The following is a 57,671-nucleotide window of genomic DNA, read 5'->3' on the forward strand; positions in this document are numbered from 1 at the left end:
CGTCCTCCTCCACCATATAAGACACTAAGTTTACTTAGTGTCTTATTTTTTAATAAAATATAAAATACGAATTGAATAAGTATTTTATAATAATTGAATAAATCTTTTTATTAAGTTTAAAATATATTTAATGACATATAGAAAATTATTATAATGGTAAATGTTAATTATTTATATTAATAGATAAGTGTGTTGACAGTTAAATTTCCCTATGCTATTATCTATGTATAAATTAATAATATAACTCTTATCAAGAGTGGTGGAGGGACAAAGGCCCAATGAAACCCAGCAACCGGCTATTAAAAGCAATGGTGCCAATTCCTGCAGTATTTTCTGCAAGATAAGAAAGTTTAGTTTGAAATATACTAACCTCTTCTTGTCTTATAAGAAGAGGTTTTAATTTTAAGTGTCGGTAATATTTAAATACTTAAGGAGGAAAATTCAATGAGAAGATTATTTACGTCAGAATCAGTAACTGAAGGACATCCAGATAAAATGTGTGATCAGATATCTGATTCAATACTAGATGCCATATTAGAAAAAGATCCAAATGCCAGGGTAGCTTGTGAAACTGCAACTACTACAGGAATGGTTCTTGTAATGGGAGAAATAAGTACAAACTGCTATGTAGACTTCCAAAAGGTTGTTAGGAATACAGTTGAAGAAATTGGATACAATAGAGCAAAATATGGATTTGATTGCAATACATGCTCAGTATTAACATCTATAGATGAGCAATCAGGTGATATTGCTATGGGAGTTGATGAAGCTTTAGAAAGTAAAGCAGGTCAAATGAACAATGATGAAGCTACAGGGGCTGGAGATCAAGGTATGATGTTCGGATTTGCTACAAATGAAACTGAAGAATATATGCCTCTTCCAATTGCTATGGCTCACAAATTATCAAGAAGACTAGCAGAAGTAAGAAAAAATGGAACTTTATCTTACTTAAGACCAGATGGAAAAACTCAAGTAACTGTAGAGTATGAAGACAATAAGCCAGTTAGAATAGATACTATAGTAATTTCAACTCAGCATTGTCCAGATGTTACAAGAGAACAAATTGAGAAGGATTTAAAAGAGCATGTTATATCACCGATAGTACCTGCTGATTTATTAGATGCAAGCACAAAATACTATATAAATCCTACAGGTAGATTTGTTATTGGAGGACCTCAAGGAGACTCAGGTCTTACAGGCAGAAAAATAATAGTAGATACCTATGGTGGATCTGGTAGACATGGCGGTGGAGCTTTCTCAGGAAAAGACCCAACAAAGGTAGATAGATCTGCTGCTTATGCATCAAGATGGGTAGCTAAAAACTTAGTAGCCGCTGGTGTCGCTGATAAGTTAGAAATACAACTTGCATATGCTATTGGTGTTGCTAGACCAGTATCTATACAAATTGATACTTTTGGAACTGGAAAACTTTCTGAAGATAAAATAGTAGATATAGTTAATAGAGTTTTTGATTTAAGACCATCATCTATTATAAAAGAATTAGATTTAAGAAGACCTATATACAAACAAACTGCAGCTTATGGTCACTTTGGAAGAAATGACTTAAACCTACCATGGGAGCAATTAAATAAGGTTGAAGAAATAAAGAAATATATATAAGTAATTAAAGATATATATTTATCAATAAGAATCCACACTAACAAATCATATTGTTAGTGTGGATTTTTTTAACTATATAACCTGAATCAATGATTTGGAGTTCAGCGAAGGTACTGAGTGGAGTTTGGCTTAAAGGGTTATAATTAAGTGTATATGGTGTATGAGATTTAACAAGGGTAATTATTTTTACTTTAAACTGAGTAATATTGCTAAATTTTATTATATTGTTAATATATATGAGATATAATTTGGTATAATAATATTTATAGATAGATAATAATAGGTATTAGGAGAGATTTTATGATAACCATTGAAGGGATAGTTGAAACAGTTGTATTTAGAAATGATGATAATGGGTATACAATATGTAAACTAAGGTGTGATAAGGAAGTTGTCACCATTGTTGGAACAATACCATTTATAAATGAATCCCAAGAATATAGTGTTCAAGGAGAGTGGACTGTTCATCCTAAGTTTGGTAAGCAGTTTAAAATAGAAAGTATACATGAAATAATACCTACAACTACTAGTGGCATCGAAAAATATTTAGCTAGTGGAGTCATTGAAGGTATAGGGAAGGTTACAGCAAAAAAAATAGTAGAATTTTTTGGAGAAGATACAATAAAAATATTAGATAGTAATATAGAAAAGCTTGAAGAGATTCCTGGCATAGGTAAAAAGAGAATAAATACCATTATGAAATCTTATTTAGAGCAGAGGGTTACTAAGGATATTATTATTTTCTTTCAAAGTTACAGCATAACTGTTAATATGTCCATGAAGATTTACAAGAAGTTTGGAGTTAACTGCATAAATATAGTTAAGGATAATCCATATATATTAACAGAATACATAAGTGGAATTGGGTTTAGAACAGCGGATTCCATAGCTAAGAGCTTGGGCATAGAGAAGGACTCTCTATTTAGAATAAAAAGTGGAGTTATATACATAATTAATGAATTTTGTGCTATAGGAAATACCTTTATACCTATGGATAGATTAAGAGATAAGGGAATGAAACTTCTGGAGATAAACAGTGAGAAATTTGATGAAGGAGTTTATGAGCTGATAATTGATGGAAAGATTAAGGTAGAGGTAGTAGATAATATAGATGCGGTATATAATATGTCCTATCTTTATCTAGAAATGTCTGTAACACGTAAAATAGTAGAACTAGCAACTACTAACTATGATAAATTAAGTTTAAATGTAAATGAGAAAATTAAAGACTTTGAAAATAAAGCAAATATTAAATTAGCCAATTCTCAAAAAGAAGCTATAGAGGGTGCTTTTTTTAATGGGATAGAGGTTATAACAGGGGGACCCGGAACAGGAAAGACAACAATTATAAATTGCATTGTAAGTATTTTTGAGAGTTTAGGACTTAAGGTATTTATGGCTGCACCTACAGGAAGGGCAGCGAAAAGGATGGCTGAAGCTACAGGTAGAGAAGCAAAAACTATACATAGACTTTTGGAAATAGGAAGTTATAGTGAAGAAGAGGTAGATGAAATAGAAAATGAAACATCTGCCATAGAGTGTGACGTTTTAATAGTGGATGAAGCATCTATGGTAGATATAAGTCTTATGAATGCTCTTTTAAAAGCAATGCAGGTAGGAACTAGACTAATAATAGTAGGAGATGTGGATCAGTTACCATCAGTGGGACCAGGAAATGTTCTTAGGGATATTATAGAAAGCGATGCGGTAAAAGTAGTAAGACTTAATGAGATATTTAGACAAGGGCAAGAAAGTATGATAGTACAAAATGCCCACTTAATAAATGAAGGAAAGATGCCTATTTTAAATACCAAAAATAGTGATTTCTATCTTGAAAGAGCTGCAGATAGTGAAGTTATGTTAGAAAAAATCATTGGATTAGTGAAAACAAGACTTCCTAAGTTTAATGTGCAATGGGATAGTGTTAGAGATATACAGGTATTATCACCTATGCGTAAGGGAATTATGGGAATAGATAATTTAAATATACAACTTCAGCAAGTGTTAAATCCTAAAAGTAAAGATAAGGATGAAGTTGAGATTAAAGATATGATTTTTAGAGTAGGAGATAAGGTTATGCAAATTAAAAATAACTATACTCTAAAGTGGAGCAAAAATAATTCCAGTGAAGAAGGTAAGGGTGTATTTAATGGAGATGTAGGGTATATAACAGAAATTAATGAGGATGAGGATAAGATTATTGTATGCTTTGAAGATGATAAAATCGTAGAATATGAGGAAAGCGACTTAGATGAAATAACTTTAGCTTATGCAGTTACTATCCATAAGAGCCAAGGAAGTGAATTTCCTGTAGTTATTATGCCTATGTTTATGGGACCACCACTACTGATGAATAGAAATTTACTTTACACTGGAATAACCAGGGCTAAGAAGTTAGTCGTATTGGTAGGTAATTCTAAAGTGGTTGAATTCATGAAAGATAACAATAGAAGTTTTGAGAGATATTCAGGACTTAAATGGAGAATAAGAGAGATAATTCATATGTAGGTAGGAGAGAGTTTATGTCATTTATAAAAACCAATAAAGAGATAGTGAAAGCATCAAAGAAATCTATAGAAGATACCATATTAGATGGTGCTAAAAAGAAGTTGCATAAAATAAATATAATTTCCTCATTAAATAATAAAAAACAAATTTTTAATAAGGTATTTAACTGGTGTTTTAAAGAAAATAAAAAGATATTATATATAATAAATACAGATATAGAAGAGGTAAAGATATTAGGATTGATTAATAAAAATCTTATAAATTCTATTGAAGGTGAGAATGATATAGCATATACAGATAAAGTTAATATATGTACCCACAGTAGAGCCTTATACTTAAAGGAGAAATTTGACTTTATTATATATGATGAAATAAATTCTAGGCCTATGTATAGTAATGAGTCTATAAATAAGCTAGTAGATTATGTCTGTAATAACTATGGAACTATGATTAGTTATTCCATGGAACCAGTATTTCATAATGAATTAATATTATATAATTTAAGAAAAGATAAACAAGTTCCTATTGCTGAACCTAGGGTTATGGTAACTAGAGTAAATATAGAAGAAGAAATACCTATGAGTGTATATGAATACCTAGAGTGGTCAATAAATACTAATAAGAAGGTTTTAATATATACTCCAGATGATGAGAAAACTCATAAGGTTTACAATTATCTTTCTAATATAAATCATAAGCTTACAAAAAATATATTTAAACATATAACAGGAGAGAGTGACAAGAAGGAACTGTCTAAATTTTTACTAGCAGAGTATGGTATATTGGTTACTAATAATTATAATGAGAACTATTATGGAGTGCATCCGTTGAATGTTATGATTTTTTTTGCAGATAATGATAACTTTAATTATAAGGATTTGATTTATATATCTAGCAAGATAAATAGAAGATCTATGGCAGAGCGAGAAGAGGTTATTTTTCTTTGTAATAATGAAACTGAGGATATGGATAGATGTAAAACTATTTTAAGGGAGTTAAATAAAAGAGCTTGGGAAGAGGGAGTTTTGAAATTATAAAACAGATAGTAGATAATATGTTGTCCACTATATATGGTATAGATGATAAATGTATAATATGTGATGAATATGAAGATAAGAATTATATTTGTGAAAAATGTAAAAAGGGCATTAATATAATTAATATAGAATCCTTAATAACTCACCAAGATGAGGAATTTATAAGCTATTCTTTAGGATTCTACGGCTATGAATTAAAGAAATTGATTTTAAAACTTAAATACAATAAGAGTTTTTTAGCAGGAAAAATATTAGCAGGGTATATGAGTGATTTCATATTAGAAAATTTGAAGGATAAGGTAGATATATTAACCTTTATTCCAAGTAGTAATTCTGCTTTAAAAAGTAGAGGGTTTAATCAATGTGAAGTACTTTGTAAATATATAAGTAAAAATTGCAAAATTCCTTACAAGGAATTGCTTTATAAAGCAAGTGATAGTGCAGATCAAATTGGATTAGACAATATAAAAAGATGGGAAAATATAAAGGATTCTTTTATAGTTAAAAATAAAAAAGAAATAGAAGAAAAGAGAGTGCTCATCATCGATGATGTAATTACATCTGGAGCTACAGCTTTTTATGCGGCGAAAGCCATTAAGGAAATAAAGGCCGATGAAGTTTTTATATTGACAGTGGCGAAAAGTAGAGTATAATATAAGAGTCGGGTTTGTGGTTGAAAGTCGATGCCAGTCGCAGGCGAAACGATCCACGTAAATTAAATAAAATGTTTAATGAGCATGGTGCGGCTTAGAGGTAAGTCCTACCGCTTTAATGCGAGAGGGTTAGTAGTGAGAGGGTAATTCTGGGTAGCAAAAGCTCCAGTAGGCGAGTGTGGGGTCAAAGACCAGGTCAAACGACATAAAGTGCCCTGTTTTTAAGGGTTTGCAGGTTTACGGACCTGCACTTTTTTTATATTTTTTAAGAATTCCCGACCTATTCCCCACCTATAAATCATAAATGACATCTATTTAGGTACACTTATCCTATAATTTTGAAGAGTTCTCTTAGTGTTTTCTTTATTTATATGGGTGTAAATCTTATGAGTAATCCCAGAACCTTTTTTATGACCAACTATAGCTTGTGTAATAGGCTCAGGAATACCGTAAGTAGCTACCTTAGTTATAAAATGTATGTCTTAGTTTATGAAACGATCTATAAGGTATTTCAAATTCACTAAGAGCTTTTCACATTGTCATATTAAATATCTCTTACTCAAAACATCGCCTAGTGGATTAGTAAAAACAAGATTATATTTATTATCATAGAGTCCTCCAACTTTAAGTTTATCCCCATTTTCGTCAAAGTCTTTCGTATATCTTACAGATTTACTTATGTGTAAAATCCTTCTTTTTAAGTCTGCATCATCCCAACTTAATGTGATATTTCTCCTTAACGCATTCCAAGGCTAAAATCAAGATAAGTTATTCTAGCTATGTGTTCCATATAGATAATTAAGAATTCTATCCCGTTCTTCGGGAGTAAATATTTATATATTTGCTGAAATTTTTTCTTTTAAATAATATATTTGTCCAGGAACTTTTAAGCTAACACAAGGATTTTTTAATAGTGCATAAATTTCAATCTGATAGTTAAAGAATCTTTTTAGAAGCTTATATATTTTAGCTAGTATAAGATAGTTCCTTCCCTTACTATGAAGATTGTTTAAAAATGTTTAAATCATTATAGATTTTATATCTTTAATTTTTTTATACCAATACTAGAATTTTTAATATAAAGTCTATAAATATATTCATATGTTTAGTTATAATCTTTATTAGTTGTATAGTTGTATTTAACAGACATTAAGAGTAGTAATTATACAGCTATAATTACTACTCTTAATACTTCTGAATAAATTTTAGGTAATACATAAATTAATATTTTTAAATGTTAATAGAGTAACATTAGTATTTAAATTTAAAAAAAAATATTAAATCAATAGTAAGATTAGGTATTCCAGTAACCATAAATCTCATTGCATAATTAGTATTTTCAAATTTAAATATGAGTATTTAAATTTGAAAATAATGATCTTATAAGTTTTACCTATAGAGTTATTACTCTAAAATTATTCCTGTGAAAGCTCTTGTTTAACTGTAGCAATTTCACTAGCTGATGCTGGCTGAGCTGGAATATAATATCTCTTTTCTTTTGCTTTTTGGAAAAGAGCATATTGTCTAGCTTCATCCTGATTTCTAAGAGTTTGAATAGTTCTACGTAATTCTTCATTTTCAGTTTCAGCTATTATTCCACCATATTTAGCTAAGCTTGAATCTAATCCAGCTAAATAATCACTTATCATTTCTTTTTCTTGCATTTCAACTACCTCCTATTCTAAGAAAGCCATTAGCTTTTCTTTACTTGTTTTTGCATCATTAGCATCTTTTTTTAACATATCTTTTAATTGAATATCAGTACATTGATCTGCATAACAATTTAGCTTCTTCTCAATTGTACAATGTCCTCCAATTAAATGACGTAAGTTTTGTAATTCCATTTCATTTAAGTTTGCCATATCTATACCTCCAATCTACCATATTGCAATATTAATATTTGCTTCTTCTTATTTTTAAACATTATTTAGAAATACTAAAGTTAAGATATAAAGACGCTACAAAAACATTAAAATCATAAATAATCACATTGGAAGTATAGAAAAGTGAATTTAAAATAGGGATATTATGGTATTTTTGCTTGAATGAGTTTTATATAATATATGAAATATATTAAGTAGGGTTTAAAACACCTTCTTCTACTATAATTAAAAGGGGCTTTCGCAAAATAGATAATTCTATTTTGTGATTGTACTATCAAAAAAACTGAAATCAAAATTTGATTTCAGTTTTTTNNTGAAAATATAATCTTTTACTTAAATAAAAAATGCAGATTCCAAAGAACCTGCATTTTAGTTATAATTTTAATATGCAAAACAAAAATATAAATAATAAGAATTATACAAGATTTAACGATGTTTATCAATTATCATTACCATTAAGTTGTGATGCATTTATTCAAGAGAATGATTTGGTTAGACTGCGTAGCCATATACTGGAGGGATTAGATTACACAAAATTATACATGGCATATTCCAAAAGAGGAGGAAAACCTGCAGTTATCTTTATTTGAAATGGCAAAAGGAGCATCGCTCCATAACTTAATTAGTTGTTTTGCGACGCCCCTTAATTTTCTTTTGTATAAGCACATGGTTTAAGATGTATTTAGAATATAGACATATAATTTAAAATTTATACATAATAAGTTGACAATATTTTATAAAATGGTAAGATATTCATGTAACAAAAATATTTTAGGGGGTTAATTATGAAAAAATTTTTAAGTATATTATTAAGTGGACTAGTGGTTTTAGGCCTAGTTGGATGTAGTTCTACCGCATCAAAGTCGGATAATCCACCAGTAGAAGTAAAAGAGGAAGCAAAAGAACCAAAGAAGGATAATCCACCAGTTACTATTGAAGAATTACCTATGAATCTTAAGATTTTAGAACCAGATTCAATTGGTGAGAGGTATATGGAAGCAACATTTACTAATAACTCTAAATATGCTATAAAAGGATTTGATGTAACAATTTTATTAAAAGGTAAAAATGAAAAAACATTCATTAGTAGTTATGATACTGTTATGCCTGGTGAAACTTCACCAAAATTTGAATCACTTGCACCTGAAACAGGTAAGGCTGAGGATATAGAGTATTTGACATATGATATAACCGTAGTAGATGATAAAGGAACTGAAATATACTTATCTTATGATGTAAAATTAAAAAAATACGAATGGCTATAAATGATAAAGACTAGGGATTAATCTAGTCTTTTCTTTTTTCATCAAAATCTTTAAAACTTAATTCCTGATTTTTTCCTGACCAAGTAAGCTAATAGAAGAATAATTTATAGTAAGTTATAAGTAAGAAATATAGCAAAATCGACACTTATCGTAACTTATAGTAATCTATAAGTAGACTATTTTCTAAAAGCGAGTGTGGGTTCAAAGGCCAGGTCAAACGACATAAGAATCTTAATGGTACTAATTAGTAGTAATTAGTAGTATTATTTTTTCATTATATGTTGAAGTTGTGGTTTTAATTTCAGCTATGAAATGATATTAAAATTTTAAAATATGGATAAACAATATTTATATTTTTAGTATATGATATCTAGCACATGTAATTTTATTATAACATAAAATATGAAAGAAATCATATACTATGTAAAGACGATATAAGTCGTAGAGTGAAGGAAAAGAAAGCTAGAAAAGGCTAGAAAGAAAACTTTTCAGAATATTAAGTAAAGTCTTCTTGCAAGTATTTATGGTAAAGTTTAAAATATAATTACAAAATAGAAATATTAAAAGGAAGCACAATAATACTTTTTAATATGAGGGGAGCTGGAATTATGAAAGTTAGAGTTATAGGAAGAAATATAGAGGTTACTGAAGGACTTAGAGCTGCAGTAGAAAAGAAGTTATCAAAATTAGATAAATTCTTTGTAAATAATGAGAATGCTACAGCTACACTAAGTGTGGAGAAGAACATACACAAAATTGAAGTAATAATTCCGTTTAACAGTGCATTATTAAGAGCAGAAGTAAGAAATGGAGATATGTATAATGCAATAGATACTGTAATTGACAAGCTTGAAGGTCAAATAAGAAAACAAAAAACTAAGCTTGAAAGAAGAAATTATGACAATTCTTTAAAATTTAATAATATAGAACGCTATGCTGACTATGATGAAGAAAAAGAGCCAAGGATAGTAAAGACTAAAAGATTTGCTATAAAACCTATGAGCCAAGAAGAAGCGGTATTACAAATGGAACTTTTAGGACATGATTTCTACGTATTTATGAATGGCGATACAGAGGAAGTAAATGTTGTTTATAAAAGAAAAGATGGAAATTATGGTTTAATTGAACAAAATTTCTAAATTTAATCTTAATGAAAAGTTAAAAATATACTTTTTATATTAATAAAAACTCTATGGCATTAGCTATAGAGTTTTTTATAGTAATAGAAATTATTAATTCTATGTTAAAATAGAACAAAATTTTACTTATTTTGGATGAAAAATATAGGTATAAAGTTGAAGTGACAAAGAATAACTGATATAATCTTAATTAGTATTTATGTGATGATTATAGCTAACAAACCTGAGATAGAAAGAGTGAGGATGATTTTAGATGAAAATATTTAACAAGATATTTGGTACCTACAGTGAAAGAGAAATTAAAAGAATTATGCCAATAGTTAAGAAGGTTAATTCACTTGAAGAGACTATAGAAAAATTAAGTGATGAAGAATTAAGACAAAAGACAGAAAAATTCAAAGATAGATTAAAAAAGGGTGAAACTTTAGATGATATTCTTCCAGAAGCTTTTGCAGTAGTTAGAGAGGCATCTAAAAGAGTTCTTGGTCTTAGACATTATGATGTTCAGATTATAGGTGGAGTTGTATTACACCAAGGCAGAATTTCAGAGATGAGAACAGGAGAAGGTAAAACTTTAGTTGCCACTCTTCCATCTTATTTAAATGCCTTAGCTGGAAAAGGTGTGCACATAATCACAGTTAACGACTATCTTGCTAAGAGAGATAGAGATGAAATGGGAAGAGTTCATGAATTTTTAGGTCTTACAGTAGGAGTTATAATTCATGGTCAGACGCAGATAGAAAAACAACAAATGTATAATTGTGATATTACTTATGGTACTAATAATGAATTTGGGTTCGACTACCTAAGGGATAACATGGTAGTTTATAAAGAAGAAAAGGTTCAAAGAGAATTAAACTATGTTATTGTGGATGAGGTTGACTCAATACTTATAGATGAGGCTAGAACTCCACTTATAATATCAGGCCAAGGAGATAAGTCTACTGATTTTTATAGAATTGCGGACTTTTTTGTTAAAGGACTATTAGAAGAAGATTATTTAATAGATGAAAAAAGAAATTCCGTTATACTTACTGATGAAGGTATAGCAAAGGCAGAAAAATATTTCCATTTAGAAAATTATGCAGATCCTGAAAATATGGATATTCAACACCATTTAGTTCAAGCATTAAAGGCAAACCACATAATGAAGAATGAAAAGGACTATATAGTAAAAGATGGAGAAGTAGTTATTGTTGATGACTTTACAGGAAGACTTATGGAAGGTAGAAGATATAGTGATGGATTGCATCAAGCTATTGAAGCAAAAGAGGGAGTTAAGGTTGAAAAAGAATCTAAAACCCTTGCAACTATAACATTCCAGAACTACTTTAGAATGTATACTAAGCTTGCAGGTATGACTGGTACTGCTGAAACTGAAGAAGCTGAATTTAGAGAGATTTATGGTCTTGATGTAATAGTAATACCAACTCATATGCCAATAGCAAGAGTAGACCATCCAGATGTTGTTTATAAGACTATTAAAGGAAAATATAAGTGTTTAGTAGATGAGATAGGAGAAACTCATAAAAAAGGTCAGCCAGTTTTAGTTGGTACAGTGAGTATAGATAAGTCTGAAGTGATTTCTGCTATGCTTAAGAAAAAAGGAATACCACACCAAGTATTAAATGCTAAGTACCATGAAAGAGAAGCAGAAATTGTAGCATTAGCTGGACAAAAGGGTGCTGTAACGATTGCTACTAACATGGCTGGTAGAGGTACTGACATTAAGCTTGGCGAAGGAGTAGTAGAACTTGGAGGCTTAAAGATATTAGGTACAGAAAGACATGAATCAAGACGTATAGATAACCAATTAAGAGGGCGTTCTGGTCGTCAAGGTGATCCAGGTGAATCTAGATTCTATATTTGTCTTGAAGATGATTTAATGAGAATATTTGGTTCCGAGAGACTTGGAGGTATGATTGATAAATTAGGGCTTCAAGAAGAAGATGCCATTGAGAGTAAAATGGTTAGTGGTGCTATAGAAAGTGCACAAAGAAAAGTTGAAGGAAATAACTTTGACGTTAGAAAGAATGTTGTTAAATATGACGACGTAATGAATAAGCAAAGAGAAATTATTTATAAACAAAGACAAGAAGTTCTTATGGGGGCTAATATAAAAGATCAAATACAAACAATGATAAAAGATGTTATAGAAAGTTCAGTTAATACTCATATTAGTGGTGTAGACGATACTTTTGAAGATGAATTAAATAAATTAATAAAATACATGGAAGATGTATATCTACCAAAAGATACTGTTACAGTAGATAAAATTGCTAAGTTATCTAATAATGAGATTGTAGAATTATTACTAGATAAAGCAATGGAATTATATGCTGAGAAAGAAGTTGAATTTAGCGAAGAGCAAATGAGAGAAATTGAAAGAGTTATCCTACTTAAGATAGTTGATTCTAAGTGGATGGATCATATTGATAGTATGGATCACTTAAAACAAGGTATAGGACTTAGAGCATATAAGCAACAAGATCCAGCTCAAGCGTATCAAATGGAAGGTAGCGAAATGTTTGCGGAAATGATAGAAAATATTAAGCATGAAACAGTTAAGTATCTATTCCATGTTAAAGTTGAGAAGGCTCCAGAAAGAGAAAGAGTAGCTGAAATAACTTCAACTAATGAGGATAATTCTTTAAAGAAAGAGCCAGTAAAAAAACAAGCTAAACCAAATAGGAATGACCCATGTCCATGTGGATCAGGATATAAATATAAGAACTGTTGTGGAAGAGGAGAATAAAAGTGATATTACAATTAGAAGAATGCTTAAATGAAGTAAATGTCATCAGTAGAAAATTACAGGAATTGAAGGTGTCTCTTTGACATAGCAGCAGAAGAAAAGAAATTATCTGAATTTGAGTTTAAAATGCAAGAAGTGGATTTTTGGAGCGATATAAATAAGGCACAAGAAATTACTCAGAATGCAAAATCAATAAAGGATAAATTAGATAATTTTAAAAATTTAGAGATTAGAACAGAAGATGTTCAAATTTTCATAGAGATGAGTTTGGAGGAGGAGGATTCCTCCTCTTATAAGGATATAAAAAGTGAATTAAAGTCCATAGGAGAAGAGATAGAAAATCTTAATATAGAAACTCTTTTAAGTGGAGAATATGATAGAAACAATGCTATACTCGAGCTTCATACAGGTGCTGGAGGTAATGATGCCCAGGACTGGACTAATATGTTATACAGGATGTATACCAGATGGTGTGAAGCCCATGGTTTTAAGGTTACAGTTTTAAACTATGTGGCAGATGATGAAGCTGGAATTAAAGCGGTTACTATTAAGGTTACTGGGGATTTTGCCTATGGATATTTAAAATCAGAAAAGGGTGTTCATAGATTAGTTAGGATATCACCCTATAACTCTAGTGGAAAAAGGCAAACATCCTTTGCTGGATGTGAAGTTTTACCAGAGCTTACTGAAAATCAAGATATAGAAATTAGGTCAGAGGATTTAAAAATAGATACCTATAGATCTAGTGGGTCAGGCGGACAGCATGTAAATACTACAGATTCTGCAGTAAGAATAACCCATATACCTACCAATATAATAGTGCAATGTCAAAATGAAAGAAGTCAGCACACTAATAAGGAATATGCTTTAAAGATGCTGAAAGCTAAGCTTATAGATATTAAAATTCGTGAGCATAAGGATAAAATTGAGGATATAACAGGGGAGATAAAGGATAATGCATGGGGAAGTCAGATAAGATCCTATGTATTCCACCCTTATAATTTAGTTAAGGATCATAGAACTGGAGCGGAAACTTCTAATGTAGGTTCAGTAATGGATGGAAATATAGATATGTTTATAAATGAATATCTAAAACAAATAAAAGAGTAGTTTCAATTAACTACTCTTTTGTGTATTGTAATAGATAGCACTTAGAATTACAGAAGCGCCCAAAGATAGAAATAGAATTAATTCTAAATTATTATATAGTACATTACTAGAATAACTATCTTTAAATATTTGAGTTTTCATAACACTAAAGCATCTATCAATTGCTTCTTCGCTAATATATTCTATTTTATCATTTGGGGTGTGAATTCTAGATAAATCATAGTCACAAAGGGTTACAGCTTCAATCCCTGCATCAACAAAGGAACCATGGTCACTGGAATTCTCGAAGATGTAATTAAAATATATTTTTTTATCTTGGAATGCCTCAGTTAATTCTTCTACTATAGGAGTTTTAGCCGTATTAGTTTTACCAGCCATAATACAAAGAGGAGTACCGTCATAGCTCCCAATCATATCAAAGTTATAAACTCTACTTCCAGATATTAAGTCTTTATATTCTTCTACAAAGGCTTTAGAGCCTTTAAGACCAAATTCTTCAGCATTAAAGGAAACAAAAATTATATCTCTATCAGGAATGCCTAAGGTTTTAATGTACTTAGCAAGCTCTAAGAGAAATGATACTCCAGAAGCATTATCTAAAGCTCCGTTATAAACAGTTCCACCTAGATCAGTACCTATATGATCGAAGTGGGCACCTAGGATTAAAGGTGGAAGAGATGAGTCATTACCTTTAATTACACCTACTATGTTATTGATACTTGCTTCTTCTATAGAATAAGGTATATAGGTGTAGATTGAAAAACCTTCATTTAAATAACTTTCTATTTCGGCAAGAGTTTCTTTAGTCACTGTAATAAATAGACCTTTGTTACTTTCTTCGTAAAAAGAGCTTCTAAACCCAAGAGTATTATTAGAAGAAGTATAAAATATTGCAGTTCCCATATCATTAGAAACTGCTATTGCATCATTGTTTCTAGAAGAGACATCTAAGTTATCAAACTCTATCTCTGTATTCCTAAAGTTAAGTAAATCTTCTTTGTAATTAATACCGTATTCTAAAATCTTATGTATTTTCTTATCTTTATCAATAACTGCAATCATAGGTTCATCTGATAAACTCTTAGGGTAATTTACTTGGAAGCTTTGGTAATAGTCATTACTTAGGGGTTCTAATCCTATGTATTCAAACTCATCCTTTATATAGGCACCAACTAAAGCATTTTCTAAGGTTCCACTTAATCGCCCTTTAAACTCATCAGAAGATAGATAATGGATAGTCTCTTTTACTTCCTTAGCATCGAAGTTTTTAGTTAGTATTAGGCTATTATAACTGATGGAAGAAAGGATTAAGGAAAAGGTTAAAAGAGAAGAAACTATAAATTTTTTCATGGCATCACCTTAAACATTACTATATTAGTATATGTATGAAAAAGTTATTTTGATTATGATAAATTTACTAATAATGTGATAAAATTAAAGAATACTATGCTTAGAAACGATCAGGAGGAGAAAAGATGTCAATTATAAATGAGAAGTTAATTAAAGAGTTTCCTATGAGCAAGTCTCAAGTGGAGGATGTAATAGAATTATTAGATGAGGGTAATACAGTGCCTTTTATAGCCAGATATAGAAAAGAAAAAACCGGTGGTCTTGATGATGTAATCTTAAGAAAATTTTCAGAAAGACTTACATATCTAAGAAATCTTCAAAGTAGAAAGGAAGATGTTATTAGATTAATTGATGAGCAAGAAAAATTAACAGATGAAATTAAAATTTCTTTAGATAAAGCTGAAACTTTAACAGAAGTAGAAGATATTTATAGACCATTTAAGCCTAAAAAGAGAACAAGAGCTATAATAGCTACAGAGAAGGGGTTAGTACCATTAAGTGAGTATATCTTATCTGGAGGGGGAGAAAAATCTCCTGAGGAATATGCTACAGAGTTTATAGATGAGGATAAAAGCGTAACTTCTATAGATGAAGCATTACAAGGAGCTATGGATATTATCAGTGAAAAGATTAGTGATAATGCTAAGTTTAGAAAGTGGATAAGAGATTATGTGGTAAATAGTGGAGTTGTAGAAACTAAAGGAAGCAGTGAAGAGAGAACTCAATATGAAATGTATTATGAGTATAGCGAAAAGGTAAAATTCATACCTTCTCATAGAATTCTTGCTATAAATAGAGGAGAAAATGAAAAAGTTCTTTCAGTTAAGATTACTTGTGATATAGAAAAAATAAAAAGCTATATAATCAAATTTATGGTCACTGATAATATGAAGTGTAATGAATATATTAATACTAGTATAGATGACTCTACAAAGAGATTAATATATCCATCTATTGAAAGAGAAGTACGTAATATGCTTACGGAAAAAGGAGAAGATGGGGCTATAAAAATATTTAAAGAAAATCTTAAGGCACTTCTTATGTCTCCGCCTATAAAGGGGAAAACTGTAATGGGCTTTGATCCAGGCTTTAGAACTGGATGTAAAGTAGCAATTCTTGATGATACAGGTAAGTTTTTAGAGTATGTTACAGTTCATGCTACAGCTGCAAGTGAAGCTAAGGTTAAAGAGGCTAAAGAAATATTAAAGAAGATGATGATAAAACACAATGTAGATGTAGTTTCTCTTGGAAATGGTACTGCATGTAGAGAGTCAGAAGAGATATTAGGGGAAGTTATAGCACAGATAAAGAAGGAAACAGATAAAGATATATATTATGTAATAGTATCTGAAGCTGGGGCCTCAGTTTATTCTGCATCAGAGCTTGCAACAAAAGAATATCCAGATTTAGATGTTACGGTAAGGGGAGCTATATCCATAGGAAGAAGGCTTCAAGATCCTCTTGCTGAGTTAGTAAAGATTGATCCTAAATCTATAGGAGTAGGTCAATATCAGCATGATGTTACTGTAAAAAGATTAGATGAATCTCTAAAAAATATAGTTGAAGATTGTGTTAACAATGTAGGAGTAGATTTAAATACAGCAACACCAGCACTTTTATCTTATATTTCTGGAATAAATTCTGGTATAGCTCAGAATATAGTTGCCTATAGAGATGAAACGGGAAAGTTTAAATCAAGAAAAGAGCTTTTAAAGGTTAAAAGGTTAGGAGCTAAGGCTTATGAGCAATGTGCAGGATTCTTGAGAGTTGATAATAGTAAGGAGCCTTTAGATGGTACATCTGTACATCCAGAAAGCTATGAGGCATGCAAAAAACTTATGACTATTCTTGGATATGATGATAAAGATTTAAGTAGTAAAAATATAGAATGTATAGATGAAAAAGTTAAAGAGGTAGGACCATCTAATTTAGCTAAAGAAGTAGGCATAGGTGAACCAACTCTTTTAGATATCATAAAAGAACTAAAAAAACCAGGAAGAGATCCTAGAGAAGAAATGCCAAAACCAATATTTAAAACTGGTGTTATGGAATTATCTCAGCTTAAAAAAGGAATGAAATTATTAGGAACCGTTAGAAATGTATCAGATTTTGGTGCCTTCGTAGATATTGGAGTACACCAAGATGGTCTTGTTCATAAAAGTCAATTAAGTGATAGATTTGTTAAGCATCCACTAGATGTTGTTAAGCTAGGAGATGTAGTAGAGGTTACAGTAATAGATATTGATGAGAAGAGGAATAGGATATCTTTATCAATGAAAAAAGATGTTGAGTTAAAATAAACTCTGTTTATGTGGAATAACACTTAAAAAGTAAAATATAAGTTTAAAAATATCGTTAAAAAAATATCTATTTTATCTATGAATTTTAAAAAATATATTGAAGTGTAATGATTTTCATGGTAAGATGAAAGTGTAATAAAAGTTAATAATGCACTTCAGGGCGGGGCGTAATTCCCCACCGGCGGTAAAGCCCGCGAGCCGAAAGGCTGATTCGGTTAAACTCCGAAGCCGACAGTATAGTCTGGATGAAAGAAGTAGGTATATAGTATTTTAGTGATGCTTGTTTTAGCCCTGATTTTTAATCAGGGCTTTTTTAGATTTGTTATAAGTATTATTTTTAACAATTAAGTTCCAATGAACAATATTAATGAGATAGTCATTAGAGAAATAACAAATCTGAAGGCATTATGGTACTATAAACAGAGTTCTTAGCTTCTTTGAAGGTTAGAAATCGTTATCCAGGGACATAGACACTCTTAACACCCACTTCGAAGAAGATGGGAGTATTAGAGTGGATAGTCATCGGATAAATTCACCCTATGAAGTATGCAATAAATTTAGGGGGTATTAATAATGAACACATCTAACAATGTAAACAAATTAGTAAAAATCTCTTTATTAGTAGCAATAGCATTTATATTAATGTTATTTGAATTTCCGATACCGGGATTTCCACCATTTTTAAAACTTGATCTTAGTGATTTACCGGCACTTATAGGTGGATTTGCATTGGGACCAGTAGCAGGAGTAATTATAGAAGGTGGAAAAGTAATATTAAATCTAGTTTTTCATGGCACTTACACCGGTGGAGTTGGAGAATTTGCTAACTTTCTAATTGGTGGGTCTTTTGTATTTGTAGCATCATATGTTTATCATAAAAATAAAACTAAAAAGAGTGCAATTATAGGATTAATTTTAGGAACTATAATAATGACTATAGTAGGAGCAATATTTAATTACTTTGTACTAATTCCATTATACGCTACAATAATGGGGGGCATGGCTAATGTTATAGGAGTATCAGCGGAAGGAAACTCTAACATTTCTAGTTTAACAGGAATAATTGTTATAGGAATAACTCCTTTTAATATTATAAAAGGAGCCATAGTATCTCTTATAACCTTTGTATCTTATAAGAGAATATCACCACTACTAAATAGAGAGAATGTTTTAGCTGAACAAGCTATGAAAAAGGGTGCCTAATAAAAAATGTACTAAATCATATATTTAATAATTTAAAAAATAAGTTGAAGTTAAAATTAAAATATATAAAGATAATTTATAAAAAGACGATAAAAGAAAAATTCTTTTATCGTCTTTAAAATTTCAATATATACCACCTATATGTTGTGGTTCCACATAATGTATCCATCTTCTTTTGGATGTTGATAATAGTTTTTTCTTATACCTTCTACAGAAAAATGGTGTTTTTTATAAAGATTTATTGCAGCTATATTAGAGGCTCTAACCTCTAGAGTCATAGAAACAATATTTATATCTTTAGCAATGGTAATAAGGTTTTCTATTACCACATCTCCAAAATTATTTCTTCTATAGTCGGGATGAACTGCTATATTGGTTATATGACCTTCATCAAAGACAATCCACATTCCACCAAAGGCTACAACTTTATTACCTAACTTTACAACTATATAGACAGCGTTTTTATTAATTAGTTCTTTTTCCATAGATAGGAGAGACCAAGGGCTTGAGAAGCTTAAGTCAGAAATTTCTTTAACTCCTAATATATTAAGGGAACTCATTCTTTCAACAGTTATATCAGTCATGATTTTTTACCTTTTCTTCATATTCACGTTCGGCTTGGCAAAGTCTAAGATATACAGGTGAACTACTAAGTACATTATCACCTTCATTGTTTATTAATCTAAGATAGCCTAAGTAGCCTATAGAGGATGCCTTTGTCACATTGATATGACTAGGTGCTATGGAAGCATTAGGTAGAGAAGTTAATATGACATCTTTAAATTTTGATGTACCATCACCTATAAAAGTAATAGGATCATTAAATCCTGAGCATTTATTTATTACATCTTCCATTGATAATAATTCAGGCTCACCTAAGACTACTAAATTATTATTTTCAAATTTATAAAAATTAGTATATACATTACCCCTCAAAGCATCAATTATAGGACAAATAATACCTTGGATATTAAAGAGATTATTTGCAAGTCCATCTAAAGAATTTATAGACACAAAGGGTTTATTAGTTGCTTGCACAAGACCTTTTATGGTGGACATACCGATTCTAAGACCAGTAAAAGAACCAGGACCGCTAGAAGCTACAAAGCCTTCTATATCTGATATGGATAAACCACAATTTTTTAAAAGGTTATCTATCATAGGCATCATAATTACAGAGTGTTGCTTTTTATAATTTATAATAGTTTCCCCTAATATCTTATCGCTATCAATAATAGCCGCTGTTGCACATTCAGTTGCAGAATCTAAGGATAAAATCTTCATAGCTTTAACTCCTTTATATAATTATATCTATTATTAGTATAGGAAAGAGTAATTTTTCTATAGGTTTCACCTAAATCTGGAAGTTTAGCTATATTTATAGTTAAACTTTCTTCTGGTATTAAATCTTCGATATAGTTAGCCCATTCAATGACGCTAACTCCATTTCCAAATATATATTCATCAAAACCGATAGCAGCAATCTCATCGGGATCATTTACTCTATACACATCAAAATGATACAATTTTAATCTACCTTCATATTCATTAACAATTGTAAAGGTAGGACTAGTTATACATTCATCTATACCAAGACCTTTTGCAATTCCCTTGGTAAGATGAGTCTTACCAGTACCAAGATCACCTATAAGGCATAAAATATCATTTTCTTTACACATTTTTCCTAGCTGTATACCTAGGGAATCTAATTCATCAACATTACTAACTATAAATTCCATCTGATTCACCTCATTAATATTTTAGCCTAAAAGAAAAAAAATGAAAAGCAAATAGTAAAATTACTTTTCATTAAATAACTGTATAATAATTAAATTAAGTTTTCTTTTCTACCCGAGATACTAAAGTATTTTTAAAATGTCTTACTGCATTACCACAAATTAAGTCTCTATTTACCATATCATCTAATATATTAAATGCTTCATACATATACATGCCTTTTCTATATGGCCTATCAGCAGTTAAAGATTGATATATATCACATACTCCAATAATGCGGCATTCTTCACTAAGGTCCTCAGCCTTAAGTCTTCGTGGATAGCCTTTACCATTTAATTTTTCATGATGACTAGAAGCCCATAAACTAATATCAGATATGTGGTCTATTTTATCTAGAATTAATTTAGTATAGTAGGTATGAGATTTGATAATAGAATATTCTTCTTCTGTTAAAGGACCATCCTTGTCCAATATACTGATGGGAATAGCTAGTTTTCCAATATCGTGAAGTAATCCTGCAATTTTCATTTTAAGACATTTTTCTTCAGTATAGCCTAAATGCTTAGAAACATTATAAGCTAAAGTAGCAATTTCTTTAGAATGTTCTGCAGTAAAAGAACTCTTATTATCAATAATGCTTGCAAATACATCAGCAATTGCTTCAAATTCCGATAGAGAGATAAAAATATCTTTCTCCGGTATTATATTATCAAGGATGAAATTCATATTAGGCAAATTTATAAGGTTTAACCAAAACTCTTCTTTGCCAGCTACCATGAGAAAAGCTTTTACAATCTGTGGTGAAAATAAAGTTTCATTGTGTAGTTTTACCCAATCAATAATAATATCCTTTTGGATGTGGTAAGGTTTCAAATAATCTACCTGGATTTCAATTAAATCAGCTATTCTTAGAATTTGAGCTTCTATAGGAATTAGTGAACTTTTTAATTTTAAGCATCCACTACCATCATAATTTTCATGATGATAACGTATTATATCATATACTTGTATTAAGGATGGAATACGTTGAATCATTTCAGATCCAGCAATGCAATGCTTTTTTATATACCATTTTGAGGTGTGAGACTCATCAAATATATTTTGAGTTCCAATATCATGAATCATACAAGCGATATATAAATTATAGTAAGAATTTTCATCTAGTTTCATAGTTTGAGCAATTTCTAAGGCTATGTATGAGGTGCATCTAGAATGATTAGAAAATTGCTTATTTGAAATATCTTTAGCATGTGTTGGGTTTATAACATCCTCAAATTTACCCCAATCATTGTCTGTAAGATCTAAGGATAATGATAGAGCAGAAACTATATTCTTTATACTAATATTCATTTTGTCCTCCAAAGCATACCATTTATCTATATAAAAAAATTTTAGCATATTTGCCAATGGAATGGTACTAAATATTGTAAAAGTAAATTTATATTTAAGTAAACAAATCTATATATTTTACGTATTATATTTTGGATACGTAAAATAGTAATAATTGATGCAATAATCAAAATATATTTAATATATTAATAATGAAATATATTAAAATACTAACATAGTATACTAAAGTAAGGTATAATATAGAATAACAAATAAGTAGAGGAGGATAAATTATGTTTGTAAATAATTTGATGTTATCTAGAGAAAAGTTAATAACTGTAACACCAAAGGTAACAATAGGAGAAGCTCTTAAGGTAATGGAAGAAAATAAGTTTTTATCCATACCAGTAGTAGAAGGAGATAAATTTTGTGGAGTAATTTCAAAAGAGCAAATATACACATATTACTATGAAAAATCTATAGAGAGACAATGTTTACTATCAGATTTTCTAGTTGAAAATGTAATGAGAACTGATGTACCATCAATAACTCCTTTTAATGAAATTGAAGAGGCTGCACATTTCTTAGAAACTAAAAGTGTTTCATTTGTACCAGTAATAAATAAAAATGGAGAAATGCAAGGAATAGTAACACATCACGGTATTTTTCATCAATTTACAGAGTTATTTGGATTAAATAAAGGTAAACGATTAGCTGTAATTGCTTATGACATACCTGGACAAATATCTAAATTATCAAAAATAATTACTGAAAACAAAGGGCAAATTATAAGCTTTGTAGTTGTTGATCCTAAGAGCATAACAGAAGTTAAAGAGATAGTAATAAGATTAAACACAGACAATATGGATGAAATTCTTGAGAAGGTGAAACAATCTGGATTCAAGATACAGTAGCATATAGTTGAGTATGTATGTAACTACATACTCAACAGTACATAATTATATATTAAGAAAAGATTAATATATTTTAAATACATAATTAATACAGTAGTAATTTGAATACTTTTATAATATACTGATTTACAAACATATTTCTTAACTTTATACGATGACTATTAGCTCTAATACCTGCATCTTCTTTAAAGTGGGGGTAAAGAGCTCTGTTTATCATCTTTTAACCTCAGTTATACTTAAGTAGATTCGTAATGGTTTTATTTCTGTTATTATGTAATTATAGGAAATAAAAGTGATTAGAAATTAGATTTAATAAATAATAAGATACTAAAATACAAATTTATGGGATAAAATAAATAATGTGATAGAAGAAATATTGTATTCAAGGAGCTGGTTAAAATTAGTGATGTAATAGATTTTAATGAACTGAAAAATAAGGCTACAGATAAAGATGTAGATAAATTTGAGGATTACATATATTCTATGTATTATTCAATGGCTCAAGGAAAGCTATCCATGGCGGAAATGAGCAGAGAAATATTTAAGTATATGAAGGAAAATAATATATCTCAAGAGAAATTTATGAATATCCAGAAGAAGGTTATGGAGAGGTATGGAATTTCTACTGAAGATGTAGAAAGCCAAATGAAGTCTATGGGTATAGAGAATCCTTTAAATGGATTAGGTAATGAGTATGAAGATGCAAGAAAAATGGTCGGATTTCAAGAAAAATATAAAGGAAAGCTTAAAGTAAAAAGTGTAACTTCATATAGTATTAAGAATGACAAGAATGATTTAGATATAATGATTCAAGATGAGAATGTTATATTAAAAAGTTTTGGGAAAATAGATTTAACTGATAATGAGTTAAATGAATTTTTATGTTCCTATAAAAAGGTAATGAATAATAAGATGATAAATATTTCAATATGTGAAAATACTTCGACTTATTTATACTAGTATTGACTTAAGAATATGTTGAATAATTTATATAAAACCTCTTGCATTTATGTTTATTATATAATATAATAAACGAGTAACGAAGGGGTATAGCTCAATTGGTAGAGTAGCGGTCTCCAAAACCGTTGGTTCCGGGTTCAAGTCCTCGTGCCCCTGCCATAAAAACCTAGTGATTTTAGTAATCACTAGGTTTTTTTATTGTTTTCTTTTATCTTATTTTAGATAGACAAAGAGAGTAGAAATATACCGTATAATTCCATAAAAATAATTAAATAAATTTATTGAGGAAGTAATAAACCTGTGATATAATCTGTAAGTTAAGAAAATAAAATAAGTTATTAATCACATTCTAAGTTTATATATGTGATTTAAAGTTATCTATGTGAGGCGTGATTTAAGCTATGTTTTTAGAAAGAACATAGCTTTATGTGGTGAAGGGAGAAATTTTATGGAAAAACGTGTGCCAGAATTTAAAGGTTTACTAAGAAGTCATATGATTGAGTTACCTAAGGTTATTAGGGACGCTACTGGAATTGTTATATTTGGGAAAAGAATTAAATCTTTAGTGTTTTCAACTGATGTAGCAGTTATAAGAAATACTAATGCAGATGCTGTTATTGCAGTATATCCATTTACGCCTCAACCTAGAATAACTGAAGCACTATTACTAGCATCAGATATTCCAGTATTTTGTGGGGTAGGTGGATCTATTACTACAGGTAAAAGGGTAATAAATCTAGCATTGGATGCTGAATTTAAGGGGGCTATGGGGGTTGTAGTTAATTCATCTATAGGCAATGATGTTATTGAAGGGATGAGAGAAACTATAGATTTACCAATATTAGTTACCGTTGTTTCAGAGAAAGATGATATAGATGGAAGAATAGCGGCAGGAGCAACTATACTTAATGTATCAGGAGCTAAAGAAACTGCGAATATTGTTAGACATATAAGAAGTAAGTATCCAGATATACCTATTATAGCAACAGGAGGTCCTACAGATGAGAGCATACGTGAAACTATAATTGCTGGGGCTAATGCTATAACATATACACCACAAAGTACTAGTGATATATTAAATGAAATAATGATTAAGCATAGAAAAAGATATGAAGACTAATTTCATTCAGAAATGTAATATTTGCAACGAATATTATATTTGAGGTGATTTATTTATGGACAAGGCAACTTGGATGTTAGGAATAATAGTGCCATTAATATCTGCAGCATTTGGTGGAGGTATATCTCTATTAATAATGAGAAAACTAATTATGGAAGAGAGAAAAAAATCTAAGAAAGAACGTGCTATAGATATTAATAATGATAAAATAAAAAGTTACAAGGAACTATTTGAACTAAATAAAAAAATTAAAGTCTTTGGAGATAAAATTAAAAATAACACAATACCTAATTGGATAAATGTGGAAAGCTATTATAGAGATGAATTCATAATAGAATTTGAAGAGATTATAAATAATTATAAATTTGTGAATGGTTATATTAATGACAAAAAGATAAATGAATATGCACAAAATGTACTTAAGTTATCACAAATTATAGTAGTAGAATTAAAAGATAGAGAAAACTATGGTACTGCTTCTGAAAAAGTAGAAACCTGTGTAGATACATTGATAGAAGTTTTAAATACAATAGAAAAGAATATTTTATCAGTAGTGCTAGAATTATCTATAGAGAAGTATAAGTAATATTAACTATTTATGGTGAATATATTTTATTCTAAGATAGTATCACGATGAACATATTATCAAATTTGTATTTGATAATAAAAGTATATGAAATGTTTATAATTTTAAATGGATTATGTTAGATTTAATTAATTGGACTAAAGCATAATAGGTGTGGTAAAATAAAATAGTTAAATTTACTACATAAGACCATGTGAAGTAAATAGAGAGAGGATTGTAAATATGAATATTCTTATTTTATCTGCATCTACTGGTGGAGGACATTTAAAAGCATCAAAGGCTTTAGAATCATATGTTTTAGAAAATGAGTTAGATGCTAAAGTAAAAGTAGTGGATACCTTAGAGTATGTTAATCCATTTATAAATAAAATAGTAACTAAGGGATATATAGTACTGGCAAAGTATTTAAATTCCTTATATAAAAATATATATAATTTAACGGACAAGTCTGGGGTTTTAACATGTTTAGTAACAAAGTTAATTTATTTGTTTTCGAAAAAATTAATACCACTAATAGAAGCATTTGCTCCAGATGTAATCATAACTACTCATCCATTTCCTACAGAAATGATTTCTATATTAAAGGGAAATAGAAGTATAAAGGTGCCATCAATATGTATAATGACTGATTATGCACCACATAAAACATGGATAAAACCTAATGTAGATGAATATTGTGTAGCATGTGAAGACATGGTGGAAGGTATGATAGATAGAGGCGTTCCTCCAGAAAAAGTTCATCCTTATGGAATACCTGTATATGATGGTTTTTTTCATCAAGATGAAGATGATAAAAAAATACTGTTAGATGAGCTGGGATTAAGCGAAAATAAAATGACTGTGTTAGTGATGGCTGGAAGCTTCGGAGTATATAATATAGAAAAAATCTATAAGAATATAAATAATATTCCTATAGATTTTCAAATTATAATTCTAACCGGTAATAATAAAAGACTATATAATAAAATTAAGGAACAGATTAAGTTTAGTAAAAAACAGACAAAGCTTATTAAGTTTACCAATGAAGTTCATAGATATATGAACTTAGCGGACGTTTTAATTACTAAACCAGGAGGCCTTACAGTATCAGAAGCGTTAGCAGCAAATCTTCCTTTAATTACTTTTGATGCAATACCCGGACAAGAAGAAGCAAATGCAAAATTTCTATTAGATCATGGCATGTCCATATCTATAGGCAGAGGTGATAATTGTACTGAAGCTATAAAGGCTTTAATTAAGGACAAAAACAAATTAAGAGAGATTAAAGAAAATTGTATGACTTTTGATAAATCAAATTCAACAAGTGAGTTATTAGAACTTATAAGAAGATTAATGAAAGAAAATGAAGCTGAATGTAATTCAGAAATCGCATAGAACTTAAATAATTAAGACCAAGATTTTTAAGATCTTGGTCTTTTAACTTTATAATATAAGTCTTTAGTTTTATTTATGAGATTTTTTAATAGCATTAATAAATTTATCCAAAAATTTGAATGAACCATTTTTAATGTGTAAAAATCCCATTATAGATAATATAACACCACTTAAAGAACCACTTATCATATCTGTCATAGTATCCGTAAGACTATTAAGTTGAGAATCAAACCCCAATAGTTGATCTCCTGCAAATTCCCAGAACTCCCACAATGTAGCTCCAGAAATAGTAAAGAGTAATATATATATCCCTATGAATAATGGTGGAAGGGTTTTCAGATTATTTTCACCTATAAGAGGTTTTAAAATTATTAAAGATAAAAACCCTAAAAGAGCACCTGAAGCAAAATGAAGAAATATGTCCCACCAAGGTAGTATTGAGTACATATTATACATCCGCCCTAATAGTAGAGCTAACAATATGAATAATTGCAATAAAAAGTCAGGTAAACTAGATAATTTAACCTTAAATATATTTAGAATTATATCTGGTATAAAGGACGTGATAAGAATTAATAGAATGTTGTTAATGTAATTTGAGTTATTATTAGTTTTTACAAATGAGTAATAAACAAATAGTATTAATAAAATTGATCTAAATATCCATTTAAAAAATAAAGAAAAAGAAGACTTTGTATTTTTCATTGATTTCCCTCCGTGCTATTTATGGTGTTTTCTATAAGAATAAGTTTTTCTGCTCTAGAAAGTTTTTTTATTTCGCATTCTCTTTTTAAAGCTGAAGATTTGTCAGGTAAATTTTCATAGTGAACAATTTCTACAGGTAGTCTGCATCTGGTGTATTTAGCCCCCTTACCACTATTATGGCATTTAAGCCTTCTGTTTAAATCAGTTGTCCATCCTGTATATAAAGTATTGTCATTACATCTTAATATATAAACAAAAAACATATCTTTACCTCATATAAAATATATTAAAAATTAGAATAATTATTACTGGTGAATAATACTATTTAAATAGTATATCATTATTTTAACACGAATATATTATACTGTTTTTATAAATACTAGTATATTCATATTGAATTAAATTAAATCATAGGGTATAATTAAATTGGATTAAAAAGAAATAGCAAATAATATGTTGATTTAAATTGAATAAAGTATAGTTTTAGGTACATCATGTTTAATAGGGAAAGTGGTTAAAGTCCACTACAGCCCCCGCTACTGTGTACGAAGACGAAATCTCATAGAAAAACCACTGGAGTGTATTTCTGGGAAGGTGAGATGGAGGATGATACGTGAGTCAGGAGACCTGCCTAAAGCATAGATATGACACTTCGGAGGGAAGGGAGTTAATAGTTTGGTTTGTATATTTATTACAAATTATAATTCTGTTATGAGTTAAATTGAATTTTAACCTCTACCTTTTGGGTAGAGGTTTTATTTTGCACTAATTTATTAAATTTGGAGGAACTAAAATGAAAAAGGCTATATTAGTAGTAAGTTTTGGAACTACTTATAAGGATACATTAAAATTAACTATAGAAAAAATTGAGGATGAAATAAGAGAAAGATTTAAAGAGTATCATGTTATGAGAGCTTTTACAGCCCATATGATAATTAAAAAAATAAAAAATAGGGATGGAATAATTATACCTACTCCGGAGGAAGCTTTAGAGCAACTATATAAAGAAGGCTATGAAGAAGTTATAGTTCAGCCGCTTCATATAATACCAGGGGAAGAGTTCCAATATGTTAGATTAGTAGTTGATAAGTTTAGAGGTAGTAATAAATTTAAATCAATAAAAGTAGGTAGACCAGCCCTTCACTTTCAAGGAGGAGAAGAAACACCTAATGATTACGAGATGTTTATAGATGCTATAAAAGAAATTATACCAAAGGATAAGACCATGGTATTTATGGGACATGGAAGTAATCATCCAGCTAACTCAGCCTTTGTAGCACTTCAAAGCGTATTTACTTACTTAAATTATAATAATGTATATGTTGGAACAGTAGAAGGATATCCTACCGTAGATATGATAGTAGAAATACTTAAAAGAGAAGGTATTGATCACGTTAAGTTAGCACCACTTATGCTAGTAGCTGGAGATCATGCCACTAATGACATGGCTTCTGATGAAGAGGATTCATGGAAGACTATTTTAGAGGAAGCTGGAATTAAAGTAGACATATATCTTCATGGTTTGGGCGAGATTGAGAAGTTTAGACATATATATGTGAATCATGTACAAGATGTAATAGATAATAAATATCTTAATTTGGGAGATACGAAGAAAACACCGTAAAGGAGTAAATTATGAAAAGTATAATAGTTTCTTCAAATAGTAGTGGCGGTGGAAAGACCACTGTTACATTAGCACTTATGAAAACTCTTATAGATAGAGGATATAAGGTTCAAGGATATAAAGTTGGACCTGACTATATAGATCCAGCCTTTCATAGAGAAATAACAGGAGTGGCTACAAGAAACTTAGATTTATTTCTAATGGGAGAACCAGGGGTTAAGGAAAGTTATGTAAGAGGTGAGGGTGACCTAGGAATCATTGAAGGAGTTATGGGACTTTATGATGGAAAAGGTATAGATACTAATTTTTCTACAGCACATGTATCTAGAACTTTAGATTTGCCTGTGGTATTAGTATTATCTCCTAAAGCTCAATCAGCAACTTTATGCGCTGAAATAGAAGGACTTCGAAATTATGAAAATGTGAACATAGTGGGGATAATACTTAATAATATTAGTGAAAGTTACTATAAACTTTTGAAAAAAGCTATTGAAGTAAATTGTAAAGGGATTAGAGTTTTCGGATACATACCTAAGGATGAGAGGTTAGCTTTAAAAAGTAGGCATTTAGGCCTTGTGCAGAGTAGCGAGGTTGAAGATTTATCAAAGAAGATAGAGTTATGCAGTAGCCTTATGGAAGAGTATGTAGATATAGATAGCCTTATAGAAGAATTTAAAGCTTCAGATATTCAATCTAATAACAGTGAAGATTTCCACGTTGAAAACAAAGATATAAAGATTGCAGTAGCATATGATAAAGCCTTTAGTTTTTATTATAAAGAGAATATAGAGCTTTTAGAAGAGGTTGGAACAGTTCAGTATTTTAGCCCCCTAAAAGATAAAGAAATGCCAAAGGATGTAGATTTTATATATATAGGTGGAGGATACCCAGAAGTATTCAAGGAAGAGTTATCTTCTAATAAATCTATGTTAAATAGTATTAGAAAAGCCTTAAACAATGGAGTAAAATGCTATGCAGAATGTGGTGGACTTATGTATCTTACAGAGAGCATAGATGGAGTTGAAACAGTAGGTTTCTTTAATGGAATATCTTATATGACTGGAAAACTTAATAATTTTGGATACGCAACTATAAAGATAACAGAAAAAAATCCTATATTGCCAAAGGATATGATAATTAATTGTCATGAGTTCCATAAATCACTGGTAGATTTAAAAGAAGAAGAAATATATGAATTAGAAAAGAAAGCCTACGATGGAACCACAAAGAAGTGGAAGTGTGGGTATGTAAAAAATAATGTTTTAGCAGCTTATGGACATATACATTTCTTTTCTAATATTGATTTTTTAAATAGCTTAATTAAGTAGATGTAAATTTAAAATAGAGATTTATAAGGGAAAGTTATTTCCTTAAGTAGGAGGAAAAATGGATTATATAAAAATACCAATGGACATAGAAAAGAGAAGTTTTGAAATTATAGGAGAAGAAATGGGACCTCATAATTTCGATGATAGAGAGCTTTCTATAATTAAGAGAGTTATTCATACTACAGCAGACTTTGAATATAAGGATTTAGTTTATATGACAGATAATGCTATAGATACAGCCCTAGAGATTCTAAAAAAGGGAACAACTATATATACAGATACTAATATGGCACTTTCAGGAATAAATAAAAGAGCATTAGAAAAGTTAAATTGTAGGGTTGTATGTTATGTATCAGAACCAGAAGTTGTAGAGATAGCAAAGAAAAGAGGTATAACTCGTTCTATGGCTGCAGTAGAAAAGGCGGTAGAAGATGGAGTAGAGTTCTTTGTATTTGGAAATGCTCCAACGGCTTTATTCAAACTTAAAGAGTTTATTGAATCAGGAAAGTCTAATTGTAAATTTATTATAGGATCTCCAATAGGATTCGTAGGAGCAGCTGAATCAAAAGAGGAAATAGAAAAATTAAAAGATATAGATATGATGACAGTTAGAGGAAGAAAAGGCGGAAGTGCAGTAGCAGCAGCTATAGTCAATGCTCTTATGTATATGTTAGTAGAAAGATAAGGTATTAGAATGCTAGACTTATATGTTAACAGTAATGGTAAAAAGTTAAGATGTGGTTATACTACAGGGTCTTGTGCAGCAGCAGCTGCTAAGGCCGCTACCTACATGCTTTTTACTGGTAAAAAAATTAAAGAGATAGAGATTAATACACCAAAGGGAATAATTTTAAACTTAGTAATAGATGAAGTTGTTTTTGGTGATGACTATGTGGAATGTTCCATTATAAAAGATGGTGGAGATGACATAGATGCTACCCATGGATTACCTATATGGGCAAGAGCTGAAAAAGGTGAAGAGAGATATATTTTAAAAGGTGGAAAAGGTGTAGGAGTAGTTAATGGTGAAGGACTCTATATTGAAAAGGGTGAAGCTGCTATTAATCCAGTACCTAGACTTATGATAGAGCAAGAGGTAAGTAGTGTGCTTCCAGAGGATGAAGGAGTTACTATTACTATATTTGTACCAAGGGGAGAAGAAGTAGCAAAGAAAACCTTTAATCCTAGGCTTAATATAGTAGGAGGAATATCCATATTAGGAACTACAGGAATTGTTTATCCTATGTCTGAAGAATCAATTAAAGAATCAATAAAAATTGAGATAACTCAAAAGGCTTTAAAAAATAAGGTTCTTATATTAGCCTTTGGGAATATGGGAGAAAAGGTTGCAGAGTCTATGGGATATTCTATAGATCAAGTGGCTATAATATCAAACTTTGTTGGATTTGCTATAGAATGTTGTGCTAGTTGTGGAGTTAAAGAGATAATTATAATAGGTCATATAGGTAAGATATGCAAGATATCTGCTGGTAGCTTTAACACTCACAGTAGAGTATGTGATGTAAGACTAGAAGTAATAGCATTAGAATTAGCATTAGCAGGAGCTCCACATGACTTAGTTAGAAGTATATATAATGAAAAGACTACAGAGGGTGCTATAAAAGCTTTAAAGGGTGAATATAGTGAGATATATAAAACTATTGTAGATAAAGTGAAGAAAAGAATGGAGCTTTATAGCTATGGTGAACTTAAATGTGATGTAGTTATGTATTGGGGTGCAACTAATCCTAAGATATTAGCTACAACATTATAGAGGTGGAAAGATGATTTATGTAGTAGGACTTGGTCCAGGAAGTAAGGAGTATATACTTCCTAAGGCTGTTGAAACTCTAGAAAATAGTGATATGTTAGTAGGGTTTTCTAGAGCTTTGGAAAGTGTAAACTTTATAAATACTGAAAGATTGGCAGTTAAGTCTTTATCAGATATTTTGAAGATAGTAGAAGAGAACAAGAGCAAGAAAATATCTATAATTGCATCGGGAGACCCATGTTTTTATGGAGTTACTGATTATATAAAGAGAAACATAAAAGAGGAGCCTATAGAGATAATACCAGGGCTGAGCTCTTTTCAATATCTAATGAGCAAGATAGGGAAGAGTTGGAATGGAAAATTTTTAGGCAGTGTCCATGGAAGAGAAGAAGATTTTTTAACGGTTGTTAAAGAAAATAGCATGTGTATATTCTTAACAGATAGTAAAAATTCACCTAAGGTTTTAGCAGATAAACTGTTTATAGAAAATATAAGTTGTAATATATGGGTAGGAGAAAATTTATCCTATGAAGATGAGAAAATAACAGTAGGTACACCAGAGGAGATAATGGAGAAGGAATTTTCTTCATTAAGTGTCTTTGTAGTGGAGGAAGTTTAAATGAAATATATAAAAGATGAAGAGTTTATAAGAGGAAACTGTCCTATGACAAAGGAAGAAGTTAGAATTCTAAGTGTAGCAAAACTTAATTTAGAGGAAAATTCTAAACTTCTAGATGTAGGAGCTGGAACTGGTTCCATATCAATTCAAGGAAGTAAGATTTGCATTAATGGTAGGGTAGTTGCCATAGAGAGAGATGAAGAAGCCTTAGAGGTAATCTATAAAAATAAAGATAAATTTAATTGTGATAATTTAGAAGTTATAGAAGGTGAAGCTGTAGAAGCTTTAGACTCTATTAAGGAAAAATTTAATAGTATTTTTATTGGAGGTAGTGGTGGAAATCTTAAAAGAATAATTGACAAATGCCATAGCCTGCTTGAAGATGATGGAGTAATGGTTTTAAATTTTATTACCATTGATAATGTATATAAAGCGATGAGTACCTTAAAAGAATTAAATATGAAAATTAGCTGTACTCAAGTTGGAGTAAGTAAAACAAGAGGCCAAAGTTATATGTTATTTGGATATAATCCAATTTTTATTGTAGAGGCTTATAAGAATTAGATATATTGTTGCAGATTAGAAATAGGGGAGTGAAATAGATGGCAAAGTTATATGGAGTTGGAGTAGGACCAGGAGATAAAGAGCTATTAACCTTAAAGGCGGTTAAAACTATAGAAATGTGTGAAGTAATTGTTTCACCAAGTGCTATGAAAGGTGGAAAAAGTATAGCTTTAGGAATTGCAGAAGATTTTATATCAGAGAATAAAGAAGTTATGATAAAGCAATTTCCAATGGGTGGAGAAGAGCAAGAAGAAAAAATCTATGAAGCTTTTAAAGCAATAGAAGAGAAGCTTAAGGAAGGAAAGAATGTAGCCTTCTTAACTTTAGGAGATCCTTTTGTTTATAGTACATATATATATTTACTGAAATATATAGAAGAGCATGGCTTTGAAGTTGAAACAATTCCAGGGATAACTTCCTTCTGTGCTAGTGCTAGTCTTGCACAAAAACCATTAGTTATAGGTGATGAACCATTACTTATAACACCAGCTAGCAGAGTTTCAGATATAAAAGATGAAAAGTATGTAGTTATAATGAAGGTTTATAAAAGAGAAGAAGAAGTGTTAGATGTTCTTGACGAAAAAGGCTTTAACTATGTATATATAAAAAGAGCTGGAAGAGAAGGTCAAGAAATTTTACATAAGAGAGAAGATATTTTAGATAATAAAGAATACATGTCACTTATAATAGCAAACAGAGATTAGGAGGAAGAAAAATGGTTTATTTTATAGGAGCAGGTCCAGGAGATGCAGAGTTAATCACAGTAAAGGGAAGAGATACATTAGCAAAGGCAGATGTAGTTATATATGCAGGCTCCCTTGTAAGCAAGGAGCATATGAATTATTGTAAGGCTGGATGTGAAATACACAATTCAGCATCTATGACTTTAGAAGAAGTTATTGAAGTTATGGAAAAGGCTGAAAAAGAAAACAAAATGGTAGTAAGACTTCATACAGGAGATCCAGCTATCTATGGAGCTATCAAAGAACAAATGGATGAACTTGATAAATTAAATATTCAGTACAAGGTAATTCCAGGTGTTAGCTCATTTACAGCAGCAGCATCTGTAATAAAAAAGGAATTTACACTTCCATCAGTAACTCAAACAGTAATATTAACTAGAGTTGAAGGAAGAACTCCAGTGCCAGAAACAGAAGACTTAGAAAGATTAGCTTCAATTGGAGCATCTATGGCAATCTTCCTATCTATTAGCATGATAGAGAAGGTTGTTGCAAAGTTAAGAAAAGGTTATGGAAGAAATGTTAATATAGCTGTAGTTGAAAGAGCTACTTGGGAAGATGAAAGAGCTATAATTGGAACTTTAGACGATATATCAGAAAAGGTTAAAGAAGCAGGAATCACTAAATGTGCTCAAATATTAGTAGGCGACTTTATAAACTGTGATTATGATAAGAGTCTTTTATATGATAAATCCTTTACTCATATGTTTAGAGAAGGACAAAAATAGTTATTAGAATGTATAATTCTAGAAAGTAGGAGAGTTATGAAGTTAGCAGCAGTGTCTGTAACAAGACAAGGAGATGATATTGCAAAAAAACTAAGTGAAACTTTAAATCTTAAGCTTTACTCTAGTTATAATAACAAAAACTTCAAACTAAAATCTGTATGTGAAGAGCTTATGAATACTGTAGATGGAATAATTTTTATCTCATCTACAGGCATTGCAGTAAGAGGAATAGCACCTTTTCTAAGGGGAAAGGATAAAGACCCAGCAGTAGTAGTTGTAGACTGTGAAAGTAGATTTGCCATAAGTCTTGCAGGAGGACATCTTGGAGGGGCTAATGAACTTGCTTTAAAAGTCTCAGAAATTATTAAAGCTACACCAGTTATAACTACAGCCACAGATACCATGGGAATAGACGCTCCAGACATGATTGCTAAGAATAATAACCTGATTATAGATGATATGAAAATAGCTAAAGACATAGCTGCCAAGTTAGTTGATAAAGCTAAGGTCGGTTTTTTAGATGATGAAGGCCAAATAAAAATGCCAAAAGGATATGTAATTCCTGAAGGAGATATGAAGGGTATCGTTACAGTATCTAATAAAATAGATGTGGATAACTTGCTTCCCGTTGAAGGCTTGATTCACCTTAAACTCATAAGGAGAAACATCATATTAGGTATGGGATGTAGAAAAGATGTGGATAAGGACAAAGTTAAAAACTTTATTGTGGATACTTTGAAGAAATACAATATAGATTTAAGAGCCATAAAAACTATTTCTACAGTGGAAGTTAAAAAGAATGAGGGAGCATTAATTGCTTTAAGTGAATTTTTAAACTGTCCTATGGAGATTCATTCTTTAAAAGAAATAGAAAATATAGAGCATAAATACAAGGGCAGCGATTTTGTTAAGAAATCTATAGGTGTAAGAGCTGTATGTGAGCCTTGTGTTGAATTAGCAGGTGGAGAGTTATTTACAGATAAAATTAGTTTTGAAGGTATAACCCTTTGTATTGGAAAGTTAGTCTACTGATAATGGAGGAAAAATAATGGGAAAATTATATGTAGTAGGAATCGGTCCAGGAGGACTTGATTACATGACAATTAAAGCTGTAAAAGCTATAGAAGAAAGCGATATAGTAGTAGGATACACAAAGTATATAGAAATGATAAAGCCACTTTTAGATGGTAAGAAAGTTTATTCTACAGGAATGATGGGTGAAGAGGCAAGATGCAAGGAAGCTTTAAGATTAACTAGTGAAGGAACGGTAGCTGTAGTAAGTACAGGAGATGCTGGAATCTATGGTATGGCTGGGTTAATTCTTGAAATGAAAAAGGATGAAGAAGTAGAGGTAATTCCAGGGGTTACAGCATCATCTTCAGCAGGATCAATAGTTGGAGCTCCACTTATGCATGATAACTGCAACATAAGCTTAAGTGATTTAATGACTCCATATGAAGATATAAAGAAGAGAGTTAAGCTTGCAGCAGAAGGGGATTTTATAATATCTCTTTATAATCCAAAGAGCAAGGGGAGACCTCATTACTTAAGAGAAGCTATAGGTATAATAAAGGAATATAGAAATGAAAATACACCAGTTGCTATTGTAAAGCATGCCTTAAGAGAAGGTCAAGAAGCTACAGTTTGCACTATAGGAACCTTTGATGATTCTATAGTAGATATGATGACTATGGTTATTATAGGAAACACTAAGAGTTATATAAAAGATGGATTATTTATAACTCCAAGAGGATATAAATTAGAAAACAAGTAGACATTAGGGGGGAGAATTACAATGATAGCTTTAATAGTAGGTACATCAGAGGGAAAGGTAATTCTTTCCCATCTAAATAAATATACAGATAACATTTTAGTATCCACAGCTACAACCTATGGTGGAGAGCTTTTAGTGGATTATAAATATAAAATATTAAATGATAAACCTTTAGTTTATGAAGAGTTAAAAGCATTATTTATGAAAAGTGGTGTAAGGGTAATTGTAGACGCATCTCATCCATATGCAGTTCAAATAAGTGGAACAGCTATGAAGATAGCAAAGGATATGGGAATTGAGTATGTAAGATATGAAAGGCAAAGTACTTTAGATACGTTACCTAAAAATGATTTGATAATAGAGGTGCCAACCTATGAAGAATTAGGAGAAGCCCTAAAAGATATAGATGGATGTATTTTAAATACTACGGGAAGTAGAAATATAGATAAGATATTAGATTTAAAACTTCAAAATAGAATAGTTCATAGAGTGCTACCTTCTTTAAAAGTTATGGAGGAAGTATTTAACTTAGGTGTTAGGGTTGAAGATTTGATATTCATAAAAGGGCCTATAGGTTATGAACTAAATAAAGCCTTTATAAAAGAATATGATGGTAGGGCTTTAATAACAAAGGATAGTGGTCCACAAGGTGGAACTTATGAAAAAATAAAGGCTGCCATAGACATGGGAATTAAAGTTTTTGTAGTAGAAAGAAAGACCATGGATTACGGTAAAGTCTTTAATGATGAAGAGAAATTAAGTCACTATATCTGTAGCAACCAAGAAAACTATTAGTAACATTTCAAAGTGTAATAAAAGACTCGGGTTACGGTGGGAGTAACTTTTATTATACAAAATAAAAAGTTATGTTATAGATTGTATACTGATATATTTAAAGTGCACGTTAAGTATATTATTTATAATCACATTATTTAGCTACAGTTAAGTATATAGAAATTTAAATATAAGCAATGCTAGCAGTATTATATTTAAATTAAATTATTTTTACTAAATATAAGGGGGAAAAATTATGAATAAATCAAGTATTACTAAAAAATCATTTGTATTTATATGGGCATTAGCATTATTCTTTACAGTACCTAAATTAGCTTATGGTATGCATATTGCAGAAGGATTTTTACCAATGGCTTGGTGTGCTTTTTATTTTGTAGCATGTATTCCATTTGTAGCATTAGGAATTAGAGATATAAGAAAGAAAACTATGAGTAGCAAGGATTTAAAAATGCTTTTAGCATTGATTGGAGCTTTTGCTTTTGTATTATCAGCAATGAAACTACCTTCTGTTACAGGAAGTTCATCACATCCAACAGGTACAGGTCTTGGAGCAATGATATTTGGACCATTTGCCATGTCTGTGGTTTCTATAGTAGTTCTTTTATTCCAAGCGCTTTTCTTAGCTCATGGAGGATTAACAACTTTAGGAGCTAATGTTTTATCAATGGGTATTGCAGGACCAATAGTAGCCTTTGCAATTTATAAGATATTTAAAAATAAAAATAAGAAATTAGCAATATTCCTTGGTGCAACTCTAGGGGACTTAGCAACATATCTAGTTACATCTATTCAACTTGGACTTGCATTCCCAGCTACTACAGGTGGATTTGCAGCGGCATTTATAAAGTTTGTATCAATATTTGCTATAACTCAAGTTCCACTTGCTATAGTAGAAGGAATAATAACTGTTATGATATTTGACTTTATAGAAAAACATGCCTCTGAGGAGTTATTAGAAGTTGGAGGTGTAAGATAATATGAAAAAAAATATAGGATTAATTTTATTATGTATAGCAATTGTGGTAGGATCTTTATTCTTAGGTAGAAATGGTGAATTTAATGGTGCCGATGGAGAAATTGAAGTTAAAATCCAAGAATTAAATGGAGATTATGAACCTTGGGCAGCACCTATGTGGGAGCCACCATCAGGAGAAATTGAAAGCTTCCTTTTCTGTTTACAAGCAGCAATTGGGGCTGGATTCATAGGATACTACATTGGTGTTAAAAAAGGAGCTTCAAAGAATAAAGGAGCTAAGACTAATGTAGGTGGAAAAGTGAAAGAATGTTAAGGACAGTACTTTCATATTCAAAGCTAAGTAAATTAGCAAATATTCATCCTATAGAGAAAATAATTTTATGTATATTACCAATAATAGCACTTAGTTTTAGTACTAGGTGCTATCCTTTGGTTATAAATATAATTTTTTTTCTTGTACTTCATATTGTTTATAAGAACCCTATGCATATAGTAAAGCACTTTGTAGAGGCAACTTTTTTATTTGCTTTAGTTTCTTCTATAACCTTTGTATTTGATTATGGATGGTATAGTACTTTAATACTTATATTAAAGGCGGTGTCTGGGGGGATATCAGTTAGTTTTTTAACTTTAACTACACCTACAGATCATGTATTTTATATATTCTCTAAGATAAGTTGGCTTAGAGATATTTGTGATATAGGAAAATCTATGGAGAGATTTTTAATACTTATAGATGATGAATTTCAAACATTACGAAAGAGTATGTTATGTAGAGGTGCCTTTGGTGGTTTTAAGAATAAGGTTAAAGATTCAGGAAGTCTTGCTGCTTTACTTTTTATTAATACTTTAAAACGTTGGAAAGAAATTAAGGATGGAATTAATAGTAGAGGCTATAGAGGAAATATTTATTATGGCTTTGAAGAATTCCGTTTGTCATATAAAAGAATAGCTATAATAGTAGGTTATATTACATTTCTTATTATTTTGGTGAGTATACCTAAGTGGTTTTAGAAGCTGGGTATACTTTTTATTTTTTTGATAACTCTCTTAATTTAATATAGAATTTTGTAGTTTATAGGGTTAAAGGTATATACTATATAATATAGGTTGTAAAAAAATATAAATTAAAGTATAGAACTTAAAAGGACAAAAAATAGGAAAAATCCTCCTGAAGTAAATAGAAAGAAATTTCCTATATAAGATAAATATAAAAGATTAAGGATTTAATAATTGATAACTATTATCAATGAATTCATATTACTATAATATTTTACATATGTCAATATAATTGAAAATAATTTTCAATTAAAAATTAATGTGTTTAGTAAACATACTTATTAATATATTATTAAGAGGAGACTTGTAATACATTTATATAAATAAATTTTAAAAAACATGTGGGATATGGATGATAAATTAATTAAAAAATGATTGGGGTAATTTAGAAAATGAGATATGTTAATTTAGAAGAATTGAAAGAGCTCCCAGGTTTTAATAGCATAGATGAAAATACTTTAAGAAAGTTATCTAATATTACTAGAGTCACTAGGTATGAAAAGGGTAAGGTATTATTTAGAGATAAGGATATTGTAGACAATGTCTACATTGTATTAAAGGGAAAGGTATCATTATATAAGTTCAATGAAAAGGGGCAAAAAAAAGTAATATTTATATTGGGCCCAGGTGATATTATAAATGAAGTTATATTACAAAGTTCTACTGCATCTATAAATTGTGAAACCATAGAGGACTCTCAAATAATGTATTGTAACACCATGGAGGTTTTACAAGTTATGGAATCAGACTTTGAGTTTACAAAAATGGTACTGTCATCTTTATCTTTAAAAGTAAGAAGAATGTATAGACAATTTAAAAATACTACTGGAGTTTTAAATATGGGAAAGAGAGTTGCATCAAAGCTTTGGAAACTAAGTAGGGATTATGGGGTAGCCAATGAAAATGGTATATTAATAGACATGGAGATTAGTATAACCTATCTAGCAGATTTATTTGGAGCACAAAGGGAGACCATATCAAGGGCATGTAAAGAACTTAGTGAATTGGGATTAATTGAATACAATAATAAAAAATTTATAATAAAAAATAAAGAAAAACTTTTAGAATATTTTAAAGCACCGTGATTTTTATCACGGTGCTTTAAATTTTATAAGCCTATAATGAAGCTATAATATTAAAGAGGGAAGGGATTTATTATGGTTTGTGGAGATTTTAACAAAGTATGTGCAGCTGGTAAAACTAAGATGCAATTGTTGAATGAAAACCCTATAGGATATTTTATTTCTTCTATGTTGGCTGGATTATTTATAGGATTAGGTTCTATTCTTATCTTTACCATAGGAGGTCAACTGACATCAGCAGGTTCAGGTGCTGTAAAGATTGTTATGGGATTAGCTTTTGGTGGAGCGTTGAGTCTAGTCATAATGGCAGGGGGAGAATTATTTACAGGAAATAACTTTGTACTAGCATCAGCATCCTTAAATAAGGATGTACCATGGAAAGGTACTATAAAGCTATGGTTAGTATGCTTTTTAGGAAATCTACTAGGTTCAATTATAGCAGGAGTAATGTTTAAATTATCAGGTTTAGCTACAGGTAGTGTCGGTGAATACATTGCAAAGGCATCAGAAATAAAAATGACAATACCACTTATACCATTATTTTTCCGTGGAGTATTTTGCAATATATTAGTGTGTTTAGCAGTTTGGTGTGGATTTAAATGCAAAGAAGAGGTAGCAAAATTAATTATGATATTTTGGTGCTTATTTATATTTATTACAGTAGGATTTGAGCACAGTATTGCTAATATGACAGTATTAACAATAGGGTTATTATCACCTTTTGATGCTTATGTCACCATAGGTGGATATATATATAATATTTTAGTTGTAACACTTGGTAATATGGTTGGAGGTATTTTCTTCGTAGCTCTTCCATACTACATTATATCAAGAAAAAAAGTAAATTAGAGGTGAATTATGGGTTACAAATTATATTTAGAAAAATTTAATGAAATTTTAAAAGAACTTTCATCAGAGTATATAATATATGCTCCTATATTAATTAAAGGTGGTGCAAACTTTTCCGATACAGACAGAATTAGATATGGGCAAATATCAAAGGTTGAAGATATAGTATTTGATGAAAAGTCTCATTTTTCCTTTAAGGAAGTGTTATTACCACAATCTGAAACTCTACTTTATTTTACTGAAGATGAAGTAAAGGAAGCAGCCCCTAAATCTAAAGGGTCAATAGTGTTTTTAAGAAGTTGCGACTTACATGCTATAAAAAGAATGGATGATATATACTTAAGAAATGGTTTTGAAGATTACTATTACAAAAGACTTAGAGAGAATACAAAATTCATATTGATGGGATGTGAAAGAACTTTTGAAAATTGTTTCTGCGTAGATATGGGAACTAATAAATCAAATAATTATGATGGATACATTAGGGTAGAAAATCATGAAGTTTACTTTGATAGTAAATGTGAAACTTTTGACATTTTATTAGAGAAAAAAGAGGCTGAGACTTTAGAGGTAGAACCAAAATTTATTTCTGAAAATAATGTTACCGTTAACATTCCAGAAGAACTTAGTCTAGATGTTATGAAATCCACCATGTGGGAGGAATATAATCAAAGATGCATTGCTTGTGGTCGTTGTAATTTTGTCTGTTCTACATGTACTTGCTTCACTATGCAAGATATTTTCTATGAAGATAATAAAAATGTAGGAGAACGTAGAAGAGTGTGGTCTTCCTGTCAAGTAGATGGATTTACTGATATGGCTGGAGGACATGGCTTCAGACAAAATAAGGGTCAAAGAATGCGTTTTAAGGTATTACACAAAGTATATGATTACAAGAAAAAATGGGGTTACCATATGTGTGTAGGATGTGGTAGATGTGATGATATATGTCCAGAATACATTTCATTTAGTAACTGTATTAATAAATTGCAATCAGCATGTGATGAGGTGAAATAGATGAATAAGAATGAATATATACCTTTTATTTCAGAAATAAAGGAAGTAATAAAGCATACAGAAATTGAGTATACCTTTAGAATGAGCTATATTGGTGATGTGAAGCCAGGACAGTTCTTTGAAGTATCAATACCTAAATATGGAGAAGCACCTATATCAGTAAGTGGTATTGGAGAAGGAATTGTTGATTTAACAATACGTAAGGTAGGAAAGGTTACTGATGAAATATTTAGTAACTATGTAGGTGATAAATTATTTTTAAGAGGACCCTATGGAAATGGTTTTGACATAGATAATTATAAAGGGCATGAAGTTATTGTAGTAGCTGGAGGTACAGGACTTTCTCCAGTAAGGGGAATTGTGGACTATTTTGGTAATAATCCACAGGATGCTAAAAAGTTTTCCCTAATTTGTGGATTTAAATCTCCTGAAGATGTTTTATTTAAGGAAGATATTAAGAGGTGGAATAACACCATGGAATTAATTCTTACTGTAGATAAGGCAGAGGAGAGTTATGGAGGAAATGTTGGAATGGTGACTAAGTACATTCCAGATATGAAGATAGATGATATTAATGATGTACAAGTAGTTGTAGTAGGACCACCAATTATGATGAAGTTTACTGTGGCTGAATTTTTAAAAAGAGGAATTCCAGAAAAAAATATTTGGATTTCTCAAGAGAGAAAAATGTGCTGTGGTATTGGAAAATGTGGACATTGTAAGATAGATGATACGTATATATGCCTAGATGGACCTGTGTTTAACTATACAAAGGGCAAAGAGCTAATAGATTAATTGGAGGTGAAGTACATGGATATAAACACTAAAAACCTAAAAAAGAATGCATTTAGGGTTACAAAAAGAAGAGGATATACAGCATCAAGAATTCGTGTTCCAGGGGGAAAGATGGATGCTAAATATTTAGCCATGATTCAAGAGATTGCAGAAAAATACGGTGATGGAACTGTAAACATTACTGTGAGGCAAGGTTTTGAAGTACCAGGTATTAGCTTTGAACATATGGATAAAGTAAATGAATTATTGCAACCAATCATTGAAGGATTAGAAATTAATCAAACAGATGAAGGAAAGGGCTATTCTGCAGCTGGAACTAGAAATATATCTGCCTGTGTAGGAAACAATATCTGTCCATATGCTAATTATAATACAACGGAATTTGCAAAGAAGATAGAAAAGGCCATCTTCCCTAATAATTTACACTTCAAAGTAGCTTTAACAGGATGTTCTAATGACTGTGGAAAAGCTAGATTAAATGATTTTGGAATAATAGGGATGACAGAACCTCAATATGATATGAATAAATGTGTATCCTGTGGAGCTTGTGTAAGAGCATGTACAAAGAAGTCCACTGGAGCATTAACCATGAATAACTACAAAATCCAGCGTGATCATAAGAAATGTATAGGGTGTGGAGAATGTGTAATAGCATGTCCAATAGATGCATGGACTAGAAGCAGAGAAAAATATTATAAGCTTGTACTTTTAGGTAGGACAGGAAAGAAAAATCCACGTTTAGCTAAGGATTTTATAGCTTGGGTAGACGAAGAGAGTATAATAAAAATAATCTGTAACACCTACAGCTATGTTAAGGAATATATAGATAAGGATGCACCAGGTGGTAAGGAACATATAGGATATATCGTAGACAGAACAGGCTTTCCAGAATTTAAAAAGTGGGCAATGGAAGGGGTTAATCTATCTGATAAAACTGTTGTTCAAGAAACCATGTACTGGGATGGAATTAAGTATTAAAAGTAATATATTTTACTCACAATTCACTTTTTAACCTTGAATGTAAATATTTGTTGTAGTATAATCATATTTGTAAAATTTAAAAAAATAAATAAAACTAAATAATAAAATATAGGTTTGATTTTATCAATTAAAAGGGAAGTAGGTGTAAATCCTACACGGTCCCGCCGCTGTAAAGGTGGAGTTTTGTACTTATACCACTGGGAAACTGGGAAGGTGTACAAAAACCATGAAACCTGAGTCAGAAGACCTGCCTGTGTTTTAACACATAAACTCTGCGGAGAATGGAGTGGTGTAACACAAGATATTTATATACATATGTATACAAAAATATATTTTTAATATATTTTTTGTATTTATATATTTTTATGATGTATATCATTGATAAATATGATGTTATTTAAGTCCATTTAACTTAGAGTTAAATGGACTTTTTTTACGTTTAAATTCATTTGAAATAAGCAATAAATTAACAGTTTTAAAAGGGGGTGAAAAATTGAGTTTTACCAAAAGGAAGTTTGATTTTCATGTTTTAACATATATTATTTTATTTTTATCATTAATAATAATAATTTTTTCTAATGATAACCCGGCAGTGGTTTTCTCTCTATATTTTTATATATTTTCATTATTCATATATAGCGGAAACACATATAAATTAAAAAAAGTTCTAGTCTATTTTATACCCTTTGCCATATTTATAATTCTTCTAAATATGATATTCGTTACACAAGGTAGTATGATTTTATTTCAAATTGGAAGCAAAAAATTTACCTTGGAGGCTTTAATATATGCATTAACAATGGCACTTAAGTTATTTGCAGTGGCTAGTCTATTTATATCATTTGAATTTATTATTGATTCAGATAGGGCAATTTCATATTTTTCAAGCAAGATGCCAAAATCAACTTTAACTCTGGTTATTGCTTTTAAGTTAGTTCCTGGTCTTAGAGATAGATTAAATAAACTTAAAGAAATTTATACAATTAGAGGAGTTGATTTTAATAAAAAGAGTTCAAGAGAAAAGACTAAAAGCTATGTTCCAGTATTGTCAATATTACTTGAAAATTCTATGGAAAGTTCTTTTGATATAGGGGAAGCAGCTTTTGTTAGAGGATTTTTAAGTAATGAAAGAAGTACCTATGACAGACAGAAGTTTAGAAAAAAAGATATTTTCATTATGGTTTTAAGCGGGGTTTTATTAATAGTATATATATTTGCTCAATATAAAGGAGTTGTTGATTTCAAAATATATGATGGAGTAAGTCTAGTAAATATATTTAACTATGGAACAATATTAATATTTGCAATAATTTTAGCTATTACATTATTAATTTTAAAATATAGTAGGGAGAAAGACAATGGAATATATAGAGATTGAAAATTTAAGTTATACATATCCTCTAGAAGGAAAGAAATCTTTAGATAACATAAATTTAGAGCTAGGCAGAGGTGAAGTTCTCTTAGTAATTGGGAAGTCAGGTTCAGGAAAATCAACTTTAGCTAAATCAATTACAGGTGCTGTTCCTAATTTTTATGGTGGTACCATATCTGGAAACATTACCATTGATGGAACATCTTTGGGAGAGATGAGCCATAGTGAAAGGGCAAAGACAGTTACAATGGTTTTTCAGGATCCAGAGAAACAATTAATGATGAATAAGGTTCATAGAGAGATTGCTTTTGGACTTGAAAATATAGGGGTAAGTGAATCAACAATTAAGAGACGTGTTTGGGAGGTCATGGAGTTTATAGGAATAACTGACTTGGCAGAAAGAGATATAACAACTTTATCAGGGGGGCAAAAGCAAAAGGTTGCAATAGCCTCTGCAGTGGCATATTTGCCAAAATGTATTATTTTTGATGAACCTTCCTCTCAGCTTGATGTTTCTGCGGCAGAAAGCATTGTGAATCTAATTAGAAAAATAAATGAAGAATTAGGAATAACAATAATCATTATAGAGCAGCGAGTAAATAAATGGTTTGATATAGCTGATAAAATTGCCTATATGAATGAGGGTAAAGTTAATTTTTATAATAGTAGGTATGATTTTTATAAAGAATCTAAAGAAGAAGTTATTAATTTTTTACCTGATTATTTGAAGCTTAGCAAAAACCTTTCATGGGATAATATGCCTAATAATTTCAAAGAAACTAGATGTAGAATTGATGATAAATATTCTGAGATTAGCATAGATTGTTTAGATTTAAAAGTAGATAAAAATTATATTAAGAAACAAGCCTGCGAATATGGTAATAATGCAATAGAAATGGAAAAATTAAATTGTTACTTCAATTCAATTCAGGCCGTAAAAGATCTTTCATTAAATATTGAAAATGGAGATTTCATAGGTATTATGGGAGCAAATGGGGCCGGTAAGAGTACACTTTTAAATTCTCTTATTGGGATTAAAGAGTATAAAGGTAGTATTAAGGTATTTGGTAATGAAGTGAAGAAATTAACTGTTAACAAGATGGCAAGTATCATTGGATATGTATCACAGAATCCCAATGATTACATATCAAAATCAACGGTGTATGAAGAATTAAAGTTTACAATGGATAATTATAATTCCTTTGATAAGGAAGAATTAGAAAAGGTTTTAAAAGATTTAGATATTTATGAACTTAAGGATAAAAATCCAAGGGATTTAAGTGGAGGTCAAAAACAAAGGGTAGCCATAGGTTCTATATTAGTGATGAAGCCTAAAATACTTCTCATTGATGAGCCAACAAGAGGCCTTGATCTTGAAGTTAAAAATAAATTAGGTAGGGTTCTAAAAAATTTAAATAATAATGGAACTACAATAGTTATGGTCACCCATGATGTGGATTTTGCCTGTGATTTTTGCAAAAGTTTTGCCCTTATGTTTAATGGAGAAATAGTATCAATGGGAAGTAGAGATGAGGTACTAAGCCATGGAGTTTACTATACAACTTCCATAAATAAACTTTTTAAGAATGTAAATGAGAAGATTTTTACACTGGATGAAGGAAAAAAATATTTACTAAAAGAGGGACAAGCAAATGAAAAAAATTAGTTTAATAATAACTTCCCTTATTATTTTAGTTCTTATGATATTTACACTGCAAAAGGATATCCAAAATAGTTTTGCCCTACTTTCTACATTGGGGGTTTTGGGAATACTGTTTTTAAGTTATTTTTACTTTGAGAAAAGTATGCTGGGTACAAAGGAGATTGCAGTAATTGCTACTTTAAGTGCATTTACTGCACTATCTAGAATTGCCTTTGCTCCTATACCAAATGTGAAGCCTGTAACATTCCTTGTAGCATTATCAGGTTTTGTATTTGGACCCTATGAGGGATTTCTTATTGGGAGTACATCAGCATTTTTATCTAATATTTTTTTTGGACAGGGACCATGGACACCTTGGCAGATGTTTTCCTGGGGACTTGTGGGAATTATCTCTGGTATTTGGGGTAGAAAGGGAAAAAGAGTAAGTGCCCTAAAATTTTCAATTATATGTTTTATCTATGGATTTATGTTTGATTGGATCATGAATTTTTGGTATGTTTTGGGCTTTGTAAAACCAATTACAATACAAAGTATTATCATGGCTTATCTGTCAGGATTAACATTTGATATTTTACATGGAGGAGGTAGCTTTATTTTCTCAATTATATTCTATGATAGCTTTATTGATGTACTTTTAAGATACAAAAGAAGGCTTGATATAACTTATATAAAAAATTAATGGAGGGGATTTTATGAAGAATACATTTAAAAAGAATCTATTATGTTTATTAGTTGCATTACTAATTGGATTTACTCAGTTTTCTACAATTTTTACACAAAAAGTTGAAGCTGCTGATAAGTCTGTAAAGGTGAAGGTTAGGGTTGAAGCTAATGACCATACTATTATTCCAGAAACACAAGTGGATGTAACAAATTTTGAGCTAGAACAGTATAACTGTAATGAAGTTGAAGGGCAACCTAAAGCGATACATGCTATAATCAAAGCTTTAGAAGCCAATGGACTTGATCCAAAAGATCAAAGCAAATTTAACTTTGGACGTGGAAGCTATATATCCAATATTGATGGAGTATCTCAGGGATCATTTGGCTCATTTGATGGTTGGGGATATTATGTTAATGATAATTATACTGATAAGTTAGTTGCAGGTCATGATTTAGTAGATGGTGATAGTATAGTACTATTTTACATGGAAAATTATGTGTATGCACGTTATGGTTACTTTGATAAGAAAGCAGTTAGCGCAAAAACTGGGGAAGATATTTCACTAGACTTAACTGGTAAATACTTTTTCCCAGGTGGAATACCAAATGATGTGGCTTTAGTAGATAAGGCAAAAATAATTATTAATGATAAAGACACTGAATATGTTACTGATGAAAATGGACAAGTAAAACTAAACTTTAATAAACCAGGAACATACATTGTAACTGCGGATAAAAGGGTAAAGGATTGTGATCCCTTTGACTACAGTAAAACTGGAAGACCCTTTAAGGATAAAGTTCTTGACAATAGAATGCTAGCAAGACCATACTGTAAAATAGTCGTTGAACAAAAGGATGAAGTTGCTCCAGAAATAACAACAAATATAAGCAAAACGACAGTAACAAAGAGTGAGCTTGCATTTACAGTAGCTGCTATTGACGATGTTGATGGTAAGGTTAATAGTGAAGTTAAATTAGGGAAAAATGTTATTGAGCATAATGAAGATGGACAATATGTTGTTAATCTTTCTAAGGGTGAAAATAGAATTACTATTAAAGCAGTAGATAAGGCTGGAAATGAAGGTAAGAAGACTATAGTAGTTAACTATAAAGAATCATTACCTATAGGTTCATATGATATTAAGAGTGAATTAGAAAAAACTAAAAACTATATGATAGCTAATAATGGTGATGAGTGGTCAGCTTTAAGTTTAAGTAAATTTGGAGTTAAAGGTAATAAAGAAAGCTTTAACAATATAGTTAAACAATTTAAGAGCGGAGTAGAGGAAGACGGATTATCAGAGTATTTTTACAAAGATACAGATCTTGAAAAAATGATAATGTATGTTACTAGCCAAGGTTATAATCCTTATAATTTCTTAGGTCATGACTTGGTTAAAGAGTTATTTAACAGAGATGTAAAAGAATTTAATAGATATGCACAGATATTTGGACTGATGGTTTACGATTATTGTAATGTAAGTGGAGAATATAAAATCACAAAAGATATACTAGCTAAGGAGTTAGCTAACAGTAAAGTGGTTTATGACGTAGATGGAAATGAATATTGTGGATGGAATATATGGGGTTCCGATGTAGATGTTGATACAACTGCTGCTGCAATAAATGCGTTATCAAGCTATTATGATAATAATAAAGAAATTAAAGATACTATTGATAAAGCAGTTAAGACATTAGCATTAATGCAAAAAGAAAATGGATGTTATGAAGCTTGGGGAAGTGAAGCTAGTGAAAGCATTAGTTTTACAATTTTAGGACTTACATCAATAGGTGTTGACCCAGCTGGTGAGTTATTCACTAAATCAAATGGAGAAGACGTAAACAATTTAGTTTCTGCCTTGCTTACATTTAAGGGTACTGATGGTCAATTTAAGCATACAACAGATACTAATAATAATTACATGTCAAGTGAGCAGGCATTAAGAGCTTTAATTGCCTTAGAGCAATTTAGAGGAAATGGTAAATATAATTATTATAAGAGTAATATTGATGCAAAATTATTACCCGTATATATTGAAGGTAATAATAATCCTGTAGTTAATGTTCCAAAAGATACAGATGATATCAAAATACCTATAGGTATAATTAAGAGTTCAGAGTCAAATGAAGTAGTAGTAAATTGGAATGATACATCTTTGAATATACCATCTAAGATTTTTGATTCATATACAGGAATTTTAGAAGATTATCAGGTTATTTTAAAAAGAGAAGTTTTAGATAAAAATTCTAATATATTAAATATAAAAAATGGATCTAAGGTCATAGGTAAGGTTTTTGATTATACTATGTCAGTAAAAGATAATAAAGGAAAGATAACTGAAATAAAGGATTTTGGCAGCAATAAAGTAAAGGTCGTAATAAAATTATCAAAAGATGATATAAAGGGAATAGATGTTTCAAAATTAGCAGCATATTATTACAATGGTACTAAGTGGGAAAAAATAGATGGTGGTAAATTTGATAATAATAATTTAACATTTACCTTTGAAACTACACATTTTAGTGTTTATAGCTTGATGGTTAAAGATGATCAATCTAAGGATAATAGTGATAAAACAGATGAGGAATCAAATAATAAAACAGATAATGAAATAAATAATGATACGGATAACAAAACAAATAACAAAACAAACAATGGTGGTAAGAGTGAGTCCAATACCGTTAATGGTAATAAAGCAGACGAGCTTCCTAAAACAGGAAAAGCTATGGATCTAAATTTACTAATAGCTGGTGCATTGATTTGTATAGTATCAGGGATTGTTTTAATAAAAAGAAAAAGAATTAGTAATAACTAAAATAGTAAATACATAAGGAAGCTGTAGGCTTCCTTGTGTATTTATTAGAATTTAGAGAGAAGGTGCTATGTTGAAGGGGAAAAATAAGATATTACTTATAATTTCTGCTCTTATAATTTTTGCGGGAATGTTTGTTTTTGCACAAAAACTTCAAAAATCATACAATAATACAATTTCTGAAAAAGCTACAATCACAGCTGAGCAAGAAAATAAAGAAGACAGCAAAAATGATAAAATCAATAAGGAAGTAAGAGATAAGGAAACTAGTACGGACAAGACTGATAATAAAGAAGATAGTAAGATTAATAGAAGCAATAAAGAGACTAATGATAAAGAAAATATCATAGTTAATGATTCATCTAAAGTTAAATATAATTCTGATTCTAACACTGAAAAGAACTCTAATGCTAATAGATATAATTCAAAAAATTCATCTGCTGAAAAGAAAAAAACTTCAAGTAAAAAGGAAGAATCATCAAATTCATCAAATAGTTCTAAAGCAACTGTAGAACATAAAAAGGAGGAACCAGCTCCAGAGGTAAAAGATGAAACTCCAAACTTTATAGTAATTGATACAATAAGTAATAAAACACTAGCTTCTAAACATGTAGATTATGATAATATTACTGTTGCTCAATTAACATTCAAGGTTTTAGATGAGTTAGGGATAAAATATAGAACTACAGGCTTTAATGATACAACATACTTTGCATCTATTGCAGGGCTTAGAGAGAAAGCAGCTGGTCCTTTAAGTGGATGGTGCTACTATGTAAAGAAAAGTGGTAGTAATGAATTTGTTAAACCTAATGTGGGAACTGGAAGTTGGGTTTATAATAAAGGTGATACTGTGATATGGAAATATTGGAAGGATGGAGTTAATAATTAATTTTTATCAATGCCAATATTAGTTAAATATATAAATAAGAAAGTACCTATTAGAACTGAAGGCACTTTCTTATTTTTTAATTACTCCAAGGAATTCTTTCTTTTTTTAATAAATTTATAAGCTAAGAATCCAAAATAAATCACTAGAATGGCTATAGCTACCATAGAATAATCTTTTAAAATCTTTTGAATTAGGTCAGTATTTTCACCTAAAAAATATCCTAAAGATATAAGAATTATGTTCCAAATAGTTATACCCCCAAGGGAGAATAGTATAAATTGAGAATAACTCATTTTTACAGCCCCTACAGCTAGAGATATGTAAGTTCTAGTTAAAGGGAATAATCTACTTAGAAACACAGCAGGTTTTCCATACTTATCAAGAAATAAATCTAACTTATTGAAACTCTTTTTTGCACCAGATGATTTACTACAAAGCCAATTTATTATAGGAGAACCTCCAAAGTATCCAATGGTATAGCAAAGAGTTGAACCAATTAATCCTGCTCCAGTACTAAGAAGAATAACTCCAATAAAGCTAAAGTTACCATAAGAAGCTAAAAGCCCTATAAAAGGTAAAAGTACTTCACTAGGCAATGGAAAACAGGAATATTCTAAAAATACCGCTAGGAATACACCAGGATATCCAAATCCTTGTATAGTAGTTATTATTGTATTTAAAAAATCATTTACAAAATCCATATAAGCACCTCAAATTTATATTTTAAAATATAATTAAATAAATGTATTATAAACTTAGAGTGTATAAACTTAAAGTTTAATTAAGTTAAGTTTATGTTAAATAAAGTATATTGTAATATATTATTAAAGTTTTAAGGATATAACTTTTATGTATAGTTACTTATACTTTTATATTAAAGCAAATTAATAACAATAATAAGTGTATTGTATAAGATACTAAATGAAAATCAAGGAAAAACCTTGAATTACATAGGTAAAAGTAGTATAATAATATTGTAGTTGATACACTATATTATATTAAAAAACAATATATAACGTTAGCTTACATAAGCTGATTAATAAAGAGAAAATTTAATATAAAAATAATAGAGGTACAAAGTTTAATACTTTGTTTAAAAGGGAAGTAAGTGAAAATCTTATACGGTCCCGCCGCTGTAATGGGGAGAAGCTTCTTAAAGCGCCACTGACTAATGTTGGGAAGGCTGAAGCAACTATGAACCAAAGTCAGAAGACCTGCCTATATTAATACACTAGATACTCTACGGTAGATGGAGGGGTGTTATAAAAGAATAGATATATATTAAAGTATTGCGTATACTTTAATGTAATTTTTCTGTGATTTTTATACCCCTTAACTGAAGAGTTAAGGGGTTTTGTTGTTAAGTAAATATATAACTTTATATCCCCAATAATTATTGCCCTATAAAAAATTTATATATAATAATTAGAGGTTTGAAGATATTGTATCTTTGAGCCTTTAATTATTTTTTTGTTAAAAACATAGAGTATTATTATCTGATGAAGCAATTACTTCTTTAATAGCATTAACAGCATATAATACATCATCTTCAGTGTTAAAGGTGCCAAAGGCGAATCTTACTGTTCCGTTAGGGAAGGTGCCTAAGGTCTTATGAGCTGATGGTGAACAATGAAGCCCACATCTCACAGATATGCCGTATTTTTTAGATAGCATATGGGATATTTCACCATTATCACCCTTAGGAAAATCAATAGATACTACAGAAGTCCTATTTTCAGCAGAGGATAGTCCCAGAACTTTAAATTCTTTTATATCCTTAATGTTATCTAAAAATAGTTTAGTTAATTTCATTTCATGATCTTTTATATTACTAAGTCCTTTTTCCTTTAGATATTTTAAGGCTGCATTTAAGCCAAATATTCCAGGTATATTTGGAGTACCACCTTCAAATTTATCAGGCATGTAATCAGGTTGAATTTCATATTCAGAGAAGCTACCAGTACCACCTTCTATAAGAGGAGTAGTTAATTTAGCTAACTCATCTTTTATTAAAAATCCACCTATACCTTGAGGTCCAAGAAGTCCCTTATGACCAGTAAAACATAAAACATCTATATTCATTTTCTCCATATCTATTGGAATTGATCCAGCTGTTTGTGCTGTGTCTGCAATGAAGTAAATATTATTTGCCTTGCAGAACTGTCCTATTTCCTCAAAGGGCATAATAGTTCCACATACATTAGAGCTATGAGTCATTACTACAGCTTTAGTATTAGGCTTAAGGTATTTATGTAAATTAGATGGGTTTAACTGTCCTAGGGAATTACAAGGTACTACAGAGTGCTCTATACCTTTACTTTGTAAGGCGTTTAAAGGGCGAAGTACTGCATTATGTTCCATAGAAGAAGTAATCACATGGTCACCAGTCTTTAAAAATCCTTTTAAAATAACATTAAGACTATGAGTTATATTGCTAGTGAAAATTACATTTTCAGGTTTTGAAAAATTAAATAGTTTACAGAGCAGTTCTCTAGTTTCATAGACTATGTTTTCTGCATTAAAGGAACTATCATAACTACCCCTATTTACATTTCCACCTACATTAACAATATAATTTGCCATAGCTTCAGCTACAGAATTAGGTTTAGGAAAGGATGTAGCACCATTATCTAAATATACTTTTCTCATAATTACCTCCTTAAATATATATCTTATATCTAATTAAAGTTTTAAAAAATTTTTTTCCTACATTATTATATCATAGGGAATTAAATATAAAGATTTTATATGCTAGGGCACATAAATATTAAAAAAACAAATAGATTGTCCTTCATCTATTCGTAATAAAAATTTAATAAAAATATAAATATATGTTAAAATTTACTTTAGATGAAGTATTATCAAAATTTATTATATTTATCAAATATATGGGGGGATAAACCATGAAAGAAAAAAGAGGTATAATTTTTGCTGGTGGAATCATTGGTCTATTATCTGTAGCTTTGGTGTATTTAGGAAATCCTAAAAACATGGGTGCTTGTATAGCCTGTTTCTTAAGAGATATAGCAGGTGCTGTAGGACTACATAGAGCTGAAGTTGTACAGTATATAAGACCAGAAGTAATTGGTATAGTTTTAGGGGCATTTATAATTGCACTATTTACAAAAGAATTCAAAGTAAAGGGTGGTTCTTCACCATTCTTAAGATTTATTCTTGGTGCTATAGTTATGATTGGTGCTTTAGTATTCTTAGGATGTCCACTTAGAATGGTACTTAGAATTGCTGGTGGAGATTTAAATGCTGTAGTAGGCTTACTTGGATTTGCAGCAGGAATATTTGTTGGAATTCAATTTTTAAACAGAGGATTTACTTTAAAGAGAAATTATAATTTAACTACAGCTGAAGGATATGCAATGCCAGTGATAGCAATAATGTTATTAATATTATTAATAGCTGCTCCAGCATTTATATTCTTTAGTGCAAAGGGTCCAGGTTCTATGCATGCACCTATATGGTTTGCTTTATCAGCGGGACTTATTATAGGAATTGTAGCACAAAGAACAAGACTTTGTATGGTAGGTGGAATTAGGGATTTAATCATGTTTAAAGATAGTTATTTGATGTGGGGTTTTATATCAATATTTGTAGTAACATTAATAGGAAACTTAGTTCTGGGAGATTTTAAACTAGGTTTTGTTGAACAACCTATAGCTCATAATGATGCATTATGGAACTTTATGGGTATGTTAGTTGCAGGTTGGGGTTCAGTACTTTTAGGAGGATGCCCATTAAGACAATTAATACTTGCTGGAGAAGGAAATGCAGATTCTGCGATCACAGTAATGGGAATGATTGTTGGGGCAGCTTTTGCACATAACTTTAAATTAGCATCTTCAGGAGAAGGTCCTACTGGCAATGGAAAGATTGCAATATTTATAGGAATAGTAATATTATTAGGGATTTCTTATTTCTGTATGAATAAATCATTTAACATAAGTAAGAGTAAAGCTGATAGCAAAGGTGGTGTTTCTATTGGTTAAGGTAGATGCAAGGGGAATGAGCTGTCCTCAACCAGTTTTAATGGCTAAAAAAGCATTAAGTGTAAATAAAGATGGATTTGAAATATTAGTTGATAATAATGTGGCGAAGGAAAATGTTTCAAGGTTTATTAAAAATGCAGGGTTAAATGCTGTAGTTACAGAAGTAGAAGAAGATTTTCTAATAAAGGCCAATAAATAGAATGGAATATATTGGAGTTTTTTTCACACACTCAGGGGCTATAAAATATCATAGATATTTAGAGAGTCTTGAAATTACTAATGAAACTATGCCAGTCCCAAGAAGGCTTAGCTCTAACTGTGGAATTGGAGTTAAATTCACTACAGACAGAGAGATAAATAATATGATAACTGAAGATATTGAAAAGATATTTAAAATTGAAAATAATGAAAGCATTCTTGTATATGAATGCGAATAAATGAAAAGAATCTATCTGTAACAGGATAGGTTTTTTTACTCTGTTTATCCGATGACTACCAGCTCTAATACTCCTATCTTCTTCGAAGTGGGAGTAAAAGAGCTGGTACGTCCCTGGATAACGATTTCTAAAGCTTCAGAGAAGCTAAGAGCTCTGTTAATCCGATGACTACCAGCTCTAATACTCCCATCTTCTTCGAAATGGGAGTAAAAGAGCTGGTACGTCCCTGGATAACGATTTCTAAGTATCAAATAAATTGACACTAAGAACTCTGTTTATCTATAGTTAATTATGTGATATAAAGTATATAGAGAATATATATGTAAGTTCCATTACGATACTAATAAAGAGGGGTGTTATATATGGAAGAAAGAATATCTATTTTAGTAGTAGAAGATGATGTAGATATAAATGGATTACTATGCAAAATTCTTAAAAAACAAGATTATGAAGTGAGCAGTGCATATTCAGGTAGTGAAGCTAGAATGTGCATTAACATGTATAATTATGATTTGATTCTTTTAGATTTAATGTTACCAGGATTAACTGGAGAAGAGTTGATAGGAGAAATCAGAAAATCAAAAACTATGCCAATTATTATTATCTCTGCGAAAACTGAGATTTCAGATAAGGTAAAGCTACTGAAATTAGGAGCAGACGACTATATTACTAAACCCTTTGAGATAAGTGAAGTTACTGCAAGAGTAGAAGCCCAACTAAGAAGATATAAAAGATTTAGTAGTTCAGAGGATAAGAGGCAGGTCTTAGCTTATAAGAATTTAGAGCTTGATAAGGAAGCTATGAAAGTCACAGTAAATGGAAATGACCTTACACTAACGGTAAGAGAATTTTCTATACTAGAGCTTTTACTAACTCATCCTAAAAAAGTATTTACTAGAGAAAATTTGTATAAGAATATATGGAATGAAGAGTTTTATGGAGAAGATAATACTGTAAATGTGCATATTAGTAATATTAGATCTAAGATTTCAAAATTAGATAAGGATACAGAGTATATAAAAACTATTTGGGGTATAGGGTTTACTATGGCTGAATAAACTTTATGATTTCTTTAACTTTTCTTAAGTGTTTATTGAGTTTTGAATTTTATAATAAAGACAATAAGAAAAGGGAAAGGTGAGATTTATGGAAGAAAGTATATTAATTACGAGAAATTTAAGTAAATCCTACGGAAAATTTGAGGCAGTAAAGGCTACTAATATAAATATAAAAAAAGGCTCAATATATGGATTGGTAGGAAAAAATGGTGCTGGTAAAACTACTTTATTAAGGATGATTGCAGGCCAAACTATGATAACTAGTGGTGAAATACAATTATTCTCAGAAACTACGGAAAAGGGTTTAGAGATTTCAAGAAAAAGAATAGGAGCAATGATTGAAACTCCAAGTTTTTTTCCATATTTAACGGCGGAGGAAAACCTTGAGTATTATAGAGTTCAAAGAGGAATAGCTGGTTCAGAATGCATAAAACAATTACTTAAAGATGTAGGACTTGAAGATACTAAAAAGAAAAAATTTAAGAGTTTTTCTTTAGGTATGAAACAAAGATTAGGTTTAGCTCT

At 30.2% G+C, this 57,671-nt stretch carries 55 protein-coding genes, 1 tRNA gene and 5 riboswitches (1 of these 61 only partly in view); of the genes, 45 read left to right on the forward strand and 11 right to left on the reverse strand.

Going from position 1 to position 57,671, the window contains the following annotated elements:
- The first annotated feature begins 244 nt into the window (after positions 1-244).
- A riboswitch (SAM riboswitch) is annotated at positions 245-347 on the forward strand.
- Between the two features lie 97 nt (positions 348-444).
- The 4 genes from metK to B3630_RS08355 all read left to right on the forward strand — a co-directional run bounded on the left by metK (position 445) and on the right by B3630_RS08355 (position 5,818).
- Positions 445-1,620, forward strand: coding sequence for a methionine adenosyltransferase (gene metK / locus B3630_RS08340; protein ID WP_346897165.1), 1,176 nt, complete (start codon positions 445-447; stop codon positions 1,618-1,620).
- Positions 1,621-1,920: 300 nt separating this feature from the next.
- Positions 1,921-4,128: an ATP-dependent RecD-like DNA helicase gene (locus tag B3630_RS08345; protein WP_346897167.1), complete on the forward strand. Its 2,208-nt coding sequence runs from the start codon at positions 1,921-1,923 to the stop codon at positions 4,126-4,128.
- A 14-nt stretch (positions 4,129-4,142) separates the two neighbouring features.
- Entirely contained in the window at positions 4,143-5,165 is a 1,023-nt protein-coding gene (locus B3630_RS08350; RefSeq protein WP_346897169.1) for a hypothetical protein, read from the forward strand.
- A complete protein-coding gene (locus B3630_RS08355; protein ID WP_346897171.1) occupies positions 5,138-5,818 on the forward strand; it encodes a ComF family protein in 681 nt (226 codons plus the stop codon). The genes B3630_RS08350 and B3630_RS08355 overlap by 28 nt, the downstream gene beginning before the upstream one ends.
- A gap of 1,415 nt (positions 5,819-7,233) precedes the next feature.
- Here the strand turns inward: B3630_RS08355 and B3630_RS08360 are convergent.
- Both B3630_RS08360 and B3630_RS08365 read right to left on the reverse strand, forming a co-directional pair.
- A complete protein-coding gene (locus B3630_RS08360; protein ID WP_346897173.1) occupies positions 7,234-7,482 on the reverse strand; it encodes a spore coat protein in 249 nt (82 codons plus the stop codon).
- 12 nt (positions 7,483-7,494) lie between these two features.
- Positions 7,495-7,680 carry a hypothetical protein gene (locus B3630_RS08365; RefSeq protein WP_346869711.1) on the reverse strand — a complete coding sequence of 62 codons (186 nt, stop codon included), beginning with the start codon at positions 7,678-7,680 and terminating at the stop codon, positions 7,495-7,497.
- An 806-nt stretch (positions 7,681-8,486) separates the two neighbouring features.
- Between B3630_RS08365 and B3630_RS08370 the strand changes: the two genes are divergently transcribed.
- The 4 genes from B3630_RS08370 (at position 8,487) to prfB (ending at position 13,970) form a co-directional block, all read left to right on the forward strand.
- The gene (locus B3630_RS08370; RefSeq protein WP_346897175.1) at positions 8,487-8,966 is read left to right on the forward strand and encodes a hypothetical protein; all 480 of its coding nucleotides are present in this window, start codon (positions 8,487-8,489) and stop codon (positions 8,964-8,966) included.
- A 608-nt stretch (positions 8,967-9,574) separates the two neighbouring features.
- Positions 9,575-10,105, forward strand: a complete 531-nt coding sequence (gene hpf, locus B3630_RS08375; protein WP_346897177.1) for a ribosome hibernation-promoting factor, HPF/YfiA family — start codon at positions 9,575-9,577, stop codon at positions 10,103-10,105.
- A gap of 253 nt (positions 10,106-10,358) precedes the next feature.
- Complete coding sequence (secA, locus tag B3630_RS08380) at positions 10,359-12,860, forward strand: preprotein translocase subunit SecA (RefSeq protein WP_346897179.1); 2,502 nt, start codon at positions 10,359-10,361, stop codon at positions 12,858-12,860.
- Positions 12,861-12,862: 2 nt separating this feature from the next.
- Positions 12,863-13,970, forward strand: a protein-coding gene (gene prfB / locus B3630_RS08385) for a peptide chain release factor 2 (RefSeq protein WP_346897181.1) whose coding sequence is annotated in 2 segments (ribosomal slippage) — positions 12,863-12,940 and positions 12,942-13,970 — 1,107 coding nt in all. Because the reading frame shifts where the segments join, the coding sequence is not laid out codon by codon here.
- A 6-nt stretch (positions 13,971-13,976) separates the two neighbouring features.
- On the opposite strand, the gene B3630_RS08390 is transcribed toward prfB, so the two are convergent.
- Entirely contained in the window at positions 13,977-15,320 is a 1,344-nt protein-coding gene (locus B3630_RS08390) for a M28 family metallopeptidase (protein WP_346897183.1), read from the reverse strand.
- A 125-nt stretch (positions 15,321-15,445) separates the two neighbouring features.
- Between B3630_RS08390 and B3630_RS08395 the strand changes: the two genes are divergently transcribed.
- Both B3630_RS08395 and B3630_RS08400 read left to right on the forward strand, forming a co-directional pair.
- Complete coding sequence (locus B3630_RS08395; RefSeq protein ID WP_346897185.1) at positions 15,446-17,620, forward strand: Tex family protein; 2,175 nt, start codon at positions 15,446-15,448, stop codon at positions 17,618-17,620.
- Positions 17,621-17,767: 147 nt separating this feature from the next.
- Positions 17,768-17,881, forward strand: a riboswitch (FMN riboswitch).
- A gap of 312 nt (positions 17,882-18,193) precedes the next feature.
- Complete coding sequence (locus B3630_RS08400; protein ID WP_346897187.1) at positions 18,194-18,823, forward strand: ECF transporter S component; 630 nt, start codon at positions 18,194-18,196, stop codon at positions 18,821-18,823.
- Between the two features lie 137 nt (positions 18,824-18,960).
- Here the strand turns inward: B3630_RS08400 and rimI are convergent, their stop codons facing one another.
- The 4 genes from rimI to B3630_RS08420 all read right to left on the reverse strand — a co-directional run bounded on the left by rimI (position 18,961) and on the right by B3630_RS08420 (position 21,910).
- Entirely contained in the window at positions 18,961-19,407 is a 447-nt protein-coding gene (rimI, locus tag B3630_RS08405; RefSeq protein ID WP_346897189.1) for a ribosomal protein S18-alanine N-acetyltransferase, read from the reverse strand.
- Positions 19,400-20,107 carry a tRNA (adenosine(37)-N6)-threonylcarbamoyltransferase complex dimerization subunit type 1 TsaB gene (gene tsaB / locus B3630_RS08410; RefSeq protein ID WP_346897191.1) on the reverse strand — a complete coding sequence of 236 codons (708 nt, stop codon included), beginning with the start codon at positions 20,105-20,107 and terminating at the stop codon, positions 19,400-19,402. Before tsaB ends, rimI begins: the two co-directional genes overlap by 8 nt.
- Entirely contained in the window at positions 20,104-20,562 is a 459-nt protein-coding gene (gene tsaE / locus B3630_RS08415) for a tRNA (adenosine(37)-N6)-threonylcarbamoyltransferase complex ATPase subunit type 1 TsaE (protein ID WP_346897193.1), read from the reverse strand. Before tsaE ends, tsaB begins: the two co-directional genes overlap by 4 nt.
- A 94-nt stretch (positions 20,563-20,656) precedes the next feature.
- Entirely contained in the window at positions 20,657-21,910 is a 1,254-nt protein-coding gene (locus B3630_RS08420; protein ID WP_346897195.1) for an HD domain-containing phosphohydrolase, read from the reverse strand.
- Between the two features lie 272 nt (positions 21,911-22,182).
- On the opposite strand from B3630_RS08420, the gene B3630_RS08425 reads away from it, so the two are divergent.
- The 6 genes from B3630_RS08425 to B3630_RS08450 all read left to right on the forward strand — a co-directional run bounded on the left by B3630_RS08425 (position 22,183) and on the right by B3630_RS08450 (position 26,843).
- Positions 22,183-22,803, forward strand: a complete 621-nt coding sequence (locus B3630_RS08425; RefSeq protein ID WP_346897197.1) for a CBS domain-containing protein — start codon at positions 22,183-22,185, stop codon at positions 22,801-22,803.
- A gap of 399 nt (positions 22,804-23,202) precedes the next feature.
- Positions 23,203-23,763, forward strand: a complete 561-nt coding sequence (locus tag B3630_RS08430; RefSeq protein WP_346897463.1) for a DUF3867 domain-containing protein — start codon at positions 23,203-23,205, stop codon at positions 23,761-23,763.
- An 83-nt stretch (positions 23,764-23,846) separates the two neighbouring features.
- A tRNA-Trp gene (locus tag B3630_RS08435) sits at positions 23,847-23,922 on the forward strand.
- A 289-nt stretch (positions 23,923-24,211) separates the two neighbouring features.
- Positions 24,212-24,883, forward strand: coding sequence for a hydrolase (locus B3630_RS08440; RefSeq protein ID WP_346897199.1), 672 nt, complete (start codon positions 24,212-24,214; stop codon positions 24,881-24,883).
- Positions 24,884-24,938: 55 nt separating this feature from the next.
- Complete coding sequence (locus tag B3630_RS08445; protein WP_346897201.1) at positions 24,939-25,469, forward strand: hypothetical protein; 531 nt, start codon at positions 24,939-24,941, stop codon at positions 25,467-25,469.
- A gap of 222 nt (positions 25,470-25,691) precedes the next feature.
- Positions 25,692-26,843 carry an MGDG synthase family glycosyltransferase gene (locus tag B3630_RS08450; RefSeq protein WP_346897203.1) on the forward strand — a complete coding sequence of 384 codons (1,152 nt, stop codon included), beginning with the start codon at positions 25,692-25,694 and terminating at the stop codon, positions 26,841-26,843.
- Between the two features lie 69 nt (positions 26,844-26,912).
- Here the strand turns inward: B3630_RS08450 and B3630_RS08455 are convergent, their stop codons facing one another.
- Together B3630_RS08455 and B3630_RS08460 are read right to left on the reverse strand one after the other, a co-directional pair.
- A complete protein-coding gene (locus B3630_RS08455) occupies positions 26,913-27,290 on the reverse strand; it encodes a hypothetical protein (RefSeq protein ID WP_346897205.1) in 378 nt (125 codons plus the stop codon).
- 254 nt (positions 27,291-27,544) lie between these two features.
- The gene (locus B3630_RS08460) at positions 27,545-27,811 is read right to left on the reverse strand and encodes a GIY-YIG nuclease family protein (RefSeq protein ID WP_346869726.1); all 267 of its coding nucleotides are present in this window, start codon (positions 27,809-27,811) and stop codon (positions 27,545-27,547) included.
- 205 nt (positions 27,812-28,016) lie between these two features.
- Positions 28,017-28,197, forward strand: a riboswitch (cobalamin riboswitch).
- Between the two features lie 144 nt (positions 28,198-28,341).
- On the opposite strand from B3630_RS08460, the gene B3630_RS08465 reads away from it, so the two are divergent.
- The 24 genes from B3630_RS08465 to B3630_RS08580 all read left to right on the forward strand — a co-directional run bounded on the left by B3630_RS08465 (position 28,342) and on the right by B3630_RS08580 (position 51,650).
- On the forward strand, positions 28,342-29,172 hold the full coding sequence (locus B3630_RS08465; RefSeq protein WP_346897207.1) for a sirohydrochlorin cobaltochelatase: 831 nt from the start codon (positions 28,342-28,344) through the stop codon (positions 29,170-29,172).
- A gap of 11 nt (positions 29,173-29,183) precedes the next feature.
- Positions 29,184-30,500: a cobyrinate a,c-diamide synthase gene (locus B3630_RS08470; protein ID WP_346897209.1), complete on the forward strand. Its 1,317-nt coding sequence runs from the start codon at positions 29,184-29,186 to the stop codon at positions 30,498-30,500.
- Between the two features lie 58 nt (positions 30,501-30,558).
- Positions 30,559-31,185 carry a precorrin-8X methylmutase gene (locus B3630_RS08475; protein WP_346897211.1) on the forward strand — a complete coding sequence of 209 codons (627 nt, stop codon included), beginning with the start codon at positions 30,559-30,561 and terminating at the stop codon, positions 31,183-31,185.
- Between the two features lie 9 nt (positions 31,186-31,194).
- Entirely contained in the window at positions 31,195-32,274 is a 1,080-nt protein-coding gene (gene cbiD / locus B3630_RS08480) for a cobalt-precorrin-5B (C(1))-methyltransferase CbiD (protein WP_346897213.1), read from the forward strand.
- Positions 32,275-32,284: 10 nt separating this feature from the next.
- Complete coding sequence (gene cbiE, locus B3630_RS08485; RefSeq protein ID WP_346897215.1) at positions 32,285-32,890, forward strand: precorrin-6y C5,15-methyltransferase (decarboxylating) subunit CbiE; 606 nt, start codon at positions 32,285-32,287, stop codon at positions 32,888-32,890.
- Positions 32,891-33,454, forward strand: coding sequence for a precorrin-6Y C5,15-methyltransferase (decarboxylating) subunit CbiT (gene cbiT / locus B3630_RS08490; RefSeq protein ID WP_346897217.1), 564 nt, complete (start codon positions 32,891-32,893; stop codon positions 33,452-33,454).
- A gap of 38 nt (positions 33,455-33,492) precedes the next feature.
- On the forward strand, positions 33,493-34,158 hold the full coding sequence (locus B3630_RS08495) for a cobalt-factor II C(20)-methyltransferase (RefSeq protein WP_346897219.1): 666 nt from the start codon (positions 33,493-33,495) through the stop codon (positions 34,156-34,158).
- A gap of 11 nt (positions 34,159-34,169) precedes the next feature.
- Complete coding sequence (gene cobM / locus B3630_RS08500) at positions 34,170-34,922, forward strand: precorrin-4 C(11)-methyltransferase (RefSeq protein WP_346897221.1); 753 nt, start codon at positions 34,170-34,172, stop codon at positions 34,920-34,922.
- A gap of 36 nt (positions 34,923-34,958) precedes the next feature.
- On the forward strand, positions 34,959-35,954 hold the full coding sequence (cbiG, locus tag B3630_RS08505) for a cobalt-precorrin 5A hydrolase (protein WP_346897223.1): 996 nt from the start codon (positions 34,959-34,961) through the stop codon (positions 35,952-35,954).
- Between the two features lie 16 nt (positions 35,955-35,970).
- The gene (cobJ, locus tag B3630_RS08510) at positions 35,971-36,696 is read left to right on the forward strand and encodes a precorrin-3B C(17)-methyltransferase (RefSeq protein ID WP_346897225.1); all 726 of its coding nucleotides are present in this window, start codon (positions 35,971-35,973) and stop codon (positions 36,694-36,696) included.
- Positions 36,697-36,717: 21 nt separating this feature from the next.
- Positions 36,718-37,491, forward strand: a complete 774-nt coding sequence (locus B3630_RS08515; protein WP_346897227.1) for a cobalt-precorrin-6A reductase — start codon at positions 36,718-36,720, stop codon at positions 37,489-37,491.
- 235 nt (positions 37,492-37,726) lie between these two features.
- Positions 37,727-38,467 (forward strand): energy-coupling factor ABC transporter permease, encoded by a 741-nt coding sequence (locus B3630_RS08520; protein ID WP_346897229.1) that lies wholly within the window; start codon positions 37,727-37,729, stop codon positions 38,465-38,467.
- A 1-nt stretch (position 38,468) separates the two neighbouring features.
- Complete coding sequence (locus B3630_RS08525; protein ID WP_051823852.1) at positions 38,469-38,780, forward strand: energy-coupling factor ABC transporter substrate-binding protein; 312 nt, start codon at positions 38,469-38,471, stop codon at positions 38,778-38,780.
- On the forward strand, positions 38,774-39,481 hold the full coding sequence (locus B3630_RS08530) for a CbiQ family ECF transporter T component (RefSeq protein ID WP_346869739.1): 708 nt from the start codon (positions 38,774-38,776) through the stop codon (positions 39,479-39,481). The genes B3630_RS08525 and B3630_RS08530 overlap by 7 nt, the downstream gene beginning before the upstream one ends.
- Positions 39,482-39,918: 437 nt before the next feature.
- Positions 39,919-40,611: a Crp/Fnr family transcriptional regulator gene (locus tag B3630_RS08535; RefSeq protein WP_346897231.1), complete on the forward strand. Its 693-nt coding sequence runs from the start codon at positions 39,919-39,921 to the stop codon at positions 40,609-40,611.
- 72 nt (positions 40,612-40,683) lie between these two features.
- A complete protein-coding gene (locus tag B3630_RS08540) occupies positions 40,684-41,457 on the forward strand; it encodes a formate/nitrite transporter family protein (protein WP_346897233.1) in 774 nt (257 codons plus the stop codon).
- 9 nt (positions 41,458-41,466) lie between these two features.
- The gene (gene asrA, locus B3630_RS08545; protein ID WP_346897235.1) at positions 41,467-42,474 is read left to right on the forward strand and encodes an anaerobic sulfite reductase subunit AsrA; all 1,008 of its coding nucleotides are present in this window, start codon (positions 41,467-41,469) and stop codon (positions 42,472-42,474) included.
- Positions 42,475-43,269, forward strand: coding sequence for an anaerobic sulfite reductase subunit AsrB (gene asrB / locus B3630_RS08550; protein WP_346897237.1), 795 nt, complete (start codon positions 42,475-42,477; stop codon positions 43,267-43,269). It abuts the gene before it with no gap.
- 15 nt (positions 43,270-43,284) lie between these two features.
- Positions 43,285-44,247, forward strand: a complete 963-nt coding sequence (gene asrC, locus B3630_RS08555; RefSeq protein ID WP_346897239.1) for a sulfite reductase subunit C — start codon at positions 43,285-43,287, stop codon at positions 44,245-44,247.
- A 96-nt stretch (positions 44,248-44,343) separates the two neighbouring features.
- Positions 44,344-44,519, forward strand: a riboswitch (cobalamin riboswitch).
- A gap of 224 nt (positions 44,520-44,743) precedes the next feature.
- Positions 44,744-45,628, forward strand: coding sequence for an energy-coupling factor transporter transmembrane component T (locus tag B3630_RS08560; protein ID WP_346897241.1), 885 nt, complete (start codon positions 44,744-44,746; stop codon positions 45,626-45,628).
- On the forward strand, positions 45,609-47,288 hold the full coding sequence (locus tag B3630_RS08565) for an energy-coupling factor transporter ATPase (protein WP_346897243.1): 1,680 nt from the start codon (positions 45,609-45,611) through the stop codon (positions 47,286-47,288). The genes B3630_RS08560 and B3630_RS08565 overlap by 20 nt, the downstream gene beginning before the upstream one ends.
- Positions 47,275-47,964 (forward strand): ECF transporter S component, encoded by a 690-nt coding sequence (locus B3630_RS08570; protein ID WP_346897245.1) that lies wholly within the window; start codon positions 47,275-47,277, stop codon positions 47,962-47,964. Before B3630_RS08565 ends, B3630_RS08570 begins: the two co-directional genes overlap by 14 nt.
- Before the next feature lie 13 nt (positions 47,965-47,977).
- Complete coding sequence (locus B3630_RS08575) at positions 47,978-50,764, forward strand: DUF4430 domain-containing protein (RefSeq protein ID WP_346897247.1); 2,787 nt, start codon at positions 47,978-47,980, stop codon at positions 50,762-50,764.
- Between the two features lie 67 nt (positions 50,765-50,831).
- Positions 50,832-51,650 (forward strand): DUF4430 domain-containing protein, encoded by an 819-nt coding sequence (locus B3630_RS08580; RefSeq protein WP_346897249.1) that lies wholly within the window; start codon positions 50,832-50,834, stop codon positions 51,648-51,650.
- Between the two features lie 80 nt (positions 51,651-51,730).
- On the opposite strand, the gene B3630_RS08585 is transcribed toward B3630_RS08580, so the two are convergent.
- Positions 51,731-52,351 carry a DedA family protein gene (locus B3630_RS08585; RefSeq protein ID WP_346897251.1) on the reverse strand — a complete coding sequence of 207 codons (621 nt, stop codon included), beginning with the start codon at positions 52,349-52,351 and terminating at the stop codon, positions 51,731-51,733.
- Between the two features lie 352 nt (positions 52,352-52,703).
- A riboswitch (cobalamin riboswitch) is annotated at positions 52,704-52,886 on the forward strand.
- Positions 52,887-53,123: 237 nt separating this feature from the next.
- A complete protein-coding gene (locus B3630_RS08590) occupies positions 53,124-54,299 on the reverse strand; it encodes an aminotransferase class V-fold PLP-dependent enzyme (RefSeq protein WP_346897253.1) in 1,176 nt (391 codons plus the stop codon).
- A 254-nt stretch (positions 54,300-54,553) separates the two neighbouring features.
- Here B3630_RS08590 and yedE point away from each other — a divergent pair, with 254 nt between their 5' ends.
- From yedE to B3630_RS08615, 5 genes are all read left to right on the forward strand, one after another.
- Positions 54,554-55,651 carry a YedE family putative selenium transporter gene (gene yedE, locus B3630_RS08595; RefSeq protein ID WP_346897255.1) on the forward strand — a complete coding sequence of 366 codons (1,098 nt, stop codon included), beginning with the start codon at positions 54,554-54,556 and terminating at the stop codon, positions 55,649-55,651.
- Entirely contained in the window at positions 55,635-55,850 is a 216-nt protein-coding gene (locus tag B3630_RS08600; RefSeq protein WP_346897465.1) for a sulfurtransferase TusA family protein, read from the forward strand. The genes yedE and B3630_RS08600 overlap by 17 nt, the downstream gene beginning before the upstream one ends.
- Before the next feature lies 1 nt (position 55,851).
- A complete protein-coding gene (locus B3630_RS08605) occupies positions 55,852-56,088 on the forward strand; it encodes a DUF3343 domain-containing protein (protein ID WP_346897257.1) in 237 nt (78 codons plus the stop codon).
- A 362-nt stretch (positions 56,089-56,450) separates the two neighbouring features.
- Positions 56,451-57,146 carry a response regulator transcription factor gene (locus B3630_RS08610; protein WP_346897259.1) on the forward strand — a complete coding sequence of 232 codons (696 nt, stop codon included), beginning with the start codon at positions 56,451-56,453 and terminating at the stop codon, positions 57,144-57,146.
- Positions 57,147-57,234: 88 nt separating this feature from the next.
- Positions 57,235-57,671, forward strand: the 5' end (the start) of a protein-coding gene (locus B3630_RS08615) for an ABC transporter ATP-binding protein (RefSeq protein ID WP_346897261.1). Its footprint extends 487 nt past the window's final position; only the first 437 of its 924 coding nucleotides appear in the window; the start codon lies at positions 57,235-57,237; its stop codon lies beyond the right edge, outside the window.

It is taken from the genome of Clostridium sp. UBA7503, assembly GCF_002477055.1.
GTDB classification, from domain to species: Bacteria; Bacillota; Clostridia; order Clostridiales; family Clostridiaceae; genus Clostridium_J; species Clostridium_J sulfidigenes.

Excerpts from the sequence above, each read along its gene's own strand:
- B3630_RS08565 (WP_346897243.1), top strand. The coding sequence starts at position 45,609 with ATGGAATATATAGAGATTGAAAATTTAAGTTATACATATCCTCTAGAA.
- tsaE (WP_346897193.1), bottom strand. The coding sequence starts at position 20,562 with ATGGAATTTATAGTTAGTAATGTTGATGAATTAGATTCCCTAGGTATA.
- asrB (WP_346897237.1), top strand. The coding sequence starts at position 42,475 with ATGAATAAGAATGAATATATACCTTTTATTTCAGAAATAAAGGAAGTA.
- tsaB (WP_346897191.1), bottom strand. The coding sequence starts at position 20,107 with ATGAAGATTTTATCCTTAGATTCTGCAACTGAATGTGCAACAGCGGCT.
- B3630_RS08590 (WP_346897253.1), bottom strand. The coding sequence starts at position 54,299 with ATGAGAAAAGTATATTTAGATAATGGTGCTACATCCTTTCCTAAACCT.
- B3630_RS08520 (WP_346897229.1), top strand. The coding sequence starts at position 37,727 with ATGAATAAATCAAGTATTACTAAAAAATCATTTGTATTTATATGGGCA.
- B3630_RS08350 (WP_346897169.1), top strand. The coding sequence starts at position 4,143 with ATGTCATTTATAAAAACCAATAAAGAGATAGTGAAAGCATCAAAGAAA.
- B3630_RS08515 (WP_346897227.1), top strand. The coding sequence starts at position 36,718 with ATGATAGCTTTAATAGTAGGTACATCAGAGGGAAAGGTAATTCTTTCC.
- cbiD (WP_346897213.1), top strand. The coding sequence starts at position 31,195 with ATGCTAGACTTATATGTTAACAGTAATGGTAAAAAGTTAAGATGTGGT.
- B3630_RS08445 (WP_346897201.1), top strand. The coding sequence starts at position 24,939 with ATGGACAAGGCAACTTGGATGTTAGGAATAATAGTGCCATTAATATCT.
- B3630_RS08525 (WP_051823852.1), top strand. The coding sequence starts at position 38,469 with ATGAAAAAAAATATAGGATTAATTTTATTATGTATAGCAATTGTGGTA.
- B3630_RS08495 (WP_346897219.1), top strand. The coding sequence starts at position 33,493 with ATGGCAAAGTTATATGGAGTTGGAGTAGGACCAGGAGATAAAGAGCTA.
- B3630_RS08440 (WP_346897199.1), top strand. The coding sequence starts at position 24,212 with ATGGAAAAACGTGTGCCAGAATTTAAAGGTTTACTAAGAAGTCATATG.
- cobM (WP_346897221.1), top strand. The coding sequence starts at position 34,170 with ATGGTTTATTTTATAGGAGCAGGTCCAGGAGATGCAGAGTTAATCACA.
- cobJ (WP_346897225.1), top strand. The coding sequence starts at position 35,971 with ATGGGAAAATTATATGTAGTAGGAATCGGTCCAGGAGGACTTGATTAC.
- B3630_RS08535 (WP_346897231.1), top strand. The coding sequence starts at position 39,919 with ATGAGATATGTTAATTTAGAAGAATTGAAAGAGCTCCCAGGTTTTAAT.
- asrA (WP_346897235.1), top strand. The coding sequence starts at position 41,467 with ATGGGTTACAAATTATATTTAGAAAAATTTAATGAAATTTTAAAAGAA.
- B3630_RS08605 (WP_346897257.1), top strand. The coding sequence starts at position 55,852 with ATGGAATATATTGGAGTTTTTTTCACACACTCAGGGGCTATAAAATAT.
- B3630_RS08365 (WP_346869711.1), bottom strand. The coding sequence starts at position 7,680 with ATGGCAAACTTAAATGAAATGGAATTACAAAACTTACGTCATTTAATT.
- cbiG (WP_346897223.1), top strand. The coding sequence starts at position 34,959 with ATGAAGTTAGCAGCAGTGTCTGTAACAAGACAAGGAGATGATATTGCA.
- B3630_RS08585 (WP_346897251.1), bottom strand. The coding sequence starts at position 52,351 with ATGGATTTTGTAAATGATTTTTTAAATACAATAATAACTACTATACAA.
- metK (WP_346897165.1), top strand. The coding sequence starts at position 445 with ATGAGAAGATTATTTACGTCAGAATCAGTAACTGAAGGACATCCAGAT.
- yedE (WP_346897255.1), top strand. The coding sequence starts at position 54,554 with ATGAAAGAAAAAAGAGGTATAATTTTTGCTGGTGGAATCATTGGTCTA.
- B3630_RS08530 (WP_346869739.1), top strand. The coding sequence starts at position 38,774 with ATGTTAAGGACAGTACTTTCATATTCAAAGCTAAGTAAATTAGCAAAT.
- B3630_RS08610 (WP_346897259.1), top strand. The coding sequence starts at position 56,451 with ATGGAAGAAAGAATATCTATTTTAGTAGTAGAAGATGATGTAGATATA.
- B3630_RS08420 (WP_346897195.1), bottom strand. The coding sequence starts at position 21,910 with ATGAATATTAGTATAAAGAATATAGTTTCTGCTCTATCATTATCCTTA.
- B3630_RS08360 (WP_346897173.1), bottom strand. The coding sequence starts at position 7,482 with ATGCAAGAAAAAGAAATGATAAGTGATTATTTAGCTGGATTAGATTCA.
- B3630_RS08400 (WP_346897187.1), top strand. The coding sequence starts at position 18,194 with ATGAACACATCTAACAATGTAAACAAATTAGTAAAAATCTCTTTATTA.
- B3630_RS08425 (WP_346897197.1), top strand. The coding sequence starts at position 22,183 with ATGTTTGTAAATAATTTGATGTTATCTAGAGAAAAGTTAATAACTGTA.
- B3630_RS08470 (WP_346897209.1), top strand. The coding sequence starts at position 29,184 with ATGAAAAGTATAATAGTTTCTTCAAATAGTAGTGGCGGTGGAAAGACC.
- B3630_RS08475 (WP_346897211.1), top strand. The coding sequence starts at position 30,559 with ATGGATTATATAAAAATACCAATGGACATAGAAAAGAGAAGTTTTGAA.
- B3630_RS08540 (WP_346897233.1), top strand. The coding sequence starts at position 40,684 with ATGGTTTGTGGAGATTTTAACAAAGTATGTGCAGCTGGTAAAACTAAG.
- B3630_RS08455 (WP_346897205.1), bottom strand. The coding sequence starts at position 27,290 with ATGTACTCAATACTACCTTGGTGGGACATATTTCTTCATTTTGCTTCA.
- B3630_RS08370 (WP_346897175.1), top strand. The coding sequence starts at position 8,487 with ATGAAAAAATTTTTAAGTATATTATTAAGTGGACTAGTGGTTTTAGGC.
- B3630_RS08575 (WP_346897247.1), top strand. The coding sequence starts at position 47,978 with ATGAAGAATACATTTAAAAAGAATCTATTATGTTTATTAGTTGCATTA.
- rimI (WP_346897189.1), bottom strand. The coding sequence starts at position 19,407 with ATGACTGATATAACTGTTGAAAGAATGAGTTCCCTTAATATATTAGGA.
- cbiE (WP_346897215.1), top strand. The coding sequence starts at position 32,285 with ATGATTTATGTAGTAGGACTTGGTCCAGGAAGTAAGGAGTATATACTT.
- B3630_RS08465 (WP_346897207.1), top strand. The coding sequence starts at position 28,342 with ATGAAAAAGGCTATATTAGTAGTAAGTTTTGGAACTACTTATAAGGAT.
- B3630_RS08580 (WP_346897249.1), top strand. The coding sequence starts at position 50,832 with ATGTTGAAGGGGAAAAATAAGATATTACTTATAATTTCTGCTCTTATA.
- B3630_RS08390 (WP_346897183.1), bottom strand. The coding sequence starts at position 15,320 with ATGAAAAAATTTATAGTTTCTTCTCTTTTAACCTTTTCCTTAATCCTT.
- B3630_RS08460 (WP_346869726.1), bottom strand. The coding sequence starts at position 27,811 with ATGTTTTTTGTTTATATATTAAGATGTAATGACAATACTTTATATACA.
- cbiT (WP_346897217.1), top strand. The coding sequence starts at position 32,891 with ATGAAATATATAAAAGATGAAGAGTTTATAAGAGGAAACTGTCCTATG.
- B3630_RS08345 (WP_346897167.1), top strand. The coding sequence starts at position 1,921 with ATGATAACCATTGAAGGGATAGTTGAAACAGTTGTATTTAGAAATGAT.
- asrC (WP_346897239.1), top strand. The coding sequence starts at position 43,285 with ATGGATATAAACACTAAAAACCTAAAAAAGAATGCATTTAGGGTTACA.
- secA (WP_346897179.1), top strand. The coding sequence starts at position 10,359 with ATGAAAATATTTAACAAGATATTTGGTACCTACAGTGAAAGAGAAATT.
- B3630_RS08395 (WP_346897185.1), top strand. The coding sequence starts at position 15,446 with ATGTCAATTATAAATGAGAAGTTAATTAAAGAGTTTCCTATGAGCAAG.
- hpf (WP_346897177.1), top strand. The coding sequence starts at position 9,575 with ATGAAAGTTAGAGTTATAGGAAGAAATATAGAGGTTACTGAAGGACTT.
- B3630_RS08570 (WP_346897245.1), top strand. The coding sequence starts at position 47,275 with ATGAAAAAAATTAGTTTAATAATAACTTCCCTTATTATTTTAGTTCTT.
- B3630_RS08450 (WP_346897203.1), top strand. The coding sequence starts at position 25,692 with ATGAATATTCTTATTTTATCTGCATCTACTGGTGGAGGACATTTAAAA.